Genomic DNA, 55,729 nt, shown 5'->3' on the forward strand with positions numbered 1-55,729 from the left:
TGAAGTGCGCCCCAAAAGCTGGACAGCTGTTGGTTAGGCTACAGCGGACCGGGTCCTGTACGCTACAGGGCTCAGTCCGCCAAGCTTCACTTTGATTCGCTTATGGTTGTAGTAATGGATGTACTCATCCAGCCCCGCTTGCAACTGCTCCACGCTTTCAAAGCTTTCCCGATAGTAGAACTCTGACTTCAGCGTGCCGAAGAAACTCTCCATTGTGGCGTTGTCATGGCAGTTTCCTTTGCGTGACATGCTTTGCTCCAGCCCTGCTTTTTCTAGCCTCTCCCGGTACTTTGGATATCGATAGTGCCAGCCTTGATCTGAATGCAGCATTGGCTTGCCGCCCTCAGGTAAGCCTTCAATAGCTTTTTCCAGCATCTCGCCCACCAAGGCATATTGGGGACGTATTGCCGTCTGATAGGCCACGATTTCTCCGTTGTACAAGTCCAAAACTGGGGACAAGTACAGCTTTTTGCCGGCCACTTTGAACTCGGTGACATCCGTCACCCATTTCTGATTCGGTTGCTCAGCCTCGAACTGACGAGCCAAGGTGTTGGGCGACACTTCGCCCATCGGCCCTTTATACGACCTGTATTTCTTAGGCCGCACCGTGCATTTCAGACCCAGCTCCCCCATCAGTCGTCGTACCGTTTTACCGTTGATCAGCGATCTTTCTTTACGTAGTTCTAGCGTCATCCGACGGTAACCAAAGCGGCCCTTATGCTCGTTTTGGATGGTCTGGATAGAAGCTTTGATCGAGGAAAGTCGGTCCGCAACGCCCATCGCCTTGAGTTGGTAGTAGTACGTACTTCGCGCAAGGCTCACTAGCTTGAGCAAGTCACGCAAGGGAAAGTGTTGCTTAAGCTCACTGACTAATCGGGCTTTTTCTTCTGTTCTTTCTCCCGCCTCATCACCGCCTCGCCTAACTCCCCAAGCTTTTTTAGATAAGCGTTCTCCATCCGTAGGTATTGGAGCTCATCAAGTAACGTCTTGTGCTCAGGCTCAGGGCTGGTGAGTGGGGCAGCGGTTTTGCGTGGTTTAGCAGGTGGTTTAGGCATAGCGGTGCTCAGTCCTCTTTTCCCTGACTCCAGGGCTTCAATACCGCCACTGTAATACTGCTGTTGCCATCTGCCCACCTGAGTGGAATCCCCCAAGTTGAAAAGCGCCGCTGCGCGGCGCAAGGAAAGGGAGTCATCCCACATGCACCGTAGAACAGAGAACTTGAACAAGGCACTGTAACGCTGGCCGGTACTGCTCAAGCTGGCCTCACCGTGTAATCGATAAGCCTCGACCCAACGACGAAGCAAGGTGGGGTCCATTTGAAATTGAGCGGCGACCCGGCGAAACCCTCGGCCTCGCTCAAGGAAAGCGGTGATGGCAGATAGCTTGAACTGCGTGGTGTACTTGCTCATGAAAACGCCCCAGAAATTGGATGGGTGTCCAACTTCTGGGGCGCACTTCAGACTGCAATCGGGGGCAAGCCCCCTCCCACATTTTTTGATCCGATTTCTTCAGTCAGCTCAGTTTCAGTCCTCAATAAACATAAGAAGAGGCAACCCCCATGCACCCTGAATCCTTCACCGGGCAGGCTTCTTTAGTCACGCCTACCAGAAAGCGTTTTTTCATCATGGTGCTGCTGTTTATCACCGTGGTGATCAACTACCTCGACCGCAGCAACCTGTCGATTGCCGCCCCGGCGTTGACCAGCGAGCTGGGCATCGACCCGGTGCATGTCGGGTTGATTTTCTCCGCGTTCGGCTGGACTTACGCCGCCATGCAGATCCCCGGCGGCTGGTTGGTCGACCGCGTGCCGCCGCGCATTCTCTACACGGCGGCCCTGCTGCTGTGGTCGATTGCCACCGTGATGCTGGGCTTCGCCGCCAGCTTTATCGCGCTGTTCGTCCTGCGCATGGCGGTGGGTGCCCTGGAAGCCCCGGCGTATCCCATCAACAGCCGCGTGGTCACTACCTGGTTTCCTGAGCGTGAGCGGGCCACTGCGATTGGCGTCTATACCTCCGGGCAGTTTGTAGGGCTGGCGTTCCTCACGCCGGTATTGGCCTGGCTGCAGCACGCATTCGGCTGGCATATGGTGTTTGTAGCCACCGGTGGCGTGGGCATTCTGTGGGCGCTGGTTTGGTACGCGGTGTATCGCGAGCCTAAGGATTTTAAAGGCGCCAACGTGGCCGAGATCGAGTTGATCCGTGAAGGCGGCGGTTTGGTGGATATGCAGGCGAAAGCGGTCAAGGCACCGTTCAGTTGGGTCGACCTGGGGATTGTGCTGAGCAAGCGCAAACTCTGGGGCATCTACCTCGGCCAGTTCTGCCTGAACTCCACGTTGTGGTTCTTCCTGACCTGGTTCCCGACCTACCTGGTGAAATATCGCGGCATGGACTTCATCAAGTCCGGCCTGCTCGCGTCGTTGCCATTCCTGGCGGCGTTCGTGGGTGTGCTGTGTTCCGGGATTTTCTCCGACTGGCTGATTCGCCGGGGGGCGTCGGTAGGGTTTGCACGCAAATTGCCGATCATTGGCGGGCTGCTGATTTCCACGGCGATCATTGGCGCCAACTATGTGGATTCGACGGCGTGGGTGATTGCGTTCCTGGCGGTGGCGTTCTTTGGCAATGGCTTGGCGTCGATTACCTGGTCGCTGGTGTCGACCCTGGCACCTGCGCGCTTGTTGGGGCTGACCGGTGGGGTATTTAACTTCATCGGCAACCTGGCGGCGATTGCCACACCGATCGTGATTGGCTTCCTGGCCAGCGGGGATTCGTTTGCACCGGCGATTACCTACATCGCGTTGCTGGCGTTGCTTGGGGCACTTTCCTACATATTGCTCGTAGGCAAAGTCGAACGCATCGAGCTTTAACACAACCGTTTAACTGTAGGAGCGAGCTTGCTCGCGAAGATCGTCAACGATAACGCGGGCATTCTGGATGAGCGCGTCGTCAGGACGTTTTTCGCGAGCAAGCTCGCTCCTACAGTGGCCTGTGGAAAGGCTTAGTTGAGCACACCGTCCAGAATCTCGTAGACGATGCCTGTCCCTACGGCAATCAGCACCACATCCGGCCCCGAGCGGCGCCATTCATAACCTGGGTAGACCGGCAGGCGTGCCAGGGCGCGGTTGTCCAGGCGTTCGCCGTAGTACCCACGGGGCAGCGGCTGACCGCGTACCAGGCGCACGTTGGGCGGCGGCGGCGCGCCCCGGGAGAACTGGCCGTGGTTGTCATGGATGATCTGGCGCACGGGGCCGAAGTCCCGGGGCGGGCCGCCACGTCGATCGTCCGGTGGGCCCCGATGGTCATCGCCACGCTGCTCGTGCTGGCCTTGCGGGCCGCCACGGTCGTCATCGCGCTGGTCGGGCGGTGCGGCGTGCACCAGGGCGCTGGCGCCAAGCACCAGCACACCAAGACCGGCAATCACGGATTTAGGCATTTTCATCGGGTATTCCTCAGGGCACACATACAAAAAAAGGGATCTCGAACGAGGTTCGAAATCCCTTGGTCTTGCTGTTTAGGCCGTGATTGCGCGCGTTGATTCCTCTGTATCAGGAACTTTACCTCTGGCTACATGGCGTTTACTTACGGGCGTTACGGACACCTTCCGACAGCGCCGCGCACAGGCTCAATACCCCATCGATCGCTTGTTGATCGTTGCTGGCGTTGGCGATGTGATCGATCAGCGCTGAGCCCACCACTACACCATCGGCCAGGCGCGCGATGGCCGCGGCTTGTTCCGGCGTGCGGATACCAAAACCGATGCTGATCGGCAGGTCGGTATGCCGACGCAGGCGGGTCACGGCTTCTTCGACGTGTTCCAGGGTGGCGGCGCCAGCCCCCGTCACACCGGCCACGGACACGTAGTACACAAAGCCGGAGCTGCCGTTGAGAACGGTGGGCAGGCGCACGTCGTCGGTGGTCGGCGTGGTCAGGCGGATAAAGTCGATGCCTGCTGCCTGAGCCGGGTCGCACAGCTCACCGTTATGCTCAGGCGGCATGTCGACCACGATCAGGCCGTCCACACCGGCTTCCTTGGCGTCGGCAATAAACTTCGGCACACCATATTTGTGGATCGGGTTGAAGTAACCCATCAGCACCAGCGGAGTGTCGTGGTTGTCTTTACGGAACTCACGCACCATCTGCAGGGTTTTCACCAGATTCTGCTTGGCCTCAAGCGCACGGATGTTGGCTAGTTGGATGGCGGGGCCGTCGGCCATCGGGTCGGTGAACGGCATGCCCAGTTCGATGACATCGGCACCGGCAGCCGGCAAACCCTTGAGAATCGCCAGGGAGGTGTCATAACCCGGGTCGCCAGCGGTGACGAAGGTCACCAAGGCGGCGCGGTTTTGTTCCTTGAGTTGCGCAAAGCGAGTGTGCAGGCGGCTCATTTAGTGTTTCTCCTGCTGGGACTGTTCCATGTGGTGCATCACGGTCTGCATGTCTTTGTCGCCACGGCCGGACAGGTTGACCACCATCAGGTGATCCTTGGGCAGGGTTGGCGCACGCTTGAACACTTCGGCCAGGGCGTGGGCGCTTTCCAGGGCGGGGATGATCCCTTCCAGGCGGCAGCATTTGTGGAAGGCGTCGAGCGCTTCGTGGTCGGTCACCGAGGTGTACTGGACGCGGCCGATGTCGTGCAACCAGGCGTGTTCAGGGCCGATGCCGGGGTAGTCGAGGCCGGCGGAAATCGAGTGGGCGTCGATGATCTGGCCGTCGTCGTCCTGCAACAGGAACGTGCGGTTGCCGTGCAGCACGCCCGGTACGCCACCGTTGAGGCTGGCGGCATGCATGCCGGTTTCGATGCCGTGGCCGGCCGCTTCGACGCCGATGATTTCGACGCTGGTGTCATCCAGGAAGGGGTGGAACAGGCCCATCGCGTTGGAGCCGCCACCGATGCATGCCACCAGGCTGTCGGGCAGGCGGCCTTCCTGGGCTTGCAGCTGGGTGCGGGTTTCCTTGCCGATCACGGCCTGGAAATCACGCACCATCGCCGGGTAGGGGTGCGGGCCGGCCACGGTGCCGATCAGGTAGAAGGTGTCGTCGACGTTGGTGACCCAGTCGCGCAGGGCTTCGTTCATCGCGTCTTTCAGGGTGCCGGTGCCGGCGACCACCGGTATCACCTCAGCGCCCAGCAGTTTCATGCGGAACACGTTGGCCTGCTGGCGCTCGATGTCGGTGGTGCCCATGTAGATCACGCATTGCAGGCCGAAGCGCGCGGCCACGGTGGCGGTGGCCACGCCGTGCATGCCGGCGCCGGTCTCGGCGATGATGCGTTTCTTGCCCATGCGCCGCGCCAGCAGGATCTGGCCAATGCAGTTGTTGATCTTGTGCGCGCCGGTGTGGTTCAGCTCTTCGCGCTTGAGGTAGATCTTGGCGCCGCCGCAGAACTCAGTCAGGCGCTCGGCGAAATACAGCGGGCTTGGACGGCCCACGTAGTCGCGCTGGAAGTAGGCCAATTCCTCATTGAACGCCGGATCAATCTTGGCCGCTTCGTATTCGCGGGCCAGGTCGAGGATCAACGGCATCAGGGTTTCGGCCACGTAGCGGCCGCCGAATGCGCCGAACAGGCCATTGGCGTCGGGGCCGTTGCGCAGATCGGTCTGGGACTGAGTCATGGGGCGCTCCTGGAAAGAAGGTGTGTAAGAAACAATGACGGCCACTCTACCCCTGACGCCTGACGCTGAAAACCGATAAGATCGACGCAACCTGTCAGGAAAACTCACAGATGAGCCGAGACCTTCCCCCCCTCAATGCCTTGCGCGCATTCGAAGCCACCGCCCGCCTCAACAGCGTCAGCCAGGCGGCCGAGCAGTTGCATGTGACCCACGGTGCGGTCAGCCGTCAGCTGAAAGTGCTGGAGGAACATTTGGGTGTCAGCCTGTTCGTCAAGGATGGACGCGGCCTCAAACTCACAGATGCCGGTGTTCGCCTGCGGGATGCGAGTGCCGAGGCGTTCGAGCGGTTGCGGGATGTGTGCGCCGAACTCACGCAAAGCAGCGCCGATGCCCCGTTCGTGCTCGGCTGTTCCGGCAGTTTGCTGGCGCGCTGGTTCATTCCTCGCTTGGGCCGTTTGAATGCCGACCTGCCCGACTTGCGCCTGCATTTGTCGGCCGGCGAAGGCGATCTCGACCCGCGGCGGCCCGGGCTGGACGCCCTATTGGTATTTGCCGAGCCACCGTGGCCGGCGGATATGCAGGTGTATGAGCTGGCCAGCGAGCGCATCGGCCCGGTAATGAGCCCGCGTTTCGCCGGTTACGAGCGCTTGCGCCAAGCGCCCGCTTCGGCGCTGTGCGGTGAAGCACTGTTGCACACCACCTCGCGCCCGCAAGCCTGGCCGAGTTGGGCGCAGCAGCACGGCATCGAGCCAGGAGCATTGAAGCTCGGGCAAGGGTTTGAGCATTTGTATTATTTGCTGGAGGCGGCAGTGGCTGGGCTGGGGGTGGCCATTGCGCCGCAACCGCTGGTGGCAGAGGACCTGCGAGCGGGTCGCCTGGTAGCGCCGTGGGGGTTCAGTGAAACCCCGGCGCACCTGGCATTGTGGCTGCCCAAGCGCGCCGCAGACGGGCGCGCTCGGCAGCTGGCGCAGTGGCTCAAGGCTGAGCTGTTGCGCCAACCGGGCTAGCCGGCGTATCAGTCACCGCGCTTGCACAGCAGGTAAGCCGCCAGCAGGCCCAGTGCGCCAACGGCAACGCCAGCGGTGGTCCATGGGTGCTCTTGTGCGTAGTCGCGGGTGGCGACACCGGTTTCGCGGATTTTGACTTTGCTTTCTTCGTAGGCGTCGCTGATCAGGTGGCGCGAGTGCTTAAGGGCATTCTCGGCGTTGCTTTTCAGGGCCTTCAGGGTTTTGCGCGACTCATCGGACGCATCATCCTTGAGGCTCTCAAGGGACTTGAGCAGGCTCGAAATCTCGGCTTCCATGCTTTCCAGCGACGCTTTGCGTAAAGAAGTGTTGGCCATGTGGACTCTCCTGAAGTGATTGAGTGGCGTGTGTAGATACCGACTGCGCCGGTTTCAGAAAGTGCAGTAAATCTGAACTTTCAGGCCGTAATGGTCGCCAGAAGCAGTATGAACATTGACTGCTAGGCTTTATTGACCATTCTCAGGAGAAACCCCATGTCTGATCATCACACCTACAAGAAAGTCGAATTGGTCGGCTCGTCGACCACCAGCATCGAAGATGCGATCAACAACGCCCTGGCCGAAGCCAGCAAGAGCATCAAGCACCTGGAGTGGTTCGAGGTGACGGAAACCCGTGGCCATATCAAGGACGGCAAGGCCGCGCACTTCCAGGTGACGCTGAAGGTGGGGTTCCGAATTGCCAGTAGTTGATCGAGTCGGTTGAACTTGCCGGCTGGCCGATTGCCATAACCTGCGCTACAAACAATGGGGGCCGATGCGACAAGCATCGGCATGCTCTTTTCGATCAGCGCAAGGAAAGTAACGGATGAAGAAGTTCCTGTTGGCGGTAGGTTTGTTGAGCATGGCGGGCACAGCCCTGGCGGCGGGCAAGCCTTGTGAAGAGCTGAAAAGCGAGATTGCAGCAAAGTTGGATGCGAAAGGCGTTCAGCATTATTCGCTGGAAGTGGTGGATAAAGGCGCCTCGTCCGAAAAAGTGGTCGGCACCTGCGAAGGTGGCACCAAGGAAATCGTCTACAAGCGCGGTTAATCCCGTGCTCCGGACATAAAAAACCGACGCAGGTGCGTCGGTTTTTTTTCGCCTGGGGTTTAGCCCTTCATCAACTGCGCCAGCAGTTCGTAGGAATGAATCCGGTCGGCGTGCTCGTACAGGTCGCAGGTGAAGATCAATTCGTCGGCGCCGGTCTGTTCGATCAACACCTCCAGTTTGGCGCGGATCTTCGCCGGGCTGCCCACCATCGCCAGGCCGAGGAAGCTGCCGACCGCGTCTTTTTCATGGGGCAGCCACAGGCCATCCATGGTTTTCACCGGTGGGCGCTGCACCAGGCTCTGCCCGCGCATCAGCGCCAGGATGCGCTGGTACACCGAAGTGGCCAGGTAATCGGCTTGCTCATCCGTATCCGCGGCCACCAGCGGAATGCCGAGCATCACGTAGGGCTTGTCGAGCACGGCGGAAGGCTTGAAGTGGTTGCGGTACACGCGAATCGCCTCATGCATCAGGCGCGGTGCGAAATGGGAGGCGAAGGCGTAGGGCAAACCGCGCTCCCCCGCCAGTTGCGCGCTGAACAGGCTGGAACCCAGCAGCCAGACCGGCACGTTGGTACCGGTGCCCGGTACGGCGATCACCCGTTGGTCGGGGGTGCGTGGGCCCAGGTAGGCCATCAGTTCGGCCACATCTTCCGGGAAGTCGTCGGCGCTGCCGGAGCGCTCACGGCGCAGGGCGCGGGCGGTCATTTGGTCGGAGCCGGGAGCGCGGCCCAGGCCCAGGTCGATACGCCCGGGGTAGAGGCTTTCCAGGGTGCCGAACTGCTCGGCGATCACCAGCGGCGCGTGGTTGGGCAGCATCACGCCACCGGAGCCGACGCGGATGGTCGAGGTGCCACCGGCCAGGTAGCCCAGCAGTACTGAGGTCGCCGAACTGGCGATACCGTCCATATTGTGGTGCTCCGCCACCCAGAAACGGTGGTAGCCGAATTTTTCCACGTGCTGGGCCAGGTCCAGGGAGTTGCGCAGTGACTGCGCCGGACTGCCATTGGCCCGTACGGGCACCAGGTCGAGGGTTGAGAACTTCACGTCGGACAGCGATTTCATAAGCCTGCTTCTCCAAATGGGGGGCGCAGGCTTTTTAGACGAACCAAAACCTGCCGCTTCATGTGCATGTTCTATGCAATGAGGGCATATACCCGAGATTCAATAGCGAGGGTGAAATTTCCTACTAAATTGCTAGGTTTCTCCGACAAGATGAACTTTGCAGGGGCGACTATCCTCAGAACCCTTACTGACGCAAAACCACGTTCGAGGAGACAGCTATGAGTATCGTTAAAAAAGCATCCGCGCATTGGGAAGGTGATCTGAAGACTGGCTTGGGTTCCATTTCTACGGAAACCGGCGTACTGCGCGAAGCGCCCTACGGCTTCAAGGCCCGTTTCGAAGGCGGCAAGGGCACCAACCCTGAAGAACTGATTGGTGCGGCCCACGCCGGCTGTTTCTCCATGGCCTTTTCCATGATCCTGGGCGACGCCGGGCTCAAGGCTGACAGCATCGACACCCAGGCCGAAGTGACCCTGGACCAGGTCGAGGGCGGCTTTGCGATCACCGCCGTGCACCTGGTGCTCAAGGCCAAGATCCCCGGCGCCAGCCAGGCGCAGTTCGATGAATTGAGCAAAAAGGCCAAGGAAGGGTGCCCGGTGTCCAAGGTGCTGAATGCGAAAATCAGCCTGGATGCCACGCTGGTCAACTGACACCGTCTTAAAAATGTGAGAGGGGCAAGCCCCCTCCCACATTCAGTTGTGCGTTAAATCAGAACTCGTGTTTCCCCGATGTGGTCCTATAGCCTATGCAGCCTTAGGCGCACACCCGTGCGCATGCATTCAGGGAGCTTCACACATGAAACGTTTTGCCTTGGCGATCATCTGCGCTGTGCTGGCCACATCGGCCGTGGCCGCTCCAAAAGATTGTGAAGAGCTCAGGAAAGAGATCGAAGTGAATATCCAGGCCAAGGCGATTCCGTCCTACACCCTGGAAATCATCACCGCCGAAGAAGCCAAGAATCATGACAGCGCGATGATTGTCGGTACGTGCGAAAACGGCACCAAGCGCATCATCTATCAGAAAAATAACGACTGATCACAGGCAGTTGACGCTGCGTTCTTCAGCCAGCAATTGGCGAGCGGCGTTATACAGCCGGATATTCGGCGTGAAGGCCAATGAGCGCCCTTCCAGGCGATAACGTTGGCCGGCCTCGAAATGGTCATACTGCAGGGTGATGAAACAGGTACGGTCGCTCGTTTGCCCAAAGCCATTGAGGCTGCCGCCGGTCGGCACCTCGAAATCAAAGCGCACCATCAACTCATGACTGCCCGGCGGCACCTGGAAGAAGCGTCCGTCCGGAAGGTTCTTGCCGTCCAGTCGCTGGGCCATCACCAGTTTTGCGCCCGGTGTCGGCGTGGCGAAATCGACCCAGGCCTGTTTGGGGTCGACCGGCGGGATGGGCGTCGAGGCACAGGCGCTGAGAAACAGGGCGGCGACGGTAAGCAATAGCGGACGCATGGCAGGCACTCAACGAAAGAAAAGGTATGAGCCCGCTGCCGATGGCAACAGACTCCCCATGAGTATAAACATGCCCAGGCATGGAAAAATTCCGTGCTGGCGCGATAGGCTGGCGAGCAAATTACCCAGGAGCAGTCGGGGCATGGTCAGGCGTTTTCTTCCGGGGTTGTTGGTGGGGCTGCTCAGCGGTTGCTCCAGTGTCAGTTATTACAGCCAGTTGGCGAGTGGCCAGTGGCAGTTGTTGCAGGCCCGGGAGCCGGTGGCGCAGGTCATTGCTGATCCCTCTCGCCCGCAATTATTGCGTGACCGCCTTGCACAAGCGCAGAAGGCCCGCACCTTCGCCAGCCAGCATCTGCACCTGCCCGACAATCAGAGTTACCGCCTGTACGCCGATATCGGCCGGCCCTATGTCGTGTGGAATGTCTTCGCCACCGAGGAATTTTCCCTCTCCCCCCAGAACCATTGCTTCCCCATTGCAGGCTGCGTGGCCTATCGCGGCTATTACAGCCAGGGCGCGGCACGGGGCGAGGCGGCGTTGCTCAAGCAACAGGGCATGGATGTATCGATCGGAGGGGTCGAGGCCTATTCCACCTTGGGCTGGTTCAATGACCCGATCATGAGTTCAATGATGAATTGGGGGGACGAGCGCCTGGCCACGTTGATCTTCCATGAGCTCGCGCACCAGCGCTTCTATGTGAAGGACGACACCGAATTCAATGAGTCCTTTGCCAACTTCGTCGAGCAGGAAGGCACGCGACAATGGCGCGCCGCCCGTGGCCTGGCGCCTTTGAGCGATGCAGCGTTGCAACAGCGCGATCAGTTTATCCGCCTGATTCTTGATACCCGCAAACGCCTGGAGGCCTTGTACGCACAGCCGTTGTCGGCTGCGTTGATGAGGCGGGCCAAAGCGGCGGAATTTGAGCGCTTGCGCAGTGACTACCAGCGCATGCGCGACAGCCAGTGGGGCGGCGACAAGCGTTATGACGCCTGGATCAACCAACCCATGAACAACGCGCGGTTGTTGCCGTTCGGGCTGTATGACCAATGGGTGCCGGCGTTTGCCGCGTTGTTTCGGCAGGAAGGCAGGGATTGGCTGAAGTTCTATGCGGCGGTGGAGAAGCTGGGCGAGTTGCCGGTGGGGGAGCGCAAGGCTGCGTTGAGGCAGTTGGAAGGGGGTTGATCTGTAAGGCCTCATCGGGGCATAGGTATCTACACAACTTAGGCTCAACGCTGCCCCCCCGGCAGACAGGGCTGTTGTGGCGAGCGGGCTTGCCCCGCGTTGTCGAATCTTGCGTAACTCTTTGTTTACCAAGGAGTTTTCCGTTTCGACTGCGCCGGAAGTGGGGCGAATTATAGACTTCCAGAATCTGCCGTCAACCCTTTATTTTGCTTTCTTATCAATTAGTTAACATTGATTAAAAAACCACCAAACTGTTTTATATGGGACCCGGGCGCTCCTATATAGAAGAAGCGTTATTTAGATAACCCCCGCCTCTCTTAAAGCAGCCACGCTAGCCGGACCCAATCCCAGTACCTCCTGGAGTACCTGAACTGTATGCTCCCCCAGCAGTGGAGGCGCACTGCGATATTCCACAGGTGTCTTGGAGAGTCGGATCGGATTGGCAACCTGAGGCACACTCCCTGCCAGCGCATGGGGCAACGCCATCGCCAAACCACGCGCCTTGACCTGCGGATCAGCAAACACCTGCGCCAGATCATTGATTGGCCCACACGGAACCCCCACCCGTTCGAGTTGCAATACCCACTCACTCGTCGTCTTGAAGACCGTCGCCTGGCGAATCAGCGGGATCAGCGTCGCGCGGTTGGCAACCCGTGCCTGATTAGTGGCAAACCGCGGGTCATTCGCCCACTGCGGTTGCCCGGCGACTTCAGCAAACTTGCGAAACTGTCCGTCGTTACCCACGGTCAGGATGAAGTCACCATCTGCCGTTGGGAAATCCTGATAAGGCACGATATTCGGATGCGCATTGCCCAGGCGCTTGGGTGACACTCCCGTCGTCAGGTAATTCATCGCCTGATTGGCCAAGCAAGCCACCTGCACGTCAAGCAGCGCCATATCGATATGCTGGCCACCGCCGTCGTGATCCCGATGAGCAAGCGCTGCCAGGATCGCCACGGTCGAGTAAAGCCCTGTCAGGATGTCGGTCAGCGCGACGCCAACCTTCACTGGCCCGGCACCTTCATCGCCTTCTGGCCGACCGGTAAGACTCATCAGCCCGCCCAGCCCCTGAATCATGAAGTCATAACCAGCCCGAGCCGCATAGGGCCCTGTTTGACCAAAGCCCGTGATCGAGCAATAGATCAATTCAGGATTGATCTCCTTGAGCGACTCATAGTCCAGGCCATAAGCCGCCAGACCACCCACCTTGAAGTTCTCGATCAGGATATCGGACTTGGCTGCGAGGTCACGTACCAGCTTCTGCCCCTCCGGCTGCGTGAAGTCGATAGTCACCGACTCCTTATTACGGTTAGCCGAGAGGTAATACGCAGCTTCACTGGTGTTCTCGCCATACGCATCCTTAAGGAAGGGCGGCCCCCAGGCCCGCGTGTCGTCGCCACTACCCGGCCGCTCAACCTTGATAACCTCAGCCCCAAGGTCCGCAAGAATCTGCCCGGACCAAGGGCCCGCCAGGACTCGCGATAAATCCAGTACCCGCAGGTGCGAAAGCGCGCCCATGCCCATGCTCCTATTAATAGAACGCCTGAAGGCCGGTTTGCGCACGCCCAAGAATCAAGGCGTGCACATCATGGGTACCTTCGTAAGTGTTCACCACCTCCAGGTTGACCAAATGACGCGCCACACCAAACTCATCGGAGATCCCATTGCCACCCAGCATGTCCCGAGCCATGCGCGCGATGTCCAGGGACTTGCCGCACGAGTTGCGCTTCATGATCGATGTGATCTCCACCGCCGCCGTGCCCTCATCCTTCATACGGCCCAGGCGCAGGCAACCTTGCAGGGCCAAAGTGATCTCGGTCTGCATGTCAGCCAGCTTCTTCTGGATCAACTGGGTCGCCGCCAACGGACGACCGAACTGGTGACGATCAAGGGTGTACTGGCGAGCGGTGTGCCAACAGAACTCGGCCGCGCCCAAGGCCCCCCAGGAGATGCCGTACCGCGCCGAGTTCAGGCAAGTGAAAGGCCCTTTCAACCCACGCACATCGGGGAAGATGTTCTCTTCAGGCACAAACACGTTGTCCATCACGATCTCGCCAGTAATGGACGCACGAAGTCCGACCTTGCCATGAATCGCAGGAGCGCTCAGGCCCTTCCAGCCTTTCTCCAGGACAAAACCGCGGATATCCCCCGCATCATCCTTGCCCCACACCACGAACACATCGGCGATCGGGCTGTTGGTGATCCACATCTTGGCGCCCGTCAGGCTGTAGCCACCATCCACCTTGCGCGCACGTGTAATCATCGCGCCCGGGTCGGAACCGTGGTTGGGCTCTGTCAGACCGAAGCAACCGATCCATTCACCAGAGGCCAACTTCGGCAGGTATTTCTGTTTTTGCGCTTCTGTACCGAATTCGTTGATCGGCACCATGACCAGTGACGATTGCACACTCATCATCGAGCGATAGCCGGAGTCGACACGCTCCACTTCGCGAGCGATCAACCCGTAGCTGACGTAGTTCAAGCCACTGCCACCGTACTGCTCTGGAATCATTGCGCCGAGCAAGCCGGTTTCGCCCATCTCACGAAAGATCGCGGGGTCGGTTTTTTCATGGCGGAAGGCCTCGAGTACGCGCGGCGCCAATTTGTCCTGGGCAAATTGCTGCGCACTGTCGCGCACCATGCGTTCTTCCTCGGTGAGCTGTTGATCCAGCAGCAGTGGATCGATCCAGTTGAAGCTTGCCTTGCCAGCCATGAATAAGTCCTCGCAGAGAAAGTCAGTAGTCGTGCAAGGAGCCTAGGCCGGACGGCCGCAGAGGGCAAACGAGGTTTCCGCATAGGGTTGTGCTAATTTCTCACTTCGAAAAGACCGAGAAGGGCGCATACGCGCTTTATAAGTGAGTACAAGGTACATGCGTAGAAAAATCCCCAGCACCACTGCCCTTGTCAGTTTTGAAGCGGCAGCCCGCCACGAGAGCTTTACCAAGGCGGCGCAAGAACTTTCCATCACCCAGGGCGCTATCTGCCGACAGATCGCCAGTCTTGAGGAGTTTTTAAGTGTCGAGCTGTTTCGACGCTCTCGGCGAGGCGTCAAACTGACGGAAGCGGGGCTCTCCTACAGTCGTCGAGTCGCGACGCAATTGGACGCAGTGGAACGCGATACGCTGTCCGTGATGGGGCAGCAGGGGGCAAACGTCATCGAACTGGCAGTGGTCCCGACCTTTGGGACTCAATGGTTGATCCCTCGCCTCAAGGACTTTCAACGCCAACATCCCGAAGTGACGGTGAACCTCACCAACCGCACGCGCCCCTTTCTGTTTGCCGACACAGAATTCGATGCTGCGATCTACTTCGGCGATGCCGACTGGTCTGGTACCGAATCCCACAGGTTGATGGGCGAGAATCCTGTCCCAGTATGCAGCCCCAGGCTATTAAGAACCCGTACGCACTTCAGCCCCCAGGAAATTGCCGAGCTGCCACTGCTGCAGCAGACGACTCGCCCCTACGCCTGGCGCCAGTGGTTCAACGCCCAACAGTTGAACATCCCCCGCGACATGACAGGCCCGAGATACGAGCTATTCTCGATGTTGTCCCAGGCGGCCATGCATGACATGGGCATCGCGCTGATCCCACCTTTCCTGATCCAACGAGAGCTCGACGAACACCAATTGGTCATCGCAAGCCCCAACGCACTGAGCAGCTCCAAGGCGTACTACCTGATGATTCCAGAGAGAAAAGTTGAGTCCGCCTCACTGCATGCGTTCAGAGACTGGCTCGTGGACCAATCACAGCGCTACATCCCCAGCATTTGAAGGCCATAGTTAATTTGCTGACCTTGTAGTCAGCTATTTTTATATCCTACAGATATACGTATATGTCGCTTTTTAACAGACTGTACTTGTCCTCCAGAAACATGACTCAAAGCCATGACGTTGCTGGCTTTGAGCAACTATCTTCGGCCAATGCTCGACTATTCACCGGGACGATGACAAAAACCTCAAAAATTGCCTTAACACCTTTAAATACCTGTATTTAAAGAGGTTATTTCAAAGTGTTGCGACAATCAGTCACAGGGTGACTTGTAGTTAATTTTTCGTCACCCGTCATAATCCCTTGATGGCCGTAAAGTTCGCCTGCAAAATGCCGCGCCCCGCTGTCATTTCAGCGGGATCGTGCTGATCGGCCGCCCCAGATGCGCCACCCACGGTGCACTGGCCTTTTTACAAAAAGATCAAAAGCAAAAAGATCATGCAGGAGATTTGACGTGCACATTGGTGTTCCTCTCGAAACCCAGACCGGTGAAACACGGGTGGCTGCCACCCCGGAAACCATCAAGAAGCTGATCGGCCAGGGCCATAAGGTCACTGTACAAAGCGGCGCAGGTGTCAAGGCCAGCATCGTCGACAGTGCCTATGAAACGGCAGGCGCGACCATTGGCAGTGCCGGCGACGCGTTTGGCGCCGAGCTGATTCTCAAGGTGGTCGCCCCCAGCGACAGCGAACTGTCGCTGATCAAAAGCGGTACCGTACTGGTGGGCATGCTCAATCCGTTCAGCAACGAAATCATCACCAAGCTGGCCGAACACGGCATTACTGCCTTCGCGCTCGAAGCCGCGCCGCGCACCTCGCGCGCCCAAAGCCTCGACGTGCTGTCGTCGCAGGCCAACATCGCCGGTTACAAGGCTGTGTTGCTCGCCGCCCATCACTACCCACGCTTTATGCCGATGCTGATGACCGCTGCAGGTACTGTGAAAGCCGCACGCGTGCTGATCCTCGGTGCCGGCGTTGCCGGCCTTCAGGCCATCGCCACGGCAAAACGCCTGGGTGCCGTGATCGAAGCGTCCGACGTGCGTCCCGCCGTCAAAGAGCAGATCGAATCCCTCGGCGCCAAGTTCGTCGACGTGCCCTACGAAACTGACGAAGAGCGTGAATGCGCCGTGGGTGTCGGCGGCTATGCGCGCCCAATGCCAACCAGCTGGATGCAACGCCAGGCCGTGGCCGTGCACGAACGCGCCAAGCAAGCCGACATCGTTATCACCACCGCGCTGATCCCTGGACGCAAGGCACCGACCTTGCTCAGTGCCGACACCGTCGCGCAGATGAAGCCCGGCTCGGTGGTCATTGACCTCGCCGCCGCCCAGGGTGGCAACTGCCCACTGACCGTCGCTGACCAGGTAGTGGTCGAAAACGGCGTGATCATCTGCGGCCCGACCAACCTGGCGGGCGCCGTTGCCGCCGACGCATCGGCCTTGTACGCGCGCAACCTGCTGGACTTCCTGAAGCTGGTCTTCAACAAGGAAGGGCAGTTTGAAATCAACCTCGAAGACGACATCGTCGCCGCGTGCCTGATGTGCCGCGACGGCCAAGTCATCCGCAAAAACGCCTAAGCAGGGATTCAGACGATGGAAGAGCTTATCTCCCCCGGTATCTACAACCTGATCATCTTTGTGCTGGCGATTTATGTCGGTTATCACGTGGTCTGGAACGTTACCCCCGCACTGCACACGCCATTGATGGCCGTGACCAACGCCATCTCGGCGATCGTGATTGTCGGCGCCATGCTCGCCGCTGCGCTCACCGTGACCCCGCTGGGCAAGACCATGGGCACCCTGGCCGTGGCCCTGGCAGCAGTGAACGTGTTCGGCGGTTTCCTGGTGACTCGCAGGATGCTCGAGATGTTCAAGAAGAAAGCCCCGAAAGCAAAAGAAGAGGCGCCTAAGTAATGAGCATGAATCTGGTTACGACGCTCTACTTGATCGCGTCTATCTGCTTTATCCAGGCCCTCAAGGGCCTGTCGCACCCCACCACATCGCGACGCGGCAACCTGTTCGGCATGCTCGGCATGGCGCTGGCGGTACTCACCACCGTGGGCCTCATCTATAAGCTCGGCGCAGAACTCGCCACCGCGGGCATCGGCTATGTGATTGTCGGCCTGCTGATCGGCGGCACCGCCGGTTCGATCATGGCCAAGCGCGTCGAAATGACCAAGATGCCGGAACTCGTGGCGTTCATGCACAGCATGATCGGCCTGGCAGCGGTGTTTATCGCCATTGCCGCCGTGGTCGAGCCGCAATCCCTGGGTATCGTCAAACACCTGGGCGACTCGATCCCTGCCGGTAATCGCCTGGAGCTGTTTCTCGGCGCGGCGATTGGTGCAATCACCTTCTCCGGTTCGGTGATCGCATTCGGCAAACTCTCGGGCAAGTACAAGTTCCGTCTCTTCCAAGGCGCACCGGTACAGTTCGGCGGCCAGCACAAACTTAACCTGGTGCTGGGCCTTGCCACACTGGGCCTGGGCCTGGCCTTCATGCTCACCGGCAACCTCACCGCCTTTGCGCTGATGCTGGCCCTGGCGTTCGTGCTCGGCGTGCTGATCATCATCCCGATTGGTGGCGCCGACATGCCGGTCGTCGTTTCGATGCTCAACAGCTACTCCGGCTGGGCAGCGGCGGGGATCGGCTTCTCGCTGAACAATTCGATGCTGATCATCGCCGGCTCGCTGGTGGGTTCGAGCGGTGCGATCCTCTCGTACATCATGTGCAAGGCGATGAATCGCTCCTTCTTTAATGTACTGCTCGGCGGTTTCGGCAACACGCCGGATGCTGGCGCGGCGGCAGGCTCTAAAGAAGCACGCCCGGTGAAGTCCGGCTCGGCAGACGATGCCACCTTCCTGCTGACCAACGCCGACACGGTGATCATCGTGCCGGGCTATGGCTTGGCAGTGGCACGGGCACAACACGCGCTTAAAGAGCTGACAGAAAAACTCACCCACCGCGGCGTGACCGTGAAGTACGCGATCCACCCGGTGGCAGGGCGTATGCCTGGGCATATGAACGTGTTGCTGGCCGAGGCCGAAGTGCCTTACGACCAAGTGTTCGAGATGGAAGACATCAACTCCGAGTTTGGCCAGGCCGACGTGGTGCTGGTGCTGGGCGCCAACGATGTGGTCAACCCGGCCGCCAAGAACGATCCGAACTCGCCGATCGCCGGCATGCCGATTCTGGAAGCGTTCAAGGCCAAGACCATCATCGTCAACAAGCGCTCCATGGCCAGCGGCTATGCCGGCCTGGACAACGAGTTGTTCTACCTGGACAAGACCATGATGGTCTTTGGTGATGCCAAGAAAGTCATCGAAGACATGGTCAAAGCTGTCGAATAACACTGCGCCAGCGCAATACCTGAAACCCTGGCCTCCAGTAGGCTAGGGTTTTTTATTGCTGCATGAAACCCGACAAAAGGCTCTAAATCGGCACCCGGCATTCGACCATGGTAGCGGGCCGAAATTGTTTGAAATCACTAAACTGCGCACCTTGCCTCCCGTAGCCCGAGATAACAATCCATGTACCGTGATCGTATCCGCTTGCCTTCGCTGTTGAACAAGGTCATGAGCGCGGCAGACGCCGCCGCACTGATCGAGGACGGCATGACCGTCGGCATGAGCGGCTTCACCCGTGCCGGTGAAGCCAAGGCCGTTCCCCACGCCCTGGCCGAACGCGCCAAGACTTCGCCTCTGAAAATCACGTTGATGACCGGTGCCAGCCTGGGCAACGACCTGGACAAGCAACTGACCGAGGCCGGCGTGCTGTCCCGGCGCATGCCGTTCCAGGTCGACAGCACCTTGCGCAAGGCCATCAACGCCGGCGAGGTGATGTTCATTGACCAGCACCTGTCAGAGACCGTCGAGCAACTGCGCAACAACCAACTCAAGCTGCCCGACATTGCCGTGATCGAAGCCGTTGCGATCACGGAACAAGGCCATATCGTGCCCACCACCTCCGTGGGTAACTCGGCCAGCTTCGCAATTTTCGCCAAGCAGGTCATCGTCGAGATCAACCTGGCGCACAATCCGAACCTGGAAGGGCTGCACGACATCTATATCCCGACCTATCGGCCAACCCGCACACCGATCCCGCTGGTGAACGTCGACGATCGCATTGGCAGCACCGCGATCCCGATCCCACCGGAGAAGATCGTCGCCATCGTGATCACCAACAAGGCCGATTCCGCCTCGACCGTGACACCACCGGACAACGACACCCAAGGGATCGCCAATCACCTGATCAACTTCCTCAAGCAGGAAGTGGACGCCGGACGCATGACCAACAAGCTCGGCCCGTTGCAGGCCGGCATCGGCAACATCGCCAACGCGGTGATGTGCGGCTTGATCGAATCGCCGTTCGAAGACCTGACCATGTACTCGGAAGTCCTGCAGGACTCGACGTTCGACCTGATTGACGCGGGCAAGCTGAGCTTCGCCTCCGGCAGCTCGATCACCTTGTCGGAACGGCGCAACGCCAACGTGTTCGGCAACCTGGAACACTACAAGGACAAGCTGGTACTACGCCCGCAGGAAATCTCCAACCACCCGGAAGTAGTTCGCCGGCTGGGTATCATCGCCATCAACACCGCGCTGGAGTTCGACATCTACGGCAACGTCAACTCTACCCACGTGTGCGGTACGCGAATGATGAACGGGATTGGCGGCTCGGGTGACTTCGCGCGCAACGCGCACCTGGCGATCTTCGTCACCAAGTCGATTGCCAAGGCCGGTGCGATTTCCAGCGTGGTGCCGATGGTCAGCCATGTGGACCACACCGAACATGACGTCGACATCCTGGTGACCGAGATAGGCCTGGCTGACCTGCGTGGCCTGGCGCCACGGGAGCGTGCACGGGTCATCATCGACAACTGCGTACATCCGGCTTACCGCGATGCGCTGAACAGCTACTTCGAATCGGCCTGCGCCATAGGCGGGCACACCCCGCACATCCTGCGCGAAGCACTGAGCTGGCACATCAATCTGGAAGAAACCGGGCATATGCTCAAGGCGTGATTGGTACAGATCCGAGCTGATGCAAACACAGTTTCATCAGCTCGGCTGTCTGACTGAGCTTTTTGCAAAAAACTGTACTGCTGTACCGGTCATTTCCTACCGAAATATCCCACACCCTTCATCGAAAACACCTATTTCGCACTATTTCAGTGCGGACAGGTACAGTTGCTCCATTTCCGTACAGTACAGCCGCTATAAACAGTTAACTGGCCCCTCACAATACAGGTGAACTGTATCTAGAGAGTCTTGTGTCGGAGGAGGATCATTGGCATCAGTTAAACCACTACCTAATCCCGCCACAAGCGGAAGGATGTCATCATGGAACGTACACTCAGTTCCGATCTGTTCTTCGAAGAAAAAGCTGTAAACACCCAGGCTTCCCTGCCTCTGCGCGTTCTCGCCAACCTGATGCTGTGGCAGCGCCGCATCTCCAGCCGCCATCAATTGGCTCGCCTGGATTCGCGTCTGCTGGCTGACGCCGGTATCAGCGAAGCTCAACGCTACGAAGAGCTGAGCAAGCCGTTCTGGCGCTGATTGGCGCTCGCTGGCCCTGACCTGACGGGTCCACTGCCAGCAACCTGATTTGTCAAAACAAAGCCCGCCCCGGGTAACCGGAGGCGGGCTTTGTTGTATCTGGGGCCTGGCTTTTTTGATCGCCGAACAGAAGCCTTTCATCTCAACCGGTACAGTTTAAATAAAACAATAATTAAGCAGTACAATTTAACTCCGGTGTACCTGTTTCGGCAGCGGGGACTCGCACACCATGGTGCTTCAGCAATCATGGAAGCCCCGTCATGAACCTCCGTCCTTCGTCCAGCAAACGGCTGCTTATCCTTACTGCTTCAGCATTCGCCAGGTGGGTACGACGTCACTATGAGCGGCGCCAGCTGGCACAACTCGATCCCCGGGAACTGTCGGATGCCGGCATCAGCCACGCCGACCGAATGGCAGAGCTGGCCAAACCGTTCTGGCGTGACTAGACGGTCAAGAGGCTTTCCGAACGGACAAGCGGCGGCTTAATATCCACTCACCACGTGGCGAACCTTGTAGAACGGGCGTCTGATGCTCAATAGCAACGACAGTGCCCGTTTCACATGTGGCCACTCTGCGCCGCTTTTTCCATTTATCTACAGGAGTCCCCCATGTCCCGTCTTCGCCTGCTGAGTGCTGCCGCCCTGTTGGTATTGGCTGCCAATGCCAATGCGAGCAGTTTCATTGTGACCACCGACTCCATCGTTGGCGCACTGAAAGCCACCTCCGACGCCAGCTCCGATGCCACTTCATCGCTGCGTGACAACAAAGTCGTGCGCGCCTCCCGTGACGACGCCGCCAGCTTTGTCGCCAGCGAAGGCGCCATTCGTGGGGTGAAGCTGGAAAGCGCCCTGGCCCAGATCCGCCAACAAGCGCCACAACTGAACGCCGCGACTGACGCACAACTGGCCCAGGCTATCCTGGCCATCTAAGTCGCAGCACGCAGGGAGCGAGCGCCGCTCCCTGAATGCCATCGGACTGGCTCTCGCCCGGGCATTGCGCTAGCCTTGGCGCTCGCTTTCAGTTGTCGAGTCCCATGGCTTTTTCATTCCGCCTGTTGATTGTTCCTGTGTTGTTTTCGGCCTGCTGGTCGTCGACGGCTTCGGCCTTTGACCTGACCACCCAGAGTACCGTCGTGAGCGCGTACGCCACCAGCAAGGTGACCTCCGCGCCGTTTGACAGGAAGCTGATAATGGCCGCCCAGGATGACGCTGCCGCACTCATTGCCACCGACGGCCAATGGCGGGGGGCCCGACTGGAGTCAGCGCTGGATTATCTGCGCCGTACCCAGCCAAAACTTAACGCCAGCGACCTTGAACTGGCGCAAGCAATTCTCGTCCAATAATCATCTTTGTATTTCGGAGTCATTCCATGCGTAGCCCGCTGATCGCCGCCACCCTTGGCCTGCTGTTGTTGGCAGACGTTGCCCAGGCGCATACCTTGGTGGCCACCAGTAACATCATTGTTCGCGCCTCTGGCCGCACCATTGATTTCACCTCGGACACCACCACCTCCATCCGCGACTCCAAAATCGTGCGCGAAGCCCACGATGATGCCGCCAGCTTCGTCGCCACCAATGGCGAAATTCGCGGTGCACAGTTGGAAGCCGCCTTTGACACCCTGCGGACCCGCGTACCGGAAGCCCGCGACGCCAGTGACCAGACCCTCGCCGAAGCCATTCTCGCTCTGTGAGGCGCATTAACGCCTGGCTCCTGGCCGGGGTTGTGCTGCTGTGTGCCAGCACCGCCCAGGCCAGCCTGCAACTGCGGCTCAAGACCGATGGCTTGAGCCCGGCTGAACAGCAGGCCAGCCAGGCATTGCTTGATGAGGCGATGCGCTCCTTGCCGCCGCGCTTCATCGAACAGCTGGACCGGCGCATCGATGTCGGCTGGACCGACCAAATGCCCGGGAACGCCTATGGCCAGGCTTCCCTGGTGTCCGAGCTGGACCTCAACCGCAACCTTCTCGCCAGCCTGACCGACGGCAGCGCCGCCACCCAGAAGACCAACCGCCCCCACGGCACCGTGCGCCGGGAAATGCTCGCCACCGTGCTGCATGAACTGACCCACATCTATGACCGTGCGCGCCTCTGGTCCAAAGACGAACGCACACTGATCCAGCGTTGCAGCCGCCAGAACAACATCACCGGCTTGATCGGCCTGCCTGACCAATGCCGTGGCCAGAACGATCGCCGTTTCACCCTCAGTGACGACCCGCGCCTGCTGGACCTCGCCGGCTGGCCGCAATACGTCGGCCGCCGCGGCGAGCGTGAACAGCACAACCACCAGGTCGCGCGCAGCCCGGATATCTACGAAACCACCAGCCCGCTGGAGTTCGTTGCGGTCAACATGGAGTACTTTCTCCTCGACCCAAGCTACGCCTGCCGTCGCCCGTCATTGTTTCGCTATTACCAGCAACACTTCGGCTGGGCACCACCGGCACAGGACACCTGCGCAAGCACTTACGCCTTCCTCAACGCCGGTAACGATTTCGCCAAGACGCCCCTGGGCCAGGTCGATCCGGAGCGAGTGTATGAGATCGACTACCTGCTGGCCGAAGCCAACCAGAACCTGGTGAGCCGCTGGGGCCACAGCATGTTGCGCCTGGTGATCTGCGCGCCCGGGCGCCCCCGTGGCCCGGATTGCAGGCTGGACCTGGACCAGCACCTGGTGTTGTCCTACCGCGCCTTCGTCGGCGATGTGCAGCTGTCGAGCTGGGATGGCCTGGTGGGCAAGTACCCGTCACGGTTGTTCGTCCTGCCACTGTCCCAGGTGATCGACGAATACACCAAGACCGAGCTGCGCGGCCTGGCCTCGGTGCCGTTGAAACTCACGCGCCAGGAAATCAACGACACCGTTGAGCATGCCGCCGAGATGCATTGGAGCTACGACGGCAATTACTTTTTCATCTCTAACAACTGTGCGGTGGAAAGCCTGAAACTGTTGCGCAGCGGCAGCGCCAATCCGCAGCTGACCGGGCTCGACAACATCACCCCCAACGGCCTGCTCGAAGTCCTGCAGGCACGCGGCCTGGCGGACACCAGCGTACTGAAGGACAAACGCGAGGCGTTACGCCTGGGCTACCACTTCGACTCGTTCCGCGAACGCTACCAGGCGATGTTCGATGTACTGCGCAAACACCTGCCGATCAAGCAGACCCAGGTTGAAGATTGGTTATCCCTGAGCGCGGCCGAGCGCCGGCAATGGTTCGGCCAGGCCGACCTGCGCACCAGCGCCGCGCTGCTGTTGCTGGAACAGGCGAGCTTTCGCAAGCAATTGATGCTGGCCCAGGATGAGGTCAAGCAGCGCTACCTCGGCGCTCGTGAGCTGAAAAATGGCGGCATGGAGAAAGCCAACGCCACGCTGCAACAGATCCTCGCCAACAGCGGCTTCCTCAGCCGTCCGGCGGAACTGCTGGGCAGCGGTGGCTACGGCTTGCCGCAACCGTCGGAATCCAAACGCCTCGAATCAGAAAGCGCCGAGCGCCAGAAGCAATTGCAATCCCTCACCGGCGAGCTGGATAAAGAGGTGAGGGCGCTGCTGGAGCCCTCCCGTGCCGCTGAGATTGCTGCGTGTGAAGCCAACCTCAAGCAAGTGGGCGAGCATTTGCGGGCACTGCACAAGGCGGCCGGCGGGCTCGAACTGCCCTGAAATGCCCGAGATAAACGTATTCCAAATGTGGGAGCCAACCCTCTCCCACATTTGACCTGTGTATCCCTGAAGACCGTGCGTCTTCCCACCACCCTCCGTTTGCCCAGCGAAAGCTGGTTGAAAGCTTACGCGTCTAGGATCGCCCCCCACTGCCGGCAACAGACCGGCTGTTAACAACAACAATGGTGATTCCCGATGTCCGCCCGTACCCACCTGTTCGTCCCCCCTCCACCCGTACGCCTCGTGCCTTTCGTTCTGCGCTGAACCACCCGGTTCGCCATTCCCTAGTCGCGCTACGCCTGGAGTATTCCTATGCTGACTTTCCTTGGCTTTGCCATGGTCATCACGTTCATGTTCCTGATCATGACCAAGCGCCTGTCCGCGCTCATCGCCTTGATCATCGTGCCCATCCTGTTCGCGCTGTTCGGGGGGTTCGCACCGAAGATCGGCCCGATGATGCTCGAAGGCATCACCAAGCTCGCGCCGACCGGCGTCATGCTGATGTTCGCCATTCTCTACTTTGCCCTGATGATCGACTCCGGCCTGTTCGACCCGGCCGTGCGCAAGATCCTCAAGATGGTCAAGGGCGACCCGCTGAAAGTCTCGGTCGGCACCGCCGTGCTGGCCCTGGTGGTGTCCCTCGACGGTGACGGCGCTACCACCTACATGATCTGCGTGGCCGCCATGCTGCCGCTGTACCAGCGCATCGGCATGAGCCCGCGGATCATGGCCGGGCTGATCATCCTCGCCGGCGGCGTGATGAACATGACCCCCTGGGGTGGCCCGACCGCCCGTGCAGCCAGTGCGCTGCATGTGGACCCGTCGGACATCTTCGTACCGATGATCCCAGCCATGGCCGCTGGCGTGGTGGCGATCCTGGTGATTGCCTACATGTACGGCAAGCGTGAACGTGCGCGGTTGGGTGAACTGCACCTGCAAGGCGACGAGATCGACCACAGTGAGATCAGCGTGTCGCAATTCCCGGACGCCCGCCGTCCCAAGCTGATCTGGTTCAACGGCGCCCTGACCCTGGCCCTGATGGGCACCCTGATTGCCGGCCTGTTGCCGCTTCCCGTGCTGTTCATGGTGGCGTTCAGTATCGCGATGATCGTCAACTACCCGTGCCTGCAACAGCAGAAAGACCGTGTCGCCGCCCACGCCGGCAGCGTATTGGCCGTGGTGGGGTTGATCTTCGCCGCGGGTATCTTCACCGGCATCCTGTCGGGCACCGGCATGGTCGACGCCATGTCCAAGAGCCTGCTGGCGGTCATCCCTGAAGCCCTGGGCCCGTACCTGGCGGTAATCACCGCGTTGGTGAGCATGCCGTTCACCTTCTTCATGTCCAACGATGCGTTCTACTACGGCGTACTGCCGGTCCTGGCCGAAGCGGCCAGCCACTACGGCATTACCGCGGTGGAAATGGCCCGCGCCTCCATCGTTGGCCAACCCGTGCACTTGCTCAGCCCACTGGTACCCTCGACCTATCTGTTGGTGGCCCTGGCCGGCATTGAATTCGGCGATCACCAACGCTTCACCCTCAAGTGGGCAGTGCTGGTATGCCTGTGCATAATGTTCGCCGCATTGCTGATGGGGATTTTTCCGCTGTTCAGCACTCTATAATCGTACCGACCCACTCACCGCGCGGCGCTGCAGCTTGCGCGGTTTAACATTTGCTCAAAGGAATACACATGGAATGGCTGACCAATCCGGAAATCTGGATTGCCTTCTTCACCCTGACGGCCCTCGAGATCGTCCTGGGCATCGATAACATCATCATGATTTCGATCCTGGTCAGCCGCATGCCCAAGCATATGCAGGCGCGCACCCGGATTTTCGGCCTGGCCCTGGCCATGGTCACCCGCATCCTGCTGCTGCTGTCGATCACCTGGGTCATGCGCCTGACCGACGATCTGTTCGTGGTCTTCGGCCAAGGCATCTCCGGTCGCGACCTGATCCTGTTCTTCGGTGGCCTGTTCCTGCTGTGGAAAAGCTCCCAGGAGATGTACCACGCCTTGGAAGGTGAAGACGAAACCCACGACGAGCCAAAGGGCGCCGGTGGCAAGTTCATCTACACCATCATCCAGATCGCGATCATCGACATCGTGTTCTCGCTGGACTCGGTGATCACCGCGGTCGGCATGGTCTCCCATGTGCCGGTCATGGTCGCAGCGATCATCGTTGCGGTACTGGTGATGATGCTGGCAGCCGGCACCATCAGCGATTTCATCGACAAGCACCCATCGCTGAAGATGCTGGCGCTGTCGTTCCTGCTGGTGGTCGGTACCGTGCTGATCGCCGAAGCCTTCGACGTGCATGTGCCAAAAGGCTACGTCTACTTCGCCATGGCGTTCTCGCTGGCGGTGGAAGCGGTGAATATCAAGATGCGCACAGCCATCGCGAAAAAGAAGAAACAGCAGGACCCTGTGAAACTGCGCAAGGACATTCCGGGTCAATAACATTGATCCGTTGCCGAAATGGGGCGTTCGCGCCCCATTTTTTCATCTGCAAAAAGCTGAATTCATGACAGTTTTGTTTCAATCCCCACTTTAGCTATGCGATGCTGGCGCAGAGCCCATTCGCCAACTACAGCTTAAGTACAAGACGTAGAACGGCACGCGGCAATTCTCCTTAGCTCCTGTTGGAGCACACCCACACGGGGGGCCGAGCATGCTGACCTTGCTCAATCTGCTTTCCGCCGTGACCCTCTTGATCTGGGGCACGCACATTGTCCGTACCGGCATCCTGCGGGTCTACGGTTCCAACTTGCGCCAAGTCATCGGACAGAACATGTCCAAGCGCTGGCTGGCATTTGTCGCCGGTATTCTGGTGACGGCCATGGTGCAAAGCAGCAACGCCACGGCGATGCTGGTGACTTCGTTCGTCGGCCAAGGGCTGATGGGGCTGATGCCCGCCCTGGCGACCATGCTCGGTGCCGACGTCGGTACCGCACTGATGGCGCGGGTGCTGACGTTTGACCTGTCCTGGCTGTCGCCGCTGCTGATTTTTCTTGGGGTGATTTTCTTCCTGTCGCGCAAACAGACGCGGGCAGGGCAGTTGGGCCGGGTCGGAATCGGCCTCGGGCTGATCATCCTCGCACTGCAACTGATCGTCGAAGCCGCCGGGCCCATTACCCATGCGCAAGGCGTGAAGGTGCTGTTTGCCTCGCTGACCGGCGACATCCTGCTCGACGCCTTGGTCGGCGCCTTGTTCGCGATGATTTCCTATTCCAGCCTCGCCGCTGTACTGCTGACCGCTACCCTGGCCGGCGCCGGGGTCATCGGCTTGCACGTGGCGATCGGCCTGGTGATTGGCGCCAACATTGGCAGTGGCGTGCTGGCCTTCCTCAGCACCAGCATGCAGAACGCCGCCGGCCGCCAAGTGGCCCTGGGCAGCCTGCTCTACAAACTGATTGGCCTGCTGCTGATCATCCCGGTGCTCGACCCGCTCGTACGCTGGATGGACGGCCTGGACTACAGCGCCCAAGGCATGGTCATCACCTTCCACCTGCTCTACAACGTCAGCCGCTGCCTGATCCTGTTGCCGACCATCGGCCCGATGGCCCGGCTATGTGCCTGGCTGCTGCCCGAACGTGAAGAGGCCAACGGCAAGGCCAAGCCACGCCACCTCGACCTCGCGGCGCTGAGCACGCCGAGCCTGGCACTGGCCAACGCCGCGCGGGAAACCTTGCGCCTGGGCGACCTGATCGACAACATGCTGACCGCCATGCGTGAAGTATTGCGCGGAAAACAGACGGCCATCACCCAGGAAATGCGCAGCCTCAGCGACGACGTCGAGTCGCTCTACAGCGCGATCAAGCTCTACCTGGCGCAAATGCCCCGCGAAGACCTCAGCGAACAGGACAGCCGCCGCTGGGCAGAAATCATCGAACTGTCGATCAACCTGAAACTGGCTGGCGACCTGATCGAACGCATGCTGCGCAAAGTCCAACAGCAAAAAACCTCCCAGCGCCGCCAATTCTCTGAAGTGGGCCTGGAAGAACTCACCGGCCTGCACAGCCAACTGATCGCCAACCTGCGCCTGGGCCTGTCGGTGTTCCTCAGTGCCGACCCGGAAAGCGCTCGTCAACTGCTGCGCGAAAAGCGCCGCTTCCGCGCCCAGGAACGCCGCCTGGCACACGCTCACGTCAGCCGCTTGCAGCGCAAGATCGTACAGAGCCTGGAGACCAGTTCCTTGCATCTGGAACTGATTGCCGACATGAAGCGCTTGAACTCATTGTTTTGCAGCAGTGCCTATGTCGTCTTGGAAACCTCCGACACCGGCGCACTTTCCACCGAAGATATTGCCGACATCACACATTCGCCCTGAACGTACGGTGGCCCGTGAAGTCAGTTAAAACTGACCTCACTCGCCAGGAAGCTTGTTATGCGTCGCCTGTTATTCGCTTGCCTGCTCATGGGCTCTGCACACGCCTTTGCCTTTGATCGCCTGCAGGTCGAGGGCTACACCTTGCCCAACGGCCTGCAGTTGCTGCTCAAACCGGGCACCGAACGTGGGCACGTGGCCATTCGCCTGGTGGTGGGCGTGGGCCTGGATGACTTCAGCTGCGAGGACAAGGAACTGCCGCACCTGCTCGAACACCTGCTGTTCAGTGGCATCGACGGAGGCGGCGAAGGCGATCTGGAAGACCGCATGCAAGCCCTGGGCGGCGAGTGGAACGCCTACACCAGCAACGCCGACACCACCTTCGTGATCGAAGCCCCCGCGCAAAACCAGCGCAAGGTGCTGGACCTGCTGCTCGCCATCATCACCCGCACCACGCTGACCGACGCCAATATCAAAGCCGCCAAGCAAGTCGTCGAACGCGAGGACGGCGGTCACTACTCGCACCTGCAACGCCTGCTGGACCGCCAGGACCTGGGCCACACCGCCAGCAACCAATTGGCCGTCGAACTGGGGCTCAAATGTGCCGAACGCGCCGAGGTTGGCCAACTGACTCGCAACCAGCTGGAGCAACTGCGCAAAAATTGGTACGCCCCCAACAACATGACCCTGATCATCGTCGGCGACCTCGACAAGCTGCTGCCGGCCTACCTGGAACGCACCTATGGCGCGCTTGACCCGGTCGAGCCGACCGAGCACCTGGCCCTGCCGGAAATCCAACACGCCGCCGCCAGCCACCGCGACCTGATCCACGGCTGGGTCGGTGACAGCGCCAAACTGCACTGGCTGTTCCCCGAGCCGGTACTGGACGACCAGCATGATGAAACCTACGACCTGCTCAAGGATTATCTGGATTGGGCGCTGTACCGCCAACTGCGCCTCAAGCATGGGCTGTCCTACGGCCCCTGGAGCGAACGCGAAGTGCTCGGTGGTGTCGGTTTCCTGAGCCTGAACGCCGACCTCGAGCGCGATAGCCTCCCTGCAGCCGAACAGGTGCTGCAAGACCTCAAGGCGCAATTGCTCAAGGACGGGCTCGACCCCACGGTATTCACCCGCCTCAAACAAGCCGCCATCGCTCGCCAGGCCTGGGCCGTGCAGGGCAACAGCGCCCTCGCCGACTACTACTGGAGCGCTTCGGGCGACTACAACAACGGGCGCTTCAGCGACCCGGTCAAACGCATCAAGGCCGTCAGCCTGGAGCAGACCAACCAGGCCATGCGCGAAGCGTTCAAGCAGCCAGGCTACTGGCGTATCGAGAAACCGCTGCTGAGCTACGACGGGCTGAGTTGGATCGGCGCCGGGGTGCTGGGGCTGATCGCCACTGTGTTGATCGGCATACGCCGCTATCGCAAACGGATCCTGTAATGAGGCACCCAACCCAGGGCTAAGACGTTATTCTGTCTGGGATTTTTTCCTACGAAGACTGTGACTGCCGAATGCCGAACCTGACTCACTACATCCAGCGCATCCTCGAACTGATGAAGCGCTACCCAGGGGTGATCGCACTCGGCGGTTTCATATCGGGGGTCAGCAGCTTCATCCTGGTGGACCGCCAGCAGGGCATGGCCAGCTGGATCGCAGTGATCATGCTGGTGAGCTGGCTGTGGCTGATGCTGGAAAACAGCTTTACCCAACTGTTCACCAAAGTCTTCAAGCGCGAAATCCCCGAACCGCTGCTGCGCTATGCCACCCAGATGATCCACCAGGAAAGTCTGTTTTTTGTACTGCCGTTCTTTTTCGTCACCACCACCTGGAACAGCGGCCAGTCGATGTTCACCGGGCTGCTTGGCGCGGCGGCGCTGGTGTCGATCACCGACCCGCTGTACTACAAGTGGCTGGCGCCCAAGCGCTCGCTGTTCCTTGCACTGCATACCCTGACCCTGTTCGCCGCACTGCTGACCGCGCTGCCGATCATCCTGCACCTGACGACGGCCGAGAGCTACAAGCTCGCCCTCGGCGTGGCCATGGTGCTGTCGATACCAAGCCTGGCAGTGAGCTTGCCACTGCGCAGCCTCAAAGGCTGGGCGATGCTGCTGGGTGTCACGGCTGCCATTGGCTGCGCCGGCTGGTTCCTGCGCAGTTGGGTACCACCGGCAACCCTGTGGATGACCGAAGTGGCCATCAGCACCCAATTGCAAGACCGCACGCCGGGCGATGACCTCACCGAAGTCAGCGCCGCCCAACTGCGCAGCGGCGGCCTGTATGCCTATACCGCGATCAACGCACCACGCGGGCTGGATGAGCGGATCTACCACGTATGGAAATTCAACGGCAAAGAAGTCGACCGTATTGCCCTGGATATCCATGGTGGGCGCAAGGAAGGTTACCGCGCCTGGACGCACAAGCAGAACTTCCCGCCCGACGCGGTGGGCCGCTGGCAAGTGCGTGTGTTGACCGAAGACGGACAGGTGATCGGTGTGTTGCGTTTCAAAGTGACTGACACAGCACAAACGGACAACCCAAAGTAGGCTATATCGTGCTATTACGTAGGCATTGTGGATAGCAGACAAGCTCGGAGCTTATGACCAGTAGCACCACGGCCGGCACAGCCCACCTCGATACGTCCACCGCTCCTCCGTTGCTCAGGATTACGGGGGACTGGACGCTTGCCCACTACGCCAACCTGAAGAAGCTGTCAGACAAACTCGACGGCCAATACGACGCTGGCGCGCGCATCGACCTCAATGGCCTGGGCGCCCTGGACACGGCCGGTGCTTCGCTGCTGGTGGAGCTGCTGGGCCCGGCCCGCATTGAGCAATCGACCGAACAGACCGATTGCAGCCTGTCCACCGCCGACCGCGCGCTGCTCAAGACCGTCTACCGCTCACTCAATGATTTCTGCGTGCCGGAGAAAGCCCCGGAGGAGGCCACCGGCATCCAGGTGCTGGCGCGTATCGGCCGCGCTGTGGATGCGGTCTGGCAGGACAGCAAGCAACTGTTGGGCTTTATCGGCCTGATCCTTGAGACCTTCGCCCGTAGCATCTTGCGCCCCAAGCGCTGGCGCGTGACCCCCATGGTCGCCCACATCGAACAGACCGGCCTGGACGCCGCGCCCATCGTTGCCTTGCTGACGTTTCTGGTGGGCGCCGTGGTGGCCTTCCTCGGTGCCACAGTGCTCAAAAGCTTCGGCGCGACCGTTTTTACCGTGGACCTGGTGGCGTTTTCCTTCCTGCGGGAATTCGGCGTGCTGCTCACCGCAATCCTGATCGCCGGTCGCACCGCCAGTTCGTTTACCGCGCAGATCGGCTCGATGAAAGCCAACGAAGAAATCGACGCCATCCGCACCCTGGGCCTGGACCCAATGGAACTGCTGGTATTGCCACGCGTGCTGGCGCTGCTGGTAGCGCTGCCGATGCTGACGTTCCTGGCGATGCTCTCGGGGATTGTCGGCGGTGGGGTGGTGTGTGCCGTGACCCTGGATATTTCGCCGGCGATGTTCCTCTCCCTGCTGCAATCGGACATTGGCGTACAGCATTTCCTGGTGGGCATGGTGAAAGCGCCGATCTTCGCCTTCCTGATTGCCGCCATCGGTTGCCTGGAAGGCTTCAAGGTCAGCGGCAGCGCGGAGTCAGTCGGCGCCCACACCACGTCCAGCGTGGTGCAATCGATCTTTGTGGTGATTCTGCTGGATGCGGTCGCCGCGCTGTTCTTCATGGAGATGAACTGGTGAGTCGCCTACCCCGAGCCCCCAGCGAGGCGGTGATCGAGGTCCGTGGACTGTGCAATCGCTTTGGCCGCCAGAGCGTGCACGAGAACCTCGACCTGGATTTGTACAAGGGCGAAATTCTCGCAGTGGTCGGCGGCTCCGGCAGCGGCAAGTCCGTGTTGTTACGCAGCATCGTCGGCCTGCGTCGGCCCAGCGAAGGCGAGGTGCGGGTATTCGGCAAAAACCTGCCGAGCCTGCCGGAGCATGAACGCTCCCTGGTGGAACGGCGCTTTGGCGTACTGTTCCAGAAGGGCGCGCTGTTTTCCTCGCTGACGGTCACCGAGAACGTCGCGCTGCCGCTGATCGAACACGCCGGCCTGAGCCGCGCCGATGCCGAACACCTGGCGGCGGTCAAACTGGCCCTGGCCGGCTTGCCACTGTCGGCAGCCGACAAATACCCGGCGTCGCTGTCCGGCGGCATGATCAAGCGCGCCGCCCTGGCCAGGGCCCTGGCGCTGGACCCGGACATCCTGTTTCTCGACGAACCCACCGCCGGCCTCGACCCGATTGGCGCGGCGCAATTCGACCAACTGATCCTGACCCTGCGCGATGCCCTGGGCCTGAGCGTGTTCCTGGTCACCCATGACCTCGACACGCTGTACACCATCACCGACCGCGTGGCTGTGCTGGCGCAGAAGAAAGTGCTGGTGGCCGACGCCATCGATGTCGTCTCGGAAACGAACGACGCCTGGATTCACGAATATTTCCACGGCCCCCGGGGCCGCGCGGCATTGGATGCCGCTCAACCGCTCAACGAGGTATGACATGGAAACCCGAGCCCATCATGTGATGATCGGTCTGTTCAGCGTGATCGTGGTGGTCGGCGCGATGCTGTTTGGCCTGTGGCTGGCCAAGTCCAGCGTCGACACCGCTTTCGAGGATTACGAAGTGATCTTCAACGAGGCGGTCAGCGGCCTGTCCCAGGGCAGCTCGGTGCAGTACAGCGGGATCAAGGTGGGTGATGTGATCAGCCTGCGCCTGGACCCGAACGACCCGCGCCGCGTGCTCGCGCGCATCCGCCTCTCTGGCCAGACGCCGATCAAGGAAGACACCCAGGCCAAGTTGGCCCTGACCGGCATCACCGGTACTTCAATCATCCAGCTCAGCGGTGGCACGCCACAAAGCCCGAAACTCAAGGGCAAGGACGGCAACCTGCCAGAAATCATCGCGTCGCCGTCGCCCATCGCGCGGCTGTTGAATAACAGCAACGACTTGATGACCAGCATCAACCTGCTGCTGCACAACGCCAACGACATGTTCTCGGCGCAGAACGTCGAGCGCATCAGCAATACCCTGGATCATCTGGAACAAACTACCGGTGCGATTGCCGACCAGCGTGGCGATATCAAGGTGGTCATGCAGCAACTGATGCAGGTCAGCAAACAAGCCGGTGCCGCCCTGGAGCAGACCACCGCGCTGATGCGCAATGCCAACGGCCTGCTCAACGATCAAGGCAAGCAGGTATTCGGCAGCGCCGAGCAAGCCATGAAATCCCTTGAGCAGAGCACCGCGACCATCAATACCTTGCTGACTGACAACAAGGATTCGGTGAACAGCGGCATGCAAGGTCTTAACGAACTGGCGCCGGCCGTGCGCGAACTGCGCGAAACCCTCGGCTCGCTGCGCGCCATCTCCCGTCGCCTGGAAGCCAACCCCAGTGGCTACCTGCTGGGCAGCGACAAGAACAAGGAGTTCACGCCATGAAGCATGCTTACCAAATAATGGCCCCTGTGGCCCTGGCGCTGCTCGGCGCGTGCTCGATCCTGCCCAAGGCGGATCCGTCGGACACCTACCGACTGCCCTCGGCCCAGGCCGCCCACCAGGGAGCACCGGTCAGTTGGTCGCTGCGCCTGACCAAGCCGCAGACCAGTGAGTTCCTCGACAGCCCGCGCATCGCCGTGGTGCCCAATGGCGATTTGATCAGCAGCTATGCGAACTCACGCTGGAGCGATCCGGCGCCCGTGCTGTTGCGTAATCGCCTGTTGGACGGGTTCCAGCGCGATGGGCGAGTGACGCTGTTGAGCACCGACGACACCAACCTGCAGGCCGACTATGAGCTGGGCGGACAGTTGCAGGCGTTCCAGAGTGAATACCGGGGCAGTGCGGTGGACGTGTTGATCCGCCTCGACGCACGCCTGGTGCGTGGGAGTGATCAGCGGATTATTGCCAGCCGGCGGTTTGAAGTGCGCCAGGCAGTGACGAACACCCAAGTGCCGGCGGTGGTGGCGGCTTTTGGCCAAGCCGGGGATCAGTTGAACAGGCAGGTGGTGGAATGGGTTGTTCAGCAGGGTAACGGTACTGTGAAACGCTGAGGGCCTCATCGGGGGCAAGCCCCCTCCCACATTTTGAATGTGTTCACAGATCAACATGTGGGAGGGGCTTGCTCCCGATAGCATCCAGCCTTAACCGAAGAACCAGTAGCACACCGCAATCGCCGCCACTACGCCAGCAAACTCAGCCAGCAACGCACACCCTACGGCATGCCGCGCCCGCTGGATGCCCACCGAACCGAAGTACACCGCCAACACATAAAAGGTGGTTTCCGTACTGCCCTGAATCGTCGCCGCCACCAACGCCGGGAAACTGTCCACCCCCTGCGTCTGCATGGTCTCAATCAACATCGCCCGGGCCGCGCTGCCGGAGAATGGCTTGACCATCGCGGTCGGCAGGGCATCGACAAAGCGCGTGTCCATACCGGTCCAGGCCACCACGTGGCGAATGCCTTCAAGGCCGAAGTCCAGTGCACCGGAGGCGCGCAACACGCCCACCGCGCAAAGCATCGCCACCAGATACGGCAGCAGGTTCTTGGCAACATCGAAGCCCTCCTTGGCCCCTTCGACAAACGCCTCGTACACCTTCACCTTGCGCAACGCACCGATCACCACGAACAGCATGATCAGGCCGAACAGCGTCAGGTTGCCGAGGATAGAGGACAGGCCGGCCAATGCGGTGGCTGACAAGGTCGCCAGCAACGCCATGAAACCACCCAGCACCAGCGCACCAGGAATCAGGTACGCCAACACCACCGGGTCCCACAGCCGCAGGCGCTGCATGATCGCGACCGACAACAAGCCCACCAGCGTCGACGCACTGGTGGCCAGCAGAATCGGCAGGAATACCAGCGTGGGGTCGGCAGCGCCTTGCTGGGCGCGGTACATGAAGATGGTCACCGGTAACAACGTCAACGATGATGCGTTCAGCACCAGAAACAGGATCTGCGCGTTACTCGCGGTGTTGGGGATAGGGTTGAGTTCCTGCAACGCCTTCATGGCTTTCAGGCCAATGGGCGTCGCGGCGTTGTCCAGGCCCAGGCCGTTGGCGGCGAAGTTGAGCGTGATCAAACCGATGGCAGGGTGGCCGGCGGGCACTTCCGGCATCAGGCGGCGAAACAGCGGGCCAAGGGCCTTGGCCAGCCAGTCGACAATCCCGGCTTTTTCGGCAATCCGCAGGAAGCCCAGCCACAACGTCAGGGTGCCGAACAGCAGCACCATCACTTCCACCGACAACTTGGCCATGGCGAAAATACTTTCCACCATCGCCGCAAAAATACCGGCGTTACCGCCGATCAGCCATTGCGCCAGTGCCGACACCATTGCCACGACAAAGAAGCCAAGCCACAGGCCATTGAGCATCAGTTGAATCCCCCGAAAGATGGGGCGAATGATAGCGGGGCTGGCAGAAACGACAAACCCCGGATTTCCCGGGGTTTGTTTCGTTCACGCGGGTTTCAGCCGCGGCTGGCCTCACCGACCGGCAGCGCTTGCTTGCTGCGCCAGTGCGGCAGGGAGTTCCAGTAGCGCTCGCCCTTGGCGTCGTCGTACATGCCCTCCCAACGGGAGATCACCAATACCGCCAACGCGTTGCCGATGACGTTGAGTGCGGTACGCGCCATGTCCATGATGCGGTCGACACCGGCAATGAACGCCAGGCCTTCCAGCGGAATGCCCACACTGCCCAGGGTGGCCAGCAGCACCACGAAGGACACGCCCGGTACACCGGCGATGCCTTTGGAGGTGACCATCAGGGTCAGTACCAGCATCAACTGCTGGCCGATCGACAGGTCGATGCCATACAGCTGGGCAATAAAGATCGCCGCGATGCTCTGGTACAGGGTCGATCCGTCAAGGTTGAACGAGTAACCGGTCGGTACCACGAAGCTGCAGATAGCCTTTGGCGCGCCGTACGCCTCCATCTTCTCGATCACCCGTGGCAGCACGGTTTCGGAGCTGGCGGTGGAATAGGCCAGCACCAGTTCATCCTTGAAGATGCGCATCAGCTTGATCACCGAGAAGCCAAACAGGCGAGCGATCAGGCCCAGGATCACAAAGGCGAAGAACAGGATGGCGACGTAAACCAGGATCACCAACTTGGCCAGCGGCAGCAACGATGCGAAGCCGAAGTTGGCGACGGTCACCGCGATCAGCGCAAAGACGCCGATAGGGGCGTACTTCATGATCATGTGGGTGACTTTGAACATGCTCTCGGACACGCCCTGGAACATTGTCACCAGCGGCTCGCGCAGTTCCGGCTTGAGGCTCGACAGGCCCAGGCCGAACAGCACGGAGAAGAAGATGATCGGCAGCATTTCGCCACGGGCCACGGCGGCGAAGATGTTCGAAGGGATCAGGTTGAGGATGGTCTGGATGAACGCATGCTCATGCTGCACTTCGGCGGCAGTGGCGGTGTACTTGGAGATATCGACGGTACCCAGGGTACTCATGTCGATGCCGGCACCAGGGTGGAACAGGTTGGCCAGAAGCAAGCCGACCACAATGGCGATGGTGGTGACGATCTCGAAGTAAAGAATGGTTTTGACGCCGATGCGACCGAGTTTTTTCGCGTCACCCACCCCGGCAATGCCGACGATCAGCGAGGAAATCACAATCGGGATCACGATCATCTTGATCAGGCGGATAAAGATATCGCCTGCCGGCTGCAACACATTGCTGATCCACCAGGCCTTTTCAGCACTGAAATGGTTGAGCACTGCACCGATTGCGATCCCCAGTACCAAACCGATGAGGATCTGCCAGGCGAGGCTTAGCTTTGCCTTCTTCATGTCATTACCCTTACTTCAAGTGGACTTAAGGCAAATGCGCCATCTGGAACGCTCGGAAGCGAAAAAGTGAGTGCATCTGCCTCCATGGAAGGTCACCGCAGCGTGGCCGAAATGGCTTACTGGCAGGCGAAAAAAGGCGCAACTATTCCCATGCAAGGGGGCGACGTCTAATGCCGTAAACGCCTACCCCATGCCGAATCGGCATGACTTTTTTGAATAATAACTGTCCGAACGGTCAGTTCAAATGCGACAGATTGCCAGGTGAATATGCCGTGAACTGGCCCGATTCAGGCTCGCACAGAGATTCAGGGCGAGTTGTGGTCTACGGCAAAAATGCCTGGGAATTCAGAGGGGTCATGTCAGAAATGGCCTATAGCGCAGACAAAACTTTCTCGATGGATGGTCTCCACCGACACACCAAGTAATGGTTGAGGGAGCGCAAAAAGAAGTTTCTCGGCTATGGACGGTATGGGAGGCGAGGGGGGCTTAATAAGCCCGTCGCAAGTTCAGCAAGCTTGAGGACTTGTGAACTTGCGCCGCAGCTTTTCGCCTGACCCGGCCCTTGCGCAGGTACTCCCTGTACCCGTAGGTCACGCCGATCTCGATTGATCAGAACAACCCGGCCCCCTGGTCATGCATCACCCCTGGCGGGCGATGCAAACAGAAAGAAGCGAGGGGCTTCTTTCTATGGACGCCAGCCCCGTAGACGCCAGACGCGTCAGACGGAACCTAGTACCAATTCGGATCTTTCTTCAGCTGTTCCATCAGCAGCTTTTTCATGCCCTCATCCGGCTTACCGATAAAACGGTAATCGGCGTGCCGCGTCGGGGATTTATCTGCCGGCAAACCGGCGGGGACTTCCACCAACATGGCGTAGGCATCTTCCTTGTCGAAGCTGAAGGCAACGATCAAGCGCTTATTCCGGCACGTGTCCGCGGTTTCACAGAGCGGCCCGACCAAGTACTTGTCGCCATCCTCCTCGACAGCATTCATTTGCTCCGCCGCACCGGACAGGTTCATCACCCATTCCGGCAGGCGTTCTTCTTTCTTCACCACGCCTTGCCAGGTTTCACGGTATTGCGGGTCCGCGCTGAGCAATTCGCTGGCCCGGGTCTGACCGTCGTTGGCGGCCATTGCCAGGCCGCTGCCGCCCAGGAGCAGGACGGCAGCTATGGCTTTGAGAGACAAAGTGGTCATATTCAGCCTCGGCCGCGACGACCAAAGAAGAACGAAGCGATGAACATCACCAAGAAAACGACAAACAGGATCTTGGCGATACCCGTTGCGGTGCCCGCGATACCACCGAAGCCCAGGACTGCAGCCACAATGGCGATGATCAGAAATGTGATTGCCCAACTCAACATGGTGATTCTCCTTACGCTTCTATAGGGGTAACAGCGGTAGTGCCGTACAGCCGCTCGACTCGAGCGGCCTTTTGTTGCCTAGAACACCCAGCGCTCCTGGGATGGCAGTTCACTCAGGGATGAATCCTGGTCAACCATCCGCAGCTGCGGGGCTGTTGCATCGGCAGAAACGCTGCCAACGGAACGGAAATGGGTCTGCGTCATCACTGGACGTTCGAAATGCGGGGTTTGCTGCTGACCGTGCTGCCAATGCTGCAGTTGCTGGCCGCCAATCAACGTGACCATCAGGGCCAGGCTGGCAAACAGACCTTGTTGCAAGCGCAGTGGCGATACATGCAAGTGGCTGAGGCTTTGGCGAGTCATGCTGCATTTCTCCCGCATTCTGATTATTCGTTCATGACGCTCTTGGGAGAGATATTGCAGAGCGCATGCCAGTTTTTTTACAAAATAAAACTCAATAAAAACAATGAGTTAAATATTTTATCTAGGGATAAGGCCCAGCATCCTGCACGATGCCTCCGTGTGGGCCGTGCGAAATGCACGATAGCCAACGGTCGGATCGATGGATCGAAAACAGAAACTGCGTTGCCGAAGTGGCAAGACGGCATGAAAACGCCAACAGGTAGGCCTTGTAGGAAGACATGCAGATACCTGCACGACCTTGCCTTTTATCGATCAGAATAAACCATGCAACTTGCCCGATTATTACGGGACTAAACACCATCATTCATAGTTTAAGGAGCGCGGGACAGATGGAATCAGCCAAGGAACTTCAAGGCCGTATTCTTTTAGTGGATGACGAATCCGCGATCCTCCGCACCTTCCGTTATTGCCTGGAAGATGAAGGCTACACCGTGGCCACCGCCAACAGCGCCGCCCAAGCCGATACCCTGATGCAGCGCCAGGTGTTCGACCTGTGCTTCCTGGACCTGCGCCTGGGCGAAGACAACGGCCTGGATGTATTGGCCCAAATGCGAATTCAAGCCCCCTGGATGCGCGTGGTGATTGTGACCGCACATTCGGCGGTCGATACGGCCGTGGATGCCATCCAGGCCGGTGCTGCCGACTACCTGGTCAAGCCCTGCAGCCCGGACCAGTTGCGCCTGGCCACCGCCAAGCAGTTGGAAGTGCGCCAGCTCTCCGCGCGCCTGGAAGCCCTTGAGGGCGCAGTCCGCCAATCGAAGGACGGCCTCGACTCCCATAGCCCGGCGATGATGGTGGTGCTGGAAACCGCACGCCAGGTGGCCGGGACTGATGCCAATATCCTGATCCTCGGCGAGTCCGGCACGGGTAAAGGCGAGCTCGCTCGTGCTATTCACGGCTGGAGCAAACGTTCGAAGAAGTCCTGCGTCACCATCAACTGCCCCTCTCTGACGGCGGAACTGATGGAAAGCGAATTGTTCGGGCACAGCCGCGGAGCCTTCACCGGCGCCAGCGAGAGTACCCTGGGGCGTGTCAACCAGGCGGACGGCGGCACGTTGTTTCTTGACGAAATCGGCGACTTTCCCCTCACTTTACAGCCCAAATTACTGCGATTCATCCAGGACAAGGAATACGAGCGCGTGGGTGACCCGGTGACCCGGCGCGCCGATGTGCGCATCCTCGCGGCTACCAACCTGAACCTGGAAGACATGGTGCGCGACGGTCGCTTCCGCGAAGACTTGCTGTACCGCCTCAATGTCATCACCCTGCACCTGCCGCCGTTGCGCGAACGCAGTGAAGACATCCTGACCCTGGCCGACCGCTTCCTGGCGCGCTTCGTCAAGGAGTATGCCCGTCCGGCACGCGGCTTCAGCGACGAGGCCCGCGAGGCCCTGCTGAACTATCGCTGGCCGGGCAATATCCGCGAACTGCGCAACGTGGTGGAACGCGCCAGCATTATTTGCCCTCAGGAAAAAGTCGAAATCAGCCATCTCGGCATGGCCGAGCAACCGACCAACAATGCGCCGCGGATTGGCGCGGCGTTGAGCTTGGATGAACTGGAAAAAGCTCACATCGGCGCGGTACTGGCCACCAGCGATACCCTGGACCAGGCGGCCCGAACCCTAGGCATCGACGCATCGACCCTGTACCGCAAACGCAAACAGTACAACCTGTGAGCGGTACCTTATGAAGCTAGCGATGACACTGCGCACTCGATTGTTCTTGAGTATCTCCGCGCTGATTACCGTCGCCTTGCTGGGGTTGATCCTGGGCCTGGTCAGTGTGATGCAAATGGCCAAGAGCCAGGAGTCGCTGATCCGCAGCAACTTCATCACCCTGGACCTGGGCCTGAAGTTGCGCCAGACCCTGGGGGACCAGTTGATCCTGATGCTCAGTGAGCATCCGGACCTGGCGGCCCTGCAAACCTCCAAGCAGCACTATTTCGAGCTGCTGGACCAAGGCATCGCCCATGAGGAACAAGATGGCCTCGCCAGCGGGTTCAGCCAGGCGCGAATTGACTACCAGAACTTCCTGAAGGCTTTCGAGGATTCCCAACAAATCTCGCTTGCCAACAATAAAAACGAAAAGCTCACCGAAACCTTCAATGCGTTGCGCAATGGCCTGCTCGCCGAGCACAAGCGCGCCTTGGAGAATATCAACACCAGCGAGCACAAATCCCGTGGCCGTGCGTTGTTGATCGCAGGCCTGCTGGGGCTGGTCGGCCTGGCGGTGTTGATCATCGGTTTCGTCACCGCCCATGGCATCGCACGGCGCTTTGGCGGGCCGATCGAAGCGTTGGCCAAGGCGGCGGACAAGATCGGGCAGGGCGATTTCGAAGTAACGCTGCCCATCTCGTCGGCCGCGGAGATGAACCAACTGACCCGCCGCTTCGGCATCATGGCCGAGGCATTGCGCCAACATCAGGCAACCAATGTCGACGAGCTATTGGCCGGCCAGCAGCGCTTGCAAGCAGTGCTCGACAGCATCGATGACGGGCTATTGATGATTGACCGCCAGGGCCGTCTGGAACACCTCAACCCCGTCGCACAGCGCCAGTTGGGTTGGGACGAGGAGCGTCTTGGCCAAGGCTTGAGCGAAGCGCTGGGGCGCCCTGAAATGGATGAACAGCTTCAGTTGGTGCTGCGCGGCGGCAACCTGGAGCGGGCGCCCGAGGACCTGGAAGTGGAGGTCGAAGGTGAATTGCGCCTGCTGACCTACAGCCTGACGCCGGTCAGCCATACCCAAGGCCACATCCTCGGCGCCGTGATGGTGCTGCATGACGTGACCGAGCAGCGCGCCTTTGAACGGGTACGCAGCGAATTCGTGCTACGCGCCTCTCATGAACTGCGTACGCCAGTGACCGGTATGCACATGGCATTTGGTCTGTTTCGCGAGCGCGCGAAGTTTCCTGAAGACTCGCGGGAAGCGGACCTGCTGGATACGGTCAATGAAGAAATGCAGCGCCTGATGCAGTTGATCAATGACCTGCTCAACTTCTCGCGCTATCAGAACGGTCTGCAAAAACTCACCCTGGGCCCGTGCGATGTCACTGACTTGCTGGAGCATGCGCGTGCCCGCTTCGCTGAACCGGCGAATGCGCAACATATCGAATTGCTGGTTGAAGCCCAAGCCGACTTGCCGAGGTTGTATGCCGACCAGGCTCAGCTGGAGCGCGTGCTCGATAACCTGTTGGGCAACGCCCTTCGCCATACCGCCGAAGGCGGGCAGATTCGCTTGCAGGCCCGGCGACATGGCGAACGGGTGATTATCAGCGTCGAGGACAATGGCGAAGGTATCGCCTATGGCCAGCAAGGCCGTATCTTCGAACCCTTCGTCCAGGTGGGCCGCAAGAAAGGCGGCGCCGGCCTCGGCTTGGCGCTGTGCAAGGAAATTGTGCAGCTGCACGGCGGTCGCATGGGCGTGTACTCGCGGCCGGGGCAGGGCACGCAGTTCTACATGGCACTGCCCTTGTAGGCGCCTGGCTCGCAGTGGCGCGAGTGCTGTCGAAGGGTCGCGCCGTCCCGCTGTGTGTAGCCGTCACGGGCTTGCGGGGGCGCCACAAGCACGCTTGTTCGCAGATTCAACGGCGATTCAGGGCGCGCAGGATCGCGGCGCTTTCCGCATCCGGTGTGCCATCGAACAACGACGGCCGGAAGTGCATCTGGAATGCCGCGATCACGTGGCGCGTGGCGACATCCAGCTCGCCGGTCTGCGGCGTCTGGTAGCCCAGGCGAGCCAACTCTTCCTGGAACCAGGTGATGCTCGGCAGATCGGTGGTGTACTGCAACTGGAAGCGGGCGACGGCCTGCGCATCGGGCCAGATCCCCAAGCCCTCGTCAGCCAGGCGCTTCCACGGGAACAACGGACCCGGATCCAGCTTGCGCAGCGGCGCGATGTCGCTATGCCCAATGATATTCCTGGGGTCGATGCCATTGCGTTTGCTGATGTCCTTGAGCAACACCACCAGGGATTTCACCTGGGCTTCGGAATACGGGTACCACACGCGCCCCGTCGGCGTGTCGCGATACCCCGGGTTGACGATTTCGATGCCGATGGAGCTGGAGTTCAGCCAGGTTCGGCCCATCCACTCGCTTTCCCCTGCATGCCAGGCGCGCTGGCTTTCGTCCACCAGCTTATAGATGGTGGCAGAGGCGTCGTCGCCGATCAGATAATGGCTGCTGACCTGACCATGCGTGAGCAAGGCCAGGGAGCGCTCAAGGTTGGTGGAGGTGTAATGCACGACAACGAATTGCACACGGTTGTCGTGGTTCACGGAAGGGTGGCTGGTGTCCAGACGCGGGCCACTGGCGCAGCCGGCGAGCAGGAGAAACACAAAGGCGAAGCACAGGGATTTCATGGCGGAAGACAGTACGCTGAAGACAATAATGCAACAGTGTAACGTACGGCTTCTTGCCTGGCGGTCAAATTACAAAATGGAACATCTTTCAGGCCGCCTGCACCTGGTTACGCCCTGCCGCCTTAGCGCGATATAACGCCTCGTCGGCGCGCTTGAGTGCCAGCTCACTGCGTTCGCCAGGCTGGAACTGCGCCACCCCCATCGACACCGTGATTGTCACCGGCTCGCCCTTGAAGTGAAACGGACAGGCCTCGATAGCAGCGCGCAGCATGCCACCCACCGCCAAGGCATCCGCCAGGGATGAGTCCGGCATCAGCAAGACAAACTCCTCACCGCCAAAACGCGCGATGAAGTCGCCCGGACGCAGGCGCTTGCGCAATACGTTGGCGATGATCTTCAACACCTTGTCACCCGCCAGGTGACCATAGCCGTCGTTGATGCGCTTGAAGTGGTCGAGATCCAGCATCGCCAGCGACAGGCTGTTGCCACGCTGATGCCAGATGTTCACCTCATGGTCCAGGCGCTCGCTCCAGGCCGCACGATTGGGCAGGCCGGTGAGCGGGTCGATCAGGGCCTTCTGGCGTTGCACCTCCAGGTGCTCGCGATAGCCCTGGGCCTCCTGTTCCATATTGGCGACGCGCTCCGCCAGCCCCTTGAGCCGCGTGGACAATTCCTGCTCGCGCTGGTCGCGCTGCTGCTGGTGTTCATCCATGGTGCCGAGCAAGCCTTCAAGGTGGCTTTCGAGCACCTTCTTGAGACTGTCCAGGTCAGCCGCTTCCTGCACGCTGCTTTGCAGGCCGTCGACCTGCTCGCGAATCTGCGTGTCCAGCTCACGGGCTGCTGAGCGGCTGTCGGCATGGCCGTCGCTGGCCACCTGCAAATGCCCCTGGAACGCTTCGAGCCGCTCGTTCAATTGCTTGAGGTAAGCCTCGAACTCATGCTGGCCGCTGTCGGTGACCGCCAGCATCAGCACGGCCAGGTCATCGAGAATCGGCAGCAATTCGTACCAGTTCAGCCCATGGGCCAGGCGTTCGCGCATGGCTTCGGCCTGGGGCCGATGGCGTTCGGGGAGGGACAGGTCTTCCAGCAGACCGAGCAATGTGTCTTCGATGTGCTTGGCCACGGAGCTGTAGGACGGCTCAGGCGAATCGGGCAGAGCGTAGACGCCATCCGATTGCAGCTCGTCAGGATCGGCACTCTCCAGGACGGGCGGCAGGGACAGGCTGCCGATAGTGGTCTCGTCTGGCGCATCGACCAGCACCTCGGGCGCTTCGATAAAGGCAGCGAGTGCGCTTTCGGGTGCTGGCTCCTGGATCGCCGGTTCAGAGAACTCGGTCTCAACTGCCTCGATCGGCTGCGCGACAGGAGTGGCCTGGGCCGGAGCCTCGAATACGAAGGTTTCGCTGGCGACTTTCGCGGCACCGGCAACCTCTGCGACCGGTACAGCCTTGACGGGCGCGACTGACACGGCAGGCGCAAGCTGAGGTTGAGGTTGAGGTTGAGGTTGAGGCTCAGGGGCTGCCGGCAGCGGCGCAAAGGCCCGCAAGGCTTGGGCCAACTCTTCGGATTGTGCAGGCGCTTGGGGTGCTGGTTCGGCTGCGACCTGGGTAGCAACAGGCGGCGGCGCGGACGGCGGCGGCGCTGGTTCGCCCACTGGCGCCTCAGTGCTGGCCTCCCGAGTGCCAAACAGGCGCTGCAGCAGGCCCGGCCCGGAGCGCGTGGCTTCACCCTCCGGCTCCAGATTATTCAACGCTTGCCCTTGCAGGGCGCTCAACTCACTGAGCAACAGCGGAATCTCGCGCGCCTGGCCGACACGGCCATCCAACTGCTTAGCGAAGGTTTTCAGCGGGCGCGCGACTTCACGGGGCAGCGGCAGTTTTTGCAACTGCGTCACCAGGGCCGTCAGCGCAGCACCCATCTGGTCGACACGCGTTTCGCGGCGCTGCTCTGAATCCAGCACGGCTTTTTCCAGTCGTGGCAACAAGGCAGCAAGGGCGGCGTCCATATCATCCGTGCGCACGACATCGCGCATTTCCTTCATGCATTGATCGACCGCGCGGTCGGTGCCCTCAGCAGCCAGCGTGCTGCGTACCAACCCTCGGCGCAGCAGGTCGAGGCGAGAGGCCCAGCGACGTTCGAGCTTTTCTTGTTGCTCGATGCTTAACAGGTATTTTTCTTTCCAGCGCTGGGCGTCGTCGCTCATGCAAGGGGTCCGCGAGGGCCGGGGCTCAACGCGGGCAATGCATCAACCGTGAGCGAACCCGGCAGACGAATCTCTACCGCGACCGGCAGGTGATCGGAGATAGGCTGCGCCAGCACCTGCACACTTTCGAGTGTGAGGGTCGGGCTGAGCAGGATATGGTCAAGACAACGCTCCGGACGCCAGCTGGGAAACGTGGCTTCGACTTGCGGCGCCAGTAGCCCGAGGTCCCGCAACGGGGAATTCTGCAGCAGGTCATTGGCATGGGTGTTCATGTCACCCATCAGCACTTGATGCTTGTAGTTGCCAATCAACTCGCGCACGTAGGCCAGTTGCAGGTTGCGCGTACGCCCCCCGAGCGCCAGGTGCATCATCACCACCACCAAGGCCTCCGGCCCTTCACCGAAACGCACGAGAATCGCTCCCCGGCCCTTGGGGCCCGGCAGTGGGTGATCTTCGATGGCGGTCGGTTTAAGGCGGCTCAGCACACCATTACTGTGCTGCGCCAGACGCCCGAGGTTGCGATTGAGTTGCTGATACCAGTAGGGGAAGGCACCGAGCTGAGCCAGGTGCTCGACCTGGTTGATGTAGCCCGAGCGTATGCTGCCGCCGTCGGCCTCCTGCAAGGCGACCAGGTCAAAGTCGTTGAGCAGGTTGCCGATCTTTTGCAGGTTACCGGCCCGCCCATTGTGAGGCAGCAGATGCTGCCAGCCACGGGTCAGGTAATGCCGGTATTTTTCGGTGCTGATACCGACCTGGATATTGAAGCTGAGCAGGCGCAACCGGCTATCTGCCGGCAAGCCCGTGGATTCCAGGTGATCCTCATTGACCCGCGCGTCATGCAGGCCAACAACGCGTTCGGTACCCCAGCGGCGCATGACAGGCCCCTTACTTGGCTGCGCGCTCTTTGGCGATCAGTTGGTCGGCAACATTGAGGGTCGCTTCAGGACCACCGGTAGTGCCCAGGTCGAAACGGTATTTGCCGTTGACGATCATGGTTGGAACGCCCTGCACGCCATACTTCTGCGCGAGTTCCTTGGCCTGCTTGATCTGGCCCTGAATGGCGAAGGAATTGAAAGTGGCCAGGAACTTGTCCTTGTCGACACCCTGGGTTGCGACGAAGTCAGCCATTTCATCAGGCTTGGTCAGGCGTTTGCCTTGTTTCTGGATCGCGTCGAAGACGGCGTTGTGAACCTTGTGCTCCACACCCATGGCTTCCAGGGTCAGGAACAGTTGGCCGTGTGCATCCCAAGGGCCGCCGAACATGGCCGGAATACGTTTGAAGTTCACGTCGGAAGGCAATTTCTCAACCCATGGGTTGATGGTCGGTTCAAAGGCGTAGCAATGCGGGCACCCATACCAGAACAGCTCCACCACTTCGATTTTACCGGGTACCGATACAGGTACAGGGTTAGCCAATTCAACGTAGGTCTTACCGGCTTCAAGCGGCACGTCGGCAGCTTGTGCGGTCATGCCGAAGAGGCTGGCAGTGACGAGAGCGGCGCTGAGGATCAGATTACGCATGCTTTACTCCTGGACAAATAAAGTCGCCTCACGCGACCTTTGTTGTGACAGGTCTACGCGGGCATGAGTTCGTTAGTGTAACGGCACCGGCCACAAAAAAGGGCGGCCTAAGCCACCCTTTTTATGCTTGCATCGCGGGATTAATCGAGCGTTAACGTACTGCCCGGATCAGTGCAGGCCCTGGATGTACTGGGAAACCGCTTCGATATCCTTGTTGCTGAGCTTGGCAGCAATGCTTTGCATGATCTTGGTATCACCGTCGTTGGTGCGATTGCCTTCACGGAAGTCAGTCAGCTGCTTGGCGACATACTGCGCATGCTGGCCGCTCAAGTGCGGGAAGCCTGCCGCTGCAAGGCCTGCGCCATTAGGCGAGTGGCAACCGATGCACGAAGGCATGCCTTTTTCAAGGTTGCCACCGCGGAACAGGTCTTGGCCGCGGGCCACCTGCTTGGGATCGGCAGCTCCCACACTGCCTTTCTGGCTGGAAAAATAGGCGGCGATATCGGCCAGGTCCTGGTCACTGAGGTTGGTCAGCAAGCCGGTCATTTCCAGGACCGTGCGCTTGCCGTCCTTGATGTCGTGCATCTGCTTGGTCAGGTAACGCTCCCCCTGGCCGGCCAGTTTGGGGAAGTTCGGCGCCGGGCTATTACCATCCGGTCCATGGCAAGCACCACACACGGCGGCTTTCGCCTGACCCGCAGCAGCGTCGCCTGCAGCATGGGCAACACCGGTGATGCCCAAGGTCAACAGCAGACTCACGATCAGTTTGTTCATCAGCTAATCCAACTACGGCTAAGGGTTTAAGAGTTATCTAACCGGGTTTACTCACCATCATTTCAATAATGGCCTGGTAATCCTCGGGACTGCAGTCCATGCACAAACCACGCGGCGGCATTGCCTTGAAACCCTGGGTCACGTGTCGCACCAGCGTGTCCATGCCCTGCGCCCGCCTGGGCGCCCATGCTGCCTGGTCACCCCGCTTCGGGGCGTTCGGCAGTTGGCCGGCATGGCAAGCCACGCAAACTCGGTTGTACACCGCTTCCGGATCCTGTGTAGCCTGAGCGCCGTAAAGCGGAACCAGGACACCGATAGCAAGCAACCATCTGGTCATACATCGACCTTTTCAGGGTTTGAGAGCGTTTTGCGTTCTAATGCGCAATAAAGGTCTATCGCTCCCGTGAACTTCATCCTTCGCTGGGACAAAGCACACACAAAATCTGCGGCATTATATACTGGCGCTACTGAAACGGAAACGACACCGCTTGCCGCACCCTTTTTCGGCACCGCCCACATCGGAAATCTCATGCAACTCAAGAATCCCATCCTCGGCCTGTGCCAACAGTCCACGTTCATGCTCAGCGCCGCCAAAGTTGACCAATGCCCCGATGACGAAGGCTTTGAAGTCGCCTTTGCCGGTCGCTCCAACGCTGGTAAATCCAGCGCGCTGAACACCCTGACCCACGCCAGCCTGGCGCGTACCTCGAAAACCCCGGGCCGCACGCAGTTGCTCAACTTCTTCAAGCTAGACGATGATCGGCGTCTGGTCGACCTTCCCGGCTACGGTTACGCAAAAGTTCCTATCCCGTTGAAGCTGCACTGGCAGCGTCACCTGGAGGCTTACCTGGGCGGCCGGGAGAGTTTGAAGGGCTTGATCCTGATGATGGACATCCGTCATCCAATGACCGACTTCGACCTGCTGATGCTCGATTGGGCAGTCGCCAGCGGCATGCCAATGCATATCCTGCTGACCAAGGCCGACAAGCTGACCTACGGCGCCGCCAAGAACACGCTGCTCAAAGTGCAGGCCGAAATCCGTAAAGGGTGGGGTGACGCGATCACCATCCAGTTGTTCTCAGCGCCAAAGCGCATGGGCCTGGAAGACGCCTACACCGTGCTGGCCAGTTGGATGGAATTGGCAGACAAGGGCGCGGAAATCGCCGAGTAACTTTTCGACGGGCAAAAAAAACCCCGGACTTCGTATGGGGAGGGGAAGTTCGGGGTTCAAGTTCCGGACCGCTAGGGCGGGGTCCAGATATCTGCCAACACTTAACACAACATAGGAGCATTGAAGGGCTTCACCACCCATTCAGTAACTCTGAGTCGCATTTCATGAGTTAAGTTCCTGCCCGCCCAAAAAACTATTGGCAATAACTGACATCACTTTCGGATCTAACGCGCTCAGCCGCCACGCTGGGTGGCGGCAAAGCCCCGAAATCAGTGGGCTTCGTCCCAGTTGTCGCCCACACCCACTTCCACCAGCAAGGGCACATCCAGTGTCACGGCCTGGCTCATGTGCTGACGAATCTCCTCACGCACTGTATCGACCAGGTCTTCGCGAACCTCCAGCACCAATTCATCGTGCACCTGCAGGATGACTTTGGCGTCCAGGCCCGACTCGGCCAGCCAGTGATCCACCGCCACCATGGCTTTCTTGATGATATCCGCCGCCGTGCCCTGCATCGGTGCGTTGATCGCCGTCCGTTCGGCACCCTTGCGCAGCGCCGGGTTCTTCGCGTTGATGTCCGGCAGGTACAGGCGACGACCAAAAATGGTCTCGACGTATCCCTGCTCGGCCGCCTGGGCGCGGGTGCGTTCCATATAAGCCAGCACGCCAGGGTAGCGGGCGAAGTAGCGATCGATATACGCCTGGGATTGCTTGCGGTCGACGCCGATCTGCTTGGCCAGGCCAAACGCGCTCATGCCGTAGATCAGGCCGAAGTTGATCGCCTTGGCGCTGCGCCGCTGGTCGGTGGTCACCGCATCCAACGCCACCCCGAATACTTCGGCAGCGGTAGCCTTGTGCACATCCAGGTCATTACGGAAAGCATGCAGCAGACCTTCATCCTTGGCCAGGTGCGCCATGATCCGCAGTTCGATCTGCGAGTAGTCCGCCGCCAGCAACTTGTAGCCTTTGGGCGCGATGAACGCCTGGCGAATCCGCCGGCCTTCGGCGGTGCGGATCGGAATGTTCTGCAAGTTCGGGTCACTGGACGACAAACGCCCGGTTGCTGCCACCGCTTGGTGATAAGACGTGTGAATACGCCCGGTGCGCGGGTTGATCTGCTCTGGCAGGCGGTCGGTGTAGGTGCTTTTGAGCTTGCTCATCGAGCGGTATTGCATCAGCACCTTGGGCAACGGGAAATCCTGGTCGGCCAACTCGGCGAGCACCGCTTCGGCGGTCGACGCCTGGCCCTTGGCGGTCTTGCTGAGCACCGGGTGGCCGAGTTTTTCGTAGAGGATCGCGCCCAATTGCTTGGGTGAGCCAAGGTTGAATTCCTCACCCGCGATGGCAAATGCCTCACGCTCCAACTCGACCATCTTGTTCCCCAGCTCAACGCTCTGCACACCGAGGAGCTTGGCATCCACAAGCGCACCCTGGCGTTCGATACGCGCCAACACCGGCACCAACGGCATTTCGATATCCGTCAGCACCGAGGCCAGGCTTGGGATAGCCAGGAGTTTTTCATGCAGGGTCTGATGCAGGCGCAAGGTCACGTCAGCATCTTCTGCGGCATATGGGCCGGCTTGTTCGAGGGAGATCTGGTCAAAAGTCAGCTGTTTGGCGCCTTTGCCGGCGATATCCTGGAAGCTGACGGTGGTGTGGCCCAGGTATTTCTGAGCCAGGCTGTCCATATCATGGCGGGTGGCGGTGGAATCCAGGACGTAGGACTCGAGCATGGTGTCGTAGGCAATGCCCTGCACCGAGATGCCGCATGCCTGATCACCGCCGATAGCGCAGTTGGCCAGGATGTTCATGTCGAACTTGGCGTGCTGGCCGACCTTGAGCTTGCTCGGGTCTTCGAGAATCGGCTTGAGTGCGCGCAGCACCGTGTCACGGTCCAGTTGCTCCGGTACGCCCATGTAGGAATGGGTCAGCGGGATGTAGGCGGCTTCATAGGGCTGGACTGCAAACGACAAGCCCACCAATTGCGCCTGCTGGGCATCAATGCCAGTGGTCTCGGTGTCGAAGGCAAACAACTTGGCGTCGCCGAGCTTCTTCAACCACACGTCGAAACGCGCCTGGTCGAGGATGGTTTCGTACTTGAGTGCGGTATCGATGAGCGGCGCATTCTCCACAACCGGAGCCGCCACCTCCAGCCCAGAGCGCTTGGCGTCGCGTTGCACTTCGTCGAACCAGCTCTTGAACTCCAGGAGGGTGTACAACTCCAGGAGCTTCTCGCGATCCGGCTCGATCAGGTGCAGGTCATCCAAGCCCACATCCAGCGGTACATCGATCTTGATGGTTGCCAGCTGGTAGGACAGGAACGCCATCTCCTTATGCTCCAGCAGCTTGGCCGGCAGCGTCTTGGCACCACGGATGGGCAGGGTTGGCACGATATCCAGTTGCTCGTACAACTCTTTCAGGCCGCCATTAACGCCCACCAACAAGCCAGAGGCGGTTTTGGGACCAATGCCTGGAACCCCAGGAATGTTGTCGGACGAGTCGCCCATCAGCGCCAGATAGTCGATGATCTGCTCCGGAGCGACGCCAAATTTCTCCTTTACGCCCTCCACATCCATGGCGCTACCGGTCATGGTGTTGACCAAGGTAATGTGCCCGTCCACCAGTTGCGCCATGTCCTTGTCACCGGTCGAAATCACCACCGGGCGGTCAGCGGCCGCGCTGCTGCGGGCCAGGGTGCCGATGACATCATCGGCCTCGACGCCTTCGACGCACAGTAAAGGGAAGCCCAGGGCGATCACACTCTGGTGCAGCGGCTCGATCTGCAAGCGCATGTCATCGGGCATGCTCGGACGGTTGGCCTTGTACTGCGCGTACATATCGTCGCGAAAGGTCCCACCCTTGGCGTCGAACACCACCGCGAACGGGCTGTCCGGGTACTGCTTGCGCAGGCTCTTGAGCATGTTCAACACGCCCTTGACCGCACCGGTCGGCAGGCCTTTGGAGGTGGTCAGCGGTGGCAGCGCATGGAAGGCGCGGTACAGATAAGAAGAACCGTCCACCAGGACGAGGGGTGCTTGGCTCATGAGCAGGATCAACCTTTTCGGCGGGTCAGGCGCTAGAATAGCCGGACCAATGAAAACAAAGGGACAAGGTTATCATGCGTACATTCAATCGCCTGCTGTTGACCGGCTTGTTTGCATTCGCTCCGCTGGCCGCCATGGCGGCAGACACCGCCCCTTCGGGCGACCCGGAAGTCACCATTCGCACGGAAGGCGACCGGACTATCCAGGAGTACCGCCAAAACGGTTTCCTGTACGCAATCAAGGTGACCAAGAAAGGCTTTCCACCGTATTTCCTGGTGCGCGCGGACGGAACCGATGCGAACTTCATCCGCTCTGACCAGCCGGATATGCTGATCCCTTCATGGAAGATCTTCGAATGGAAATGATTTCTTAACTTTAATCGGCGCTGCTCCCCGCAGCGCCCGTAATGGCAGTTTTAACCATGTCTGTGTTCACCCCCCTGGCTCGGCCCGAGCTGGAAACCTTTCTTGCCCCCTATGGGCTCGGCCGCCTGCTTGACTTCCAGGGGATTGCCGCTGGTAGCGAAAACACCAATTTTTTTATCAGCCTGGAGCAAGGCGAGTTCGTCCTGACCCTGGTTGAACGCGGCCCGGTCGCAGAAATGCCGTTCTTCATCGAACTGCTCGACGTGCTCCACGACGCCGACCTGCCCGTGCCCTACGCCCTGCGCACCACCGACGGCGTAGCCTTGCGCGAACTGGCCGGTAAACCGGCGTTGCTGCAACCGCGCCTGGCCGGCAAGCACATCAAGGACGCCAACGCCCAGCACTGCGCCCAGGTCGGCGACCTGCTCGGCCATCTGCACTTGGCGACGCAAGGCGAGAAAGTGCTGGAACGCAAGACTGATCGCGGGCTGAACTGGATGCTCAGCGAAGGCGCGCAGCTGATTTCGCACTTGAACGATGCACAGCAAAGCCTGTTGCAAGCTGCATTGACTGAAATCGAGGCCCACAAGGTCGAGATCCTCGCCCTGCCGCGCGCCAACGTTCACGCCGACCTGTTCCGTGACAACGCGATGTTCGAAGGCACGCACCTGACGGGCTTGATCGACTTCTATAACGCCTGTTCGGGGCCAATGTTGTACGACGTGGCGATCGCCCTGAATGACTGGTGTTCGGATGCCGACGGCGTGATAGATGGGCAACGTGCCCGTGCGCTGCTGGGTGCCTACGCAGGGCTACGGCCGTTCACCGCCAAGGAGGCCGAGTTGTGGCCGACCATGTTGCGCGTGGCCTGCGTGCGGTTCTGGCTGTCGCGCCTGATCGCCGCGGAATCCTTTGCCGGGCAAGATGTGTTGATCCACGATCCCGCCGAGTTCGAACATCGGTTGGCGCAACGCCAGCAGGTCACCGTCCACCTGCCATTCGCGCTCTAAGGACCCACCCGGTCAAAAATGTGGAAGGGGGCCTGCCCCCTCCCACATTTGATCTTGGTTGAGGCTTACAACGACTCCAGGCAACCTGCCAGGTCATTCCCCAACTTATCCAACACCTGCTCGTAACCCTGGGCCGAAGCCGGGGTGTAGCCGCCCAGTGCATCCAGTTCCGCCAGTTTCACCGGCAAACCGGCCACCAAGGTCTCGGCAAGGCGCGGGCGCAAGGGTGGTTCACTGAACACGCAGGTCTTACCGACTTCCTGCAAACGCGTACGCATCGCCGCCACATGCTGGGCGCCGGGTTGCACTTCGGCCGCGACGCTGAACACACCGGCGTGCTTGAGCCCATAAGCGTCTTCAAAGTAGTCGAAGGCCTCGTGGAACACGAAGTAAGGTTTGGCACTGACGCCTGCCATACGCGCTTTCAGGCGCGCGTCCAAAGCATCCAGGCGGCCATCAAACGCTTTCACGTTGCTCTGATAACGCTCGGCATTCTCCGGGTCAACGGCGCTGAGGTCCGCAGCCATGCGCGCGGCGATGACCCGCGCGTTGACGGTCGACAGCCACAAATGTGCATCCAGGCTGCCCGGGCGGTGATCGTGGTCATGTTCGTCAGCATCATCGGCGTGAGAATGGCTATCTTCGGCGAAACGACGCAATTTCATGCCCGGCAGGTCCTGCACCGCCACGGTTGCCGCCGTACGGCCCTTGAGCACGCGGGGCAGGAAGCTTTCCATGTCCGGGCCGATCCAATAGAGCAAGTCCACCGATTGCACACGCCGTACGTCGGATGGGCGCAAGGCGTAGTTATGGGGCGACGCGCCTGGCGGCAGCAGCACCTCTGGAATGGCCACACCCTCCTGCACAGCCGCGGCGATCAGTTGCAGCGGCTTGATGCTGGTCAGCACCTTGACCTCGGCCTGCGCGGCACCGGCAATGAACAAACTGGCGGCAAATACGACAAAAACGGGAAAAAGTCGGGACACGATGACCACTCAATGGCGTAGGAACGGGTAACATAATAACGTCTCTATCAAATGTCTGTCGCCGCTCATGCCTATAACACCGCTTGCCAGCCGTCCCCACGACCACTCTCACTGCGTGCATACCGCGCTGTCGGAAGCCGATACCCTGTGCGCACAGAAGGGCTTGCGCCTGACTGCTTTGCGCCGGCGGGTGCTGGAGCTGGTGTGGCAAAGCCACAAGCCACTGGGCGCCTACGACATTCTCGGCGTGCTCAGCGAGCAGGACGGGCGCCGCGCCGCGCCGCCCACGGTGTATCGCGCACTGGACTTCCTGCTGGACAACGGCCTGGTACACCGCATTGCCTCGCTCAACGCCTTTGTCGGCTGCAATCACCCGGAACACGCCCATCAGGGCCAGTTCCTGATCTGCCGCAAGTGCCACGCCGCCATCGAGCTTGAACAAAAAAGCATCAGCGACGCCATTATCACGAGTTCCGCCGATGTCGGCTTCAAGGTGGAAGGGCAAACCGTCGAAGTCGTCGGTCTCTGCTCCGGTTGCCAGGGGGCTTGATGAGCAATGCGCTAATCCGCCTGGAGCAGGTCGGGGTCACGTTCGCCGGGCAAAACGTGCTGGATAACATCGCACTGAGTGTGGAGCCGGGGCAGATCGTCACCCTGATCGGCCCCAATGGCGCCGGCAAGACTACCCTGGTGCGCGCTGTCCTCGGCCTGCTCAAGCCCGACACTGGCAGCGTGTGGCGCAAGCCCAAGCTGCGCGTCGGCTATATGCCACAAAAACTGCATGTGGACCCAACGCTGCCATTGTCCGTGCTGCGTTTCCTGCGCCTGGTACCCGGCGTGGACCGCCCCCGCGCGCAGGCGGCGCTCAAGGAAGTCGGCGCTGAACACGTGATCGACAGCCCGGTGCAAAGCATCTCCGGGGGCGAAATGCAGCGCGTCTTGCTGGCCCGCGCCCTGTTGCGCGAGCCTGAACTGCTGGTGCTCGATGAGCCGGTACAAGGCGTCGACGTCGCTGG

The 55,729-nt window shown here is 60.1% G+C and carries 56 protein-coding genes (1 of these 56 cut by a window edge); 34 read left to right on the forward strand and 22 right to left on the reverse strand.

Annotated features, from left to right (window positions below; genetic code table 11):
- Window positions 1-33: 33 nt before the first annotated feature.
- Window positions 34-1,409 (reverse strand): IS3 family transposase gene (locus A7317_RS29705; protein ID WP_420492573.1). Its coding sequence is split into 2 segments (ribosomal slippage): window positions 34-915 and window positions 918-1,409, totalling 1,374 coding nucleotides; the frame shifts between segments, so codons are not numbered across the junction.
- Between the two features lie 149 nt (window positions 1,410-1,558).
- On the opposite strand from A7317_RS29705, the gene A7317_RS00015 reads away from it, so the two are divergent.
- Window positions 1,559-2,863 carry an MFS transporter gene (locus tag A7317_RS00015; RefSeq protein WP_069074933.1) on the forward strand — a complete coding sequence of 435 codons (1,305 nt, stop codon included), beginning with the start codon at window positions 1,559-1,561 and terminating at the stop codon, window positions 2,861-2,863.
- A 131-nt stretch (window positions 2,864-2,994) separates the two neighbouring features.
- On the opposite strand, the gene A7317_RS00020 is transcribed toward A7317_RS00015, so the two are convergent.
- From A7317_RS00020 to trpB, 3 genes are all read right to left on the reverse strand, one after another.
- Window positions 2,995-3,435: an anti-virulence regulator CigR family protein gene (locus A7317_RS00020; protein ID WP_024072585.1), complete on the reverse strand. Its 441-nt coding sequence runs from the start codon at window positions 3,433-3,435 to the stop codon at window positions 2,995-2,997.
- Between the two features lie 136 nt (window positions 3,436-3,571).
- Window positions 3,572-4,381, reverse strand: coding sequence for a tryptophan synthase subunit alpha (gene trpA, locus A7317_RS00025; RefSeq protein WP_024072586.1), 810 nt, complete (start codon window positions 4,379-4,381; stop codon window positions 3,572-3,574).
- Entirely contained in the window at window positions 4,382-5,608 is a 1,227-nt protein-coding gene (trpB, locus tag A7317_RS00030; protein WP_024072587.1) for a tryptophan synthase subunit beta, read from the reverse strand.
- Window positions 5,609-5,718: 110 nt separating this feature from the next.
- Here trpB and A7317_RS00035 point away from each other — a divergent pair, with 110 nt between their 5' ends.
- Entirely contained in the window at window positions 5,719-6,615 is an 897-nt protein-coding gene (locus A7317_RS00035; protein WP_069074934.1) for a LysR family transcriptional regulator, read from the forward strand.
- An 8-nt stretch (window positions 6,616-6,623) separates the two neighbouring features.
- Here A7317_RS00035 and A7317_RS00040 read toward each other — a convergent pair whose 3' ends face one another.
- Window positions 6,624-6,950: a DUF883 family protein gene (locus tag A7317_RS00040; RefSeq protein WP_003170746.1), complete on the reverse strand. Its 327-nt coding sequence runs from the start codon at window positions 6,948-6,950 to the stop codon at window positions 6,624-6,626.
- A gap of 156 nt (window positions 6,951-7,106) precedes the next feature.
- Here A7317_RS00040 and A7317_RS00045 point away from each other — a divergent pair, with 156 nt between their 5' ends.
- Together A7317_RS00045 and A7317_RS00050 are read left to right on the forward strand one after the other, a co-directional pair.
- A complete protein-coding gene (locus A7317_RS00045; RefSeq protein ID WP_003214895.1) occupies window positions 7,107-7,322 on the forward strand; it encodes a dodecin in 216 nt (71 codons plus the stop codon).
- A gap of 115 nt (window positions 7,323-7,437) precedes the next feature.
- Window positions 7,438-7,659: a DUF1161 domain-containing protein gene (locus tag A7317_RS00050; protein ID WP_024072589.1), complete on the forward strand. Its 222-nt coding sequence runs from the start codon at window positions 7,438-7,440 to the stop codon at window positions 7,657-7,659.
- 59 nt (window positions 7,660-7,718) lie between these two features.
- On the opposite strand, the gene A7317_RS00055 is transcribed toward A7317_RS00050, so the two are convergent.
- Complete coding sequence (locus A7317_RS00055; protein WP_024072590.1) at window positions 7,719-8,720, reverse strand: LLM class flavin-dependent oxidoreductase; 1,002 nt, start codon at window positions 8,718-8,720, stop codon at window positions 7,719-7,721.
- A gap of 218 nt (window positions 8,721-8,938) precedes the next feature.
- Here A7317_RS00055 and A7317_RS00060 point away from each other — a divergent pair, with 218 nt between their 5' ends.
- Window positions 8,939-9,370, forward strand: a complete 432-nt coding sequence (locus tag A7317_RS00060) for an OsmC family protein (RefSeq protein WP_024072591.1) — start codon at window positions 8,939-8,941, stop codon at window positions 9,368-9,370.
- A 145-nt stretch (window positions 9,371-9,515) separates the two neighbouring features.
- Window positions 9,516-9,755 (forward strand): DUF1161 domain-containing protein, encoded by a 240-nt coding sequence (locus A7317_RS00065; protein ID WP_069074935.1) that lies wholly within the window; start codon window positions 9,516-9,518, stop codon window positions 9,753-9,755.
- Here A7317_RS00065 and A7317_RS00070 read toward each other — a convergent pair whose 3' ends face one another.
- Window positions 9,756-10,178 carry a hypothetical protein gene (locus A7317_RS00070; RefSeq protein WP_024072593.1) on the reverse strand — a complete coding sequence of 141 codons (423 nt, stop codon included), beginning with the start codon at window positions 10,176-10,178 and terminating at the stop codon, window positions 9,756-9,758. It abuts the gene before it with no gap.
- 142 nt (window positions 10,179-10,320) lie between these two features.
- On the opposite strand from A7317_RS00070, the gene A7317_RS00075 reads away from it, so the two are divergent.
- Window positions 10,321-11,358, forward strand: a complete 1,038-nt coding sequence (locus tag A7317_RS00075) for an aminopeptidase (RefSeq protein WP_069074936.1) — start codon at window positions 10,321-10,323, stop codon at window positions 11,356-11,358.
- A 297-nt stretch (window positions 11,359-11,655) separates the two neighbouring features.
- Here the strand turns inward: A7317_RS00075 and A7317_RS00080 are convergent, their stop codons facing one another.
- Both A7317_RS00080 and A7317_RS00085 read right to left on the reverse strand, forming a co-directional pair.
- Entirely contained in the window at window positions 11,656-12,876 is a 1,221-nt protein-coding gene (locus A7317_RS00080) for a CaiB/BaiF CoA transferase family protein (protein ID WP_069074937.1), read from the reverse strand.
- A gap of 13 nt (window positions 12,877-12,889) precedes the next feature.
- On the reverse strand, window positions 12,890-14,071 hold the full coding sequence (locus tag A7317_RS00085) for an acyl-CoA dehydrogenase (RefSeq protein ID WP_024072659.1): 1,182 nt from the start codon (window positions 14,069-14,071) through the stop codon (window positions 12,890-12,892).
- Window positions 14,072-14,228: 157 nt separating this feature from the next.
- Here A7317_RS00085 and A7317_RS00090 point away from each other — a divergent pair, with 157 nt between their 5' ends.
- From A7317_RS00090 to A7317_RS00185, 20 genes are all read left to right on the forward strand, one after another.
- The gene (locus A7317_RS00090; protein ID WP_024072658.1) at window positions 14,229-15,128 is read left to right on the forward strand and encodes a LysR family transcriptional regulator; all 900 of its coding nucleotides are present in this window, start codon (window positions 14,229-14,231) and stop codon (window positions 15,126-15,128) included.
- Window positions 15,129-15,580: 452 nt separating this feature from the next.
- Entirely contained in the window at window positions 15,581-16,702 is a 1,122-nt protein-coding gene (locus tag A7317_RS00095) for a Re/Si-specific NAD(P)(+) transhydrogenase subunit alpha (protein ID WP_069074938.1), read from the forward strand.
- Window positions 16,703-16,717: 15 nt separating this feature from the next.
- A complete protein-coding gene (locus tag A7317_RS00100) occupies window positions 16,718-17,038 on the forward strand; it encodes an NAD(P) transhydrogenase subunit alpha (RefSeq protein WP_003220416.1) in 321 nt (106 codons plus the stop codon).
- A complete protein-coding gene (locus A7317_RS00105; protein WP_024072656.1) occupies window positions 17,038-18,474 on the forward strand; it encodes an NAD(P)(+) transhydrogenase (Re/Si-specific) subunit beta in 1,437 nt (478 codons plus the stop codon). Before A7317_RS00100 ends, A7317_RS00105 begins: the two co-directional genes overlap by 1 nt.
- Before the next feature lie 180 nt (window positions 18,475-18,654).
- The gene (locus A7317_RS00110; protein ID WP_024072655.1) at window positions 18,655-20,148 is read left to right on the forward strand and encodes an acetyl-CoA hydrolase/transferase family protein; all 1,494 of its coding nucleotides are present in this window, start codon (window positions 18,655-18,657) and stop codon (window positions 20,146-20,148) included.
- Between the two features lie 318 nt (window positions 20,149-20,466).
- Entirely contained in the window at window positions 20,467-20,682 is a 216-nt protein-coding gene (locus tag A7317_RS00115) for a DUF1127 domain-containing protein (protein ID WP_003214752.1), read from the forward strand.
- A 260-nt stretch (window positions 20,683-20,942) separates the two neighbouring features.
- The gene (locus A7317_RS00120) at window positions 20,943-21,128 is read left to right on the forward strand and encodes a DUF1127 domain-containing protein (RefSeq protein WP_024072654.1); all 186 of its coding nucleotides are present in this window, start codon (window positions 20,943-20,945) and stop codon (window positions 21,126-21,128) included.
- 162 nt (window positions 21,129-21,290) lie between these two features.
- Window positions 21,291-21,611, forward strand: coding sequence for a DUF2388 domain-containing protein (locus tag A7317_RS00125; RefSeq protein WP_024072653.1), 321 nt, complete (start codon window positions 21,291-21,293; stop codon window positions 21,609-21,611).
- Window positions 21,612-21,715: 104 nt separating this feature from the next.
- Entirely contained in the window at window positions 21,716-22,024 is a 309-nt protein-coding gene (locus A7317_RS00130) for a DUF2388 domain-containing protein (protein WP_069074939.1), read from the forward strand.
- A 26-nt stretch (window positions 22,025-22,050) separates the two neighbouring features.
- Window positions 22,051-22,371, forward strand: coding sequence for a DUF2388 domain-containing protein (locus A7317_RS00135; RefSeq protein WP_024072651.1), 321 nt, complete (start codon window positions 22,051-22,053; stop codon window positions 22,369-22,371).
- The gene (locus tag A7317_RS00140) at window positions 22,368-24,329 is read left to right on the forward strand and encodes a DUF4105 domain-containing protein (protein ID WP_024072650.1); all 1,962 of its coding nucleotides are present in this window, start codon (window positions 22,368-22,370) and stop codon (window positions 24,327-24,329) included. The genes A7317_RS00135 and A7317_RS00140 overlap by 4 nt, the downstream gene beginning before the upstream one ends.
- Window positions 24,330-24,641: 312 nt before the next feature.
- Window positions 24,642-25,949, forward strand: a complete 1,308-nt coding sequence (locus A7317_RS00145; RefSeq protein WP_024072649.1) for a CitMHS family transporter — start codon at window positions 24,642-24,644, stop codon at window positions 25,947-25,949.
- 68 nt (window positions 25,950-26,017) lie between these two features.
- Window positions 26,018-26,785: a TerC family protein gene (locus A7317_RS00150; RefSeq protein WP_003214768.1), complete on the forward strand. Its 768-nt coding sequence runs from the start codon at window positions 26,018-26,020 to the stop codon at window positions 26,783-26,785.
- A 211-nt stretch (window positions 26,786-26,996) separates the two neighbouring features.
- Window positions 26,997-28,655: a Na/Pi cotransporter family protein gene (locus tag A7317_RS00155; RefSeq protein ID WP_024072648.1), complete on the forward strand. Its 1,659-nt coding sequence runs from the start codon at window positions 26,997-26,999 to the stop codon at window positions 28,653-28,655.
- Between the two features lie 57 nt (window positions 28,656-28,712).
- Window positions 28,713-30,095, forward strand: a complete 1,383-nt coding sequence (locus A7317_RS00160; protein ID WP_024072647.1) for a M16 family metallopeptidase — start codon at window positions 28,713-28,715, stop codon at window positions 30,093-30,095.
- 71 nt (window positions 30,096-30,166) lie between these two features.
- Window positions 30,167-31,198, forward strand: a complete 1,032-nt coding sequence (locus A7317_RS00165; RefSeq protein WP_024072646.1) for a DUF5924 family protein — start codon at window positions 30,167-30,169, stop codon at window positions 31,196-31,198.
- 53 nt (window positions 31,199-31,251) lie between these two features.
- On the forward strand, window positions 31,252-32,400 hold the full coding sequence (locus A7317_RS00170) for an ABC transporter permease (protein ID WP_024072645.1): 1,149 nt from the start codon (window positions 31,252-31,254) through the stop codon (window positions 32,398-32,400).
- A complete protein-coding gene (locus A7317_RS00175) occupies window positions 32,397-33,200 on the forward strand; it encodes an ABC transporter ATP-binding protein (RefSeq protein WP_024072644.1) in 804 nt (267 codons plus the stop codon). The genes A7317_RS00170 and A7317_RS00175 overlap by 4 nt, the downstream gene beginning before the upstream one ends.
- Before the next feature lies 1 nt (window position 33,201).
- Window positions 33,202-34,140, forward strand: a complete 939-nt coding sequence (locus A7317_RS00180) for an MlaD family protein (RefSeq protein WP_069074940.1) — start codon at window positions 33,202-33,204, stop codon at window positions 34,138-34,140.
- Complete coding sequence (locus A7317_RS00185) at window positions 34,137-34,748, forward strand: ABC-type transport auxiliary lipoprotein family protein (protein ID WP_069074941.1); 612 nt, start codon at window positions 34,137-34,139, stop codon at window positions 34,746-34,748. The genes A7317_RS00180 and A7317_RS00185 overlap by 4 nt, the downstream gene beginning before the upstream one ends.
- Window positions 34,749-34,838: 90 nt before the next feature.
- On the opposite strand, the gene A7317_RS00190 is transcribed toward A7317_RS00185, so the two are convergent.
- The 5 genes from A7317_RS00190 to A7317_RS00210 form a co-directional block, all read right to left on the reverse strand.
- Complete coding sequence (locus A7317_RS00190) at window positions 34,839-36,068, reverse strand: nucleoside recognition domain-containing protein (RefSeq protein WP_024072641.1); 1,230 nt, start codon at window positions 36,066-36,068, stop codon at window positions 34,839-34,841.
- Window positions 36,069-36,163: 95 nt separating this feature from the next.
- Window positions 36,164-37,495, reverse strand: a complete 1,332-nt coding sequence (gene gltP / locus A7317_RS00195) for a glutamate/aspartate:proton symporter GltP (protein WP_024072640.1) — start codon at window positions 37,493-37,495, stop codon at window positions 36,164-36,166.
- Between the two features lie 729 nt (window positions 37,496-38,224).
- Window positions 38,225-38,692, reverse strand: coding sequence for an inhibitor of vertebrate lysozyme family protein (locus A7317_RS00200; RefSeq protein ID WP_069074942.1), 468 nt, complete (start codon window positions 38,690-38,692; stop codon window positions 38,225-38,227).
- 2 nt (window positions 38,693-38,694) lie between these two features.
- Complete coding sequence (locus A7317_RS00205) at window positions 38,695-38,859, reverse strand: DUF1328 domain-containing protein (RefSeq protein ID WP_003170804.1); 165 nt, start codon at window positions 38,857-38,859, stop codon at window positions 38,695-38,697.
- 78 nt (window positions 38,860-38,937) lie between these two features.
- Window positions 38,938-39,222, reverse strand: a complete 285-nt coding sequence (locus tag A7317_RS00210) for a hypothetical protein (RefSeq protein ID WP_024072638.1) — start codon at window positions 39,220-39,222, stop codon at window positions 38,938-38,940.
- Window positions 39,223-39,611: 389 nt separating this feature from the next.
- Here A7317_RS00210 and algB point away from each other — a divergent pair, with 389 nt between their 5' ends.
- Together algB and A7317_RS00220 are read left to right on the forward strand one after the other, a co-directional pair.
- Entirely contained in the window at window positions 39,612-40,958 is a 1,347-nt protein-coding gene (algB, locus tag A7317_RS00215) for a sigma-54-dependent response regulator transcription factor AlgB (protein WP_024072637.1), read from the forward strand.
- A 10-nt stretch (window positions 40,959-40,968) separates the two neighbouring features.
- Window positions 40,969-42,756 carry an ATP-binding protein gene (locus A7317_RS00220; RefSeq protein WP_024072636.1) on the forward strand — a complete coding sequence of 596 codons (1,788 nt, stop codon included), beginning with the start codon at window positions 40,969-40,971 and terminating at the stop codon, window positions 42,754-42,756.
- A gap of 106 nt (window positions 42,757-42,862) precedes the next feature.
- Here A7317_RS00220 and A7317_RS00225 read toward each other — a convergent pair whose 3' ends face one another.
- The 6 genes from A7317_RS00225 to A7317_RS00250 all read right to left on the reverse strand — a co-directional run bounded on the left by A7317_RS00225 (window position 42,863) and on the right by A7317_RS00250 (window position 48,474).
- Entirely contained in the window at window positions 42,863-43,639 is a 777-nt protein-coding gene (locus A7317_RS00225; RefSeq protein ID WP_024072635.1) for an N-acetylmuramoyl-L-alanine amidase, read from the reverse strand.
- An 88-nt stretch (window positions 43,640-43,727) separates the two neighbouring features.
- Entirely contained in the window at window positions 43,728-45,842 is a 2,115-nt protein-coding gene (locus A7317_RS00230) for a diguanylate cyclase (RefSeq protein ID WP_069074943.1), read from the reverse strand.
- On the reverse strand, window positions 45,839-46,717 hold the full coding sequence (locus tag A7317_RS00235) for an endonuclease/exonuclease/phosphatase family protein (RefSeq protein ID WP_069074944.1): 879 nt from the start codon (window positions 46,715-46,717) through the stop codon (window positions 45,839-45,841). The genes A7317_RS00230 and A7317_RS00235 overlap by 4 nt, the downstream gene beginning before the upstream one ends.
- A gap of 10 nt (window positions 46,718-46,727) precedes the next feature.
- Window positions 46,728-47,363, reverse strand: coding sequence for a thiol:disulfide interchange protein DsbA (gene dsbA / locus A7317_RS00240; RefSeq protein ID WP_024072632.1), 636 nt, complete (start codon window positions 47,361-47,363; stop codon window positions 46,728-46,730).
- Between the two features lie 168 nt (window positions 47,364-47,531).
- Window positions 47,532-48,137 (reverse strand): c-type cytochrome, encoded by a 606-nt coding sequence (locus A7317_RS00245; protein WP_024072631.1) that lies wholly within the window; start codon window positions 48,135-48,137, stop codon window positions 47,532-47,534.
- A 37-nt stretch (window positions 48,138-48,174) separates the two neighbouring features.
- A complete protein-coding gene (locus A7317_RS00250) occupies window positions 48,175-48,474 on the reverse strand; it encodes a c-type cytochrome (RefSeq protein ID WP_024072630.1) in 300 nt (99 codons plus the stop codon).
- 192 nt (window positions 48,475-48,666) lie between these two features.
- Here A7317_RS00250 and yihA point away from each other — a divergent pair, with 192 nt between their 5' ends.
- Window positions 48,667-49,308 (forward strand): ribosome biogenesis GTP-binding protein YihA/YsxC, encoded by a 642-nt coding sequence (gene yihA, locus A7317_RS00255; RefSeq protein WP_024072629.1) that lies wholly within the window; start codon window positions 48,667-48,669, stop codon window positions 49,306-49,308.
- A gap of 269 nt (window positions 49,309-49,577) precedes the next feature.
- On the opposite strand, the gene polA is transcribed toward yihA, so the two are convergent.
- Window positions 49,578-52,352 carry a DNA polymerase I gene (polA, locus tag A7317_RS00260; RefSeq protein ID WP_069074945.1) on the reverse strand — a complete coding sequence of 925 codons (2,775 nt, stop codon included), beginning with the start codon at window positions 52,350-52,352 and terminating at the stop codon, window positions 49,578-49,580.
- 74 nt (window positions 52,353-52,426) lie between these two features.
- On the opposite strand from polA, the gene A7317_RS00265 reads away from it, so the two are divergent.
- Entirely contained in the window at window positions 52,427-52,717 is a 291-nt protein-coding gene (locus A7317_RS00265) for a DUF2782 domain-containing protein (protein WP_024072627.1), read from the forward strand.
- Window positions 52,718-52,773: 56 nt separating this feature from the next.
- Window positions 52,774-53,727 (forward strand): homoserine kinase, encoded by a 954-nt coding sequence (locus A7317_RS00270; RefSeq protein WP_024072626.1) that lies wholly within the window; start codon window positions 52,774-52,776, stop codon window positions 53,725-53,727.
- A gap of 65 nt (window positions 53,728-53,792) precedes the next feature.
- On the opposite strand, the gene A7317_RS00275 is transcribed toward A7317_RS00270, so the two are convergent.
- A complete protein-coding gene (locus A7317_RS00275) occupies window positions 53,793-54,722 on the reverse strand; it encodes a zinc ABC transporter substrate-binding protein (RefSeq protein ID WP_024072625.1) in 930 nt (309 codons plus the stop codon).
- A gap of 58 nt (window positions 54,723-54,780) precedes the next feature.
- Here A7317_RS00275 and A7317_RS00280 point away from each other — a divergent pair, with 58 nt between their 5' ends.
- Together A7317_RS00280 and znuC are read left to right on the forward strand one after the other, a co-directional pair.
- Window positions 54,781-55,263: a Fur family transcriptional regulator gene (locus A7317_RS00280; protein ID WP_069074946.1), complete on the forward strand. Its 483-nt coding sequence runs from the start codon at window positions 54,781-54,783 to the stop codon at window positions 55,261-55,263.
- Window positions 55,263-55,729 carry the 5' portion of a zinc ABC transporter ATP-binding protein ZnuC gene (znuC, locus tag A7317_RS00285; RefSeq protein WP_069074947.1) on the forward strand. Its footprint extends 319 nt past the window's final position, so the window shows 467 of its 786 coding nt (coding positions 1-467); it begins with the start codon at window positions 55,263-55,265; its stop codon lies beyond the right edge, outside the window. The genes A7317_RS00280 and znuC overlap by 1 nt, the downstream gene beginning before the upstream one ends.

The organism is Pseudomonas fluorescens (assembly GCF_001708445.1).
Classification (GTDB): domain Bacteria; phylum Pseudomonadota; class Gammaproteobacteria; order Pseudomonadales; family Pseudomonadaceae; genus Aquipseudomonas; species Aquipseudomonas gorinensis.

Bases quoted from the DNA above. Each gene is read 5' to 3' on its own strand.
- A7317_RS00015 (WP_069074933.1), top strand. From the start codon at position 1,559: ATGCACCCTGAATCCTTCACCGGGCAGGCTTCTTTAGTCACGCCTACC.
- A7317_RS00020 (WP_024072585.1), bottom strand. From the start codon at position 3,435: ATGAAAATGCCTAAATCCGTGATTGCCGGTCTTGGTGTGCTGGTGCTT.
- trpA (WP_024072586.1), bottom strand. From the start codon at position 4,381: ATGAGCCGCCTGCACACTCGCTTTGCGCAACTCAAGGAACAAAACCGC.
- trpB (WP_024072587.1), bottom strand. From the start codon at position 5,608: ATGACTCAGTCCCAGACCGATCTGCGCAACGGCCCCGACGCCAATGGC.
- A7317_RS00035 (WP_069074934.1), top strand. From the start codon at position 5,719: ATGAGCCGAGACCTTCCCCCCCTCAATGCCTTGCGCGCATTCGAAGCC.
- A7317_RS00040 (WP_003170746.1), bottom strand. From the start codon at position 6,950: ATGGCCAACACTTCTTTACGCAAAGCGTCGCTGGAAAGCATGGAAGCC.
- A7317_RS00045 (WP_003214895.1), top strand. From the start codon at position 7,107: ATGTCTGATCATCACACCTACAAGAAAGTCGAATTGGTCGGCTCGTCG.
- A7317_RS00050 (WP_024072589.1), top strand. From the start codon at position 7,438: ATGAAGAAGTTCCTGTTGGCGGTAGGTTTGTTGAGCATGGCGGGCACA.
- A7317_RS00055 (WP_024072590.1), bottom strand. From the start codon at position 8,720: ATGAAATCGCTGTCCGACGTGAAGTTCTCAACCCTCGACCTGGTGCCC.
- A7317_RS00060 (WP_024072591.1), top strand. From the start codon at position 8,939: ATGAGTATCGTTAAAAAAGCATCCGCGCATTGGGAAGGTGATCTGAAG.
- A7317_RS00065 (WP_069074935.1), top strand. From the start codon at position 9,516: ATGAAACGTTTTGCCTTGGCGATCATCTGCGCTGTGCTGGCCACATCG.
- A7317_RS00070 (WP_024072593.1), bottom strand. From the start codon at position 10,178: ATGCGTCCGCTATTGCTTACCGTCGCCGCCCTGTTTCTCAGCGCCTGT.
- A7317_RS00075 (WP_069074936.1), top strand. From the start codon at position 10,321: ATGGTCAGGCGTTTTCTTCCGGGGTTGTTGGTGGGGCTGCTCAGCGGT.
- A7317_RS00080 (WP_069074937.1), bottom strand. From the start codon at position 12,876: ATGGGCGCGCTTTCGCACCTGCGGGTACTGGATTTATCGCGAGTCCTG.
- A7317_RS00085 (WP_024072659.1), bottom strand. From the start codon at position 14,071: ATGGCTGGCAAGGCAAGCTTCAACTGGATCGATCCACTGCTGCTGGAT.
- A7317_RS00090 (WP_024072658.1), top strand. From the start codon at position 14,229: ATGCGTAGAAAAATCCCCAGCACCACTGCCCTTGTCAGTTTTGAAGCG.
- A7317_RS00100 (WP_003220416.1), top strand. From the start codon at position 16,718: ATGGAAGAGCTTATCTCCCCCGGTATCTACAACCTGATCATCTTTGTG.
- A7317_RS00105 (WP_024072656.1), top strand. From the start codon at position 17,038: ATGAGCATGAATCTGGTTACGACGCTCTACTTGATCGCGTCTATCTGC.
- A7317_RS00110 (WP_024072655.1), top strand. From the start codon at position 18,655: ATGTACCGTGATCGTATCCGCTTGCCTTCGCTGTTGAACAAGGTCATG.
- A7317_RS00115 (WP_003214752.1), top strand. From the start codon at position 20,467: ATGGAACGTACACTCAGTTCCGATCTGTTCTTCGAAGAAAAAGCTGTA.
- A7317_RS00120 (WP_024072654.1), top strand. From the start codon at position 20,943: ATGAACCTCCGTCCTTCGTCCAGCAAACGGCTGCTTATCCTTACTGCT.
- A7317_RS00125 (WP_024072653.1), top strand. From the start codon at position 21,291: ATGTCCCGTCTTCGCCTGCTGAGTGCTGCCGCCCTGTTGGTATTGGCT.
- A7317_RS00130 (WP_069074939.1), top strand. From the start codon at position 21,716: ATGGCTTTTTCATTCCGCCTGTTGATTGTTCCTGTGTTGTTTTCGGCC.
- A7317_RS00135 (WP_024072651.1), top strand. From the start codon at position 22,051: ATGCGTAGCCCGCTGATCGCCGCCACCCTTGGCCTGCTGTTGTTGGCA.
- A7317_RS00145 (WP_024072649.1), top strand. From the start codon at position 24,642: ATGCTGACTTTCCTTGGCTTTGCCATGGTCATCACGTTCATGTTCCTG.
- A7317_RS00150 (WP_003214768.1), top strand. From the start codon at position 26,018: ATGGAATGGCTGACCAATCCGGAAATCTGGATTGCCTTCTTCACCCTG.
- A7317_RS00155 (WP_024072648.1), top strand. From the start codon at position 26,997: ATGCTGACCTTGCTCAATCTGCTTTCCGCCGTGACCCTCTTGATCTGG.
- A7317_RS00160 (WP_024072647.1), top strand. From the start codon at position 28,713: ATGCGTCGCCTGTTATTCGCTTGCCTGCTCATGGGCTCTGCACACGCC.
- A7317_RS00165 (WP_024072646.1), top strand. From the start codon at position 30,167: ATGCCGAACCTGACTCACTACATCCAGCGCATCCTCGAACTGATGAAG.
- A7317_RS00170 (WP_024072645.1), top strand. From the start codon at position 31,252: ATGACCAGTAGCACCACGGCCGGCACAGCCCACCTCGATACGTCCACC.
- A7317_RS00180 (WP_069074940.1), top strand. From the start codon at position 33,202: ATGGAAACCCGAGCCCATCATGTGATGATCGGTCTGTTCAGCGTGATC.
- A7317_RS00185 (WP_069074941.1), top strand. From the start codon at position 34,137: ATGAAGCATGCTTACCAAATAATGGCCCCTGTGGCCCTGGCGCTGCTC.
- A7317_RS00190 (WP_024072641.1), bottom strand. From the start codon at position 36,068: ATGCTCAATGGCCTGTGGCTTGGCTTCTTTGTCGTGGCAATGGTGTCG.
- gltP (WP_024072640.1), bottom strand. From the start codon at position 37,495: ATGAAGAAGGCAAAGCTAAGCCTCGCCTGGCAGATCCTCATCGGTTTG.
- A7317_RS00200 (WP_069074942.1), bottom strand. From the start codon at position 38,692: ATGACCACTTTGTCTCTCAAAGCCATAGCTGCCGTCCTGCTCCTGGGC.
- A7317_RS00205 (WP_003170804.1), bottom strand. From the start codon at position 38,859: ATGTTGAGTTGGGCAATCACATTTCTGATCATCGCCATTGTGGCTGCA.
- A7317_RS00210 (WP_024072638.1), bottom strand. From the start codon at position 39,222: ATGACTCGCCAAAGCCTCAGCCACTTGCATGTATCGCCACTGCGCTTG.
- algB (WP_024072637.1), top strand. From the start codon at position 39,612: ATGGAATCAGCCAAGGAACTTCAAGGCCGTATTCTTTTAGTGGATGAC.
- A7317_RS00220 (WP_024072636.1), top strand. From the start codon at position 40,969: ATGAAGCTAGCGATGACACTGCGCACTCGATTGTTCTTGAGTATCTCC.
- A7317_RS00225 (WP_024072635.1), bottom strand. From the start codon at position 43,639: ATGAAATCCCTGTGCTTCGCCTTTGTGTTTCTCCTGCTCGCCGGCTGC.
- A7317_RS00230 (WP_069074943.1), bottom strand. From the start codon at position 45,842: ATGAGCGACGACGCCCAGCGCTGGAAAGAAAAATACCTGTTAAGCATC.
- A7317_RS00235 (WP_069074944.1), bottom strand. From the start codon at position 46,717: ATGCGCCGCTGGGGTACCGAACGCGTTGTTGGCCTGCATGACGCGCGG.
- dsbA (WP_024072632.1), bottom strand. From the start codon at position 47,363: ATGCGTAATCTGATCCTCAGCGCCGCTCTCGTCACTGCCAGCCTCTTC.
- A7317_RS00245 (WP_024072631.1), bottom strand. From the start codon at position 48,137: ATGAACAAACTGATCGTGAGTCTGCTGTTGACCTTGGGCATCACCGGT.
- A7317_RS00250 (WP_024072630.1), bottom strand. From the start codon at position 48,474: ATGACCAGATGGTTGCTTGCTATCGGTGTCCTGGTTCCGCTTTACGGC.
- yihA (WP_024072629.1), top strand. From the start codon at position 48,667: ATGCAACTCAAGAATCCCATCCTCGGCCTGTGCCAACAGTCCACGTTC.
- polA (WP_069074945.1), bottom strand. From the start codon at position 52,352: ATGAGCCAAGCACCCCTCGTCCTGGTGGACGGTTCTTCTTATCTGTAC.
- A7317_RS00265 (WP_024072627.1), top strand. From the start codon at position 52,427: ATGCGTACATTCAATCGCCTGCTGTTGACCGGCTTGTTTGCATTCGCT.
- A7317_RS00270 (WP_024072626.1), top strand. From the start codon at position 52,774: ATGTCTGTGTTCACCCCCCTGGCTCGGCCCGAGCTGGAAACCTTTCTT.
- A7317_RS00280 (WP_069074946.1), top strand. From the start codon at position 54,781: ATGCCTATAACACCGCTTGCCAGCCGTCCCCACGACCACTCTCACTGC.